At 65.2% G+C, this 57671-nt stretch carries 47 protein-coding genes and 2 riboswitches (1 of these 49 running past the window's edge); of the genes, 9 read left to right on the forward strand and 38 right to left on the reverse strand.

Annotated features, from left to right (window positions below):
• Positions 1–406 precede the first annotated feature (406 nt).
• From FHR22_RS20545 to FHR22_RS20695, 31 genes are all read right to left on the reverse strand, one after another.
• Entirely contained in the window at positions 407–1966 is a 1560-nt protein-coding gene (locus tag FHR22_RS20545; RefSeq protein ID WP_166945798.1) for a fatty acid--CoA ligase, read from the reverse strand.
• A 102-nt stretch (positions 1967–2068) separates the two neighbouring features.
• Positions 2069–2701 (reverse strand): DUF938 domain-containing protein, encoded by a 633-nt coding sequence (locus FHR22_RS20550; protein WP_166945800.1) that lies wholly within the window; start codon positions 2699–2701, stop codon positions 2069–2071.
• Entirely contained in the window at positions 2698–3144 is a 447-nt protein-coding gene (locus FHR22_RS20555) for an ABA4-like family protein (protein WP_166945802.1), read from the reverse strand. Before FHR22_RS20555 ends, FHR22_RS20550 begins: the two co-directional genes overlap by 4 nt.
• Before the next feature lie 19 nt (positions 3145–3163).
• On the reverse strand, positions 3164–3511 hold the full coding sequence (locus tag FHR22_RS20560; protein ID WP_166945804.1) for a hypothetical protein: 348 nt from the start codon (positions 3509–3511) through the stop codon (positions 3164–3166).
• Complete coding sequence (gcvPB, locus tag FHR22_RS20565) at positions 3511–5058, reverse strand: aminomethyl-transferring glycine dehydrogenase subunit GcvPB (RefSeq protein WP_166945806.1); 1548 nt, start codon at positions 5056–5058, stop codon at positions 3511–3513. Before gcvPB ends, FHR22_RS20560 begins: the two co-directional genes overlap by 1 nt.
• A complete protein-coding gene (gene gcvPA, locus FHR22_RS20570; protein ID WP_166945808.1) occupies positions 5055–6413 on the reverse strand; it encodes an aminomethyl-transferring glycine dehydrogenase subunit GcvPA in 1359 nt (452 codons plus the stop codon). Before gcvPA ends, gcvPB begins: the two co-directional genes overlap by 4 nt.
• A gap of 3 nt (positions 6414–6416) precedes the next feature.
• On the reverse strand, positions 6417–7235 hold the full coding sequence (locus tag FHR22_RS20575; RefSeq protein WP_341787084.1) for a glycosyltransferase family 2 protein: 819 nt from the start codon (positions 7233–7235) through the stop codon (positions 6417–6419).
• Between the two features lie 36 nt (positions 7236–7271).
• Positions 7272–7643 (reverse strand): glycine cleavage system protein GcvH, encoded by a 372-nt coding sequence (gene gcvH / locus FHR22_RS20580; RefSeq protein WP_166945810.1) that lies wholly within the window; start codon positions 7641–7643, stop codon positions 7272–7274.
• Between the two features lie 3 nt (positions 7644–7646).
• The gene (gcvT, locus tag FHR22_RS20585; protein ID WP_166945812.1) at positions 7647–8771 is read right to left on the reverse strand and encodes a glycine cleavage system aminomethyltransferase GcvT; all 1125 of its coding nucleotides are present in this window, start codon (positions 8769–8771) and stop codon (positions 7647–7649) included.
• Positions 8772–8826: 55 nt separating this feature from the next.
• Positions 8827–8932: riboswitch (glycine riboswitch) on the reverse strand.
• Positions 8933–9033: riboswitch (glycine riboswitch) on the reverse strand.
• A gap of 58 nt (positions 9034–9091) precedes the next feature.
• Complete coding sequence (locus FHR22_RS20590; protein ID WP_166945814.1) at positions 9092–9739, reverse strand: NAD(P)H-binding protein; 648 nt, start codon at positions 9737–9739, stop codon at positions 9092–9094.
• Complete coding sequence (locus FHR22_RS20595; protein ID WP_166945816.1) at positions 9732–10904, reverse strand: deoxyguanosinetriphosphate triphosphohydrolase; 1173 nt, start codon at positions 10902–10904, stop codon at positions 9732–9734. Before FHR22_RS20595 ends, FHR22_RS20590 begins: the two co-directional genes overlap by 8 nt.
• Entirely contained in the window at positions 10901–12775 is a 1875-nt protein-coding gene (locus tag FHR22_RS20600) for a tetratricopeptide repeat protein (RefSeq protein WP_166945818.1), read from the reverse strand. Before FHR22_RS20600 ends, FHR22_RS20595 begins: the two co-directional genes overlap by 4 nt.
• Before the next feature lie 62 nt (positions 12776–12837).
• Positions 12838–14298 (reverse strand): cell division protein FtsZ, encoded by a 1461-nt coding sequence (ftsZ, locus tag FHR22_RS20605; protein WP_166945820.1) that lies wholly within the window; start codon positions 14296–14298, stop codon positions 12838–12840.
• A 152-nt stretch (positions 14299–14450) separates the two neighbouring features.
• Positions 14451–15707 (reverse strand): cell division protein FtsA, encoded by a 1257-nt coding sequence (gene ftsA / locus FHR22_RS20610; protein ID WP_166945823.1) that lies wholly within the window; start codon positions 15705–15707, stop codon positions 14451–14453.
• 4 nt (positions 15708–15711) lie between these two features.
• Positions 15712–16653, reverse strand: a complete 942-nt coding sequence (locus FHR22_RS20615; protein ID WP_166945825.1) for a cell division protein FtsQ/DivIB — start codon at positions 16651–16653, stop codon at positions 15712–15714.
• Entirely contained in the window at positions 16650–17576 is a 927-nt protein-coding gene (locus FHR22_RS20620) for a D-alanine--D-alanine ligase (RefSeq protein ID WP_166945827.1), read from the reverse strand. Before FHR22_RS20620 ends, FHR22_RS20615 begins: the two co-directional genes overlap by 4 nt.
• Positions 17573–18508: a UDP-N-acetylmuramate dehydrogenase gene (gene murB, locus FHR22_RS20625; RefSeq protein ID WP_166945829.1), complete on the reverse strand. Its 936-nt coding sequence runs from the start codon at positions 18506–18508 to the stop codon at positions 17573–17575. The genes FHR22_RS20620 and murB overlap by 4 nt, the downstream gene beginning before the upstream one ends.
• Positions 18505–19935: a UDP-N-acetylmuramate--L-alanine ligase gene (gene murC, locus FHR22_RS20630; protein ID WP_166946004.1), complete on the reverse strand. Its 1431-nt coding sequence runs from the start codon at positions 19933–19935 to the stop codon at positions 18505–18507. Before murC ends, murB begins: the two co-directional genes overlap by 4 nt.
• A complete protein-coding gene (gene murG / locus FHR22_RS20635) occupies positions 19935–21119 on the reverse strand; it encodes an undecaprenyldiphospho-muramoylpentapeptide beta-N-acetylglucosaminyltransferase (RefSeq protein WP_166945831.1) in 1185 nt (394 codons plus the stop codon). The genes murC and murG overlap by 1 nt, the downstream gene beginning before the upstream one ends.
• Before the next feature lie 10 nt (positions 21120–21129).
• Positions 21130–22347 carry an FtsW/RodA/SpoVE family cell cycle protein gene (locus tag FHR22_RS20640; protein ID WP_243853925.1) on the reverse strand — a complete coding sequence of 406 codons (1218 nt, stop codon included), beginning with the start codon at positions 22345–22347 and terminating at the stop codon, positions 21130–21132.
• Between the two features lie 17 nt (positions 22348–22364).
• Entirely contained in the window at positions 22365–23669 is a 1305-nt protein-coding gene (gene murD, locus FHR22_RS20645; protein ID WP_166945833.1) for a UDP-N-acetylmuramoyl-L-alanine--D-glutamate ligase, read from the reverse strand.
• On the reverse strand, positions 23666–24736 hold the full coding sequence (mraY, locus tag FHR22_RS20650) for a phospho-N-acetylmuramoyl-pentapeptide-transferase (RefSeq protein WP_166945835.1): 1071 nt from the start codon (positions 24734–24736) through the stop codon (positions 23666–23668). Before mraY ends, murD begins: the two co-directional genes overlap by 4 nt.
• Positions 24736–26112, reverse strand: a complete 1377-nt coding sequence (locus FHR22_RS20655) for a UDP-N-acetylmuramoyl-tripeptide--D-alanyl-D-alanine ligase (protein WP_166945837.1) — start codon at positions 26110–26112, stop codon at positions 24736–24738. Before FHR22_RS20655 ends, mraY begins: the two co-directional genes overlap by 1 nt.
• A complete protein-coding gene (locus FHR22_RS20660; RefSeq protein ID WP_166945839.1) occupies positions 26109–27548 on the reverse strand; it encodes a UDP-N-acetylmuramoyl-L-alanyl-D-glutamate--2,6-diaminopimelate ligase in 1440 nt (479 codons plus the stop codon). Before FHR22_RS20660 ends, FHR22_RS20655 begins: the two co-directional genes overlap by 4 nt.
• Complete coding sequence (locus tag FHR22_RS20665) at positions 27548–29242, reverse strand: peptidoglycan D,D-transpeptidase FtsI family protein (RefSeq protein WP_166945841.1); 1695 nt, start codon at positions 29240–29242, stop codon at positions 27548–27550. Before FHR22_RS20665 ends, FHR22_RS20660 begins: the two co-directional genes overlap by 1 nt.
• Positions 29243–29248: 6 nt before the next feature.
• Positions 29249–29854, reverse strand: coding sequence for a hypothetical protein (locus FHR22_RS20670; protein ID WP_166945843.1), 606 nt, complete (start codon positions 29852–29854; stop codon positions 29249–29251).
• Entirely contained in the window at positions 29848–30852 is a 1005-nt protein-coding gene (rsmH, locus tag FHR22_RS20675; protein WP_166945845.1) for a 16S rRNA (cytosine(1402)-N(4))-methyltransferase RsmH, read from the reverse strand. Before rsmH ends, FHR22_RS20670 begins: the two co-directional genes overlap by 7 nt.
• Positions 30849–31349 (reverse strand): division/cell wall cluster transcriptional repressor MraZ, encoded by a 501-nt coding sequence (locus FHR22_RS20680; protein ID WP_166945847.1) that lies wholly within the window; start codon positions 31347–31349, stop codon positions 30849–30851. The genes rsmH and FHR22_RS20680 overlap by 4 nt, the downstream gene beginning before the upstream one ends.
• A gap of 272 nt (positions 31350–31621) precedes the next feature.
• A complete protein-coding gene (locus tag FHR22_RS20685) occupies positions 31622–32788 on the reverse strand; it encodes a Gldg family protein (protein WP_166945849.1) in 1167 nt (388 codons plus the stop codon).
• Entirely contained in the window at positions 32785–33165 is a 381-nt protein-coding gene (locus FHR22_RS20690; protein WP_166945851.1) for a hypothetical protein, read from the reverse strand. The genes FHR22_RS20685 and FHR22_RS20690 overlap by 4 nt, the downstream gene beginning before the upstream one ends.
• Positions 33162–34148 (reverse strand): cysteine synthase A, encoded by a 987-nt coding sequence (locus FHR22_RS20695; RefSeq protein WP_166945853.1) that lies wholly within the window; start codon positions 34146–34148, stop codon positions 33162–33164. The genes FHR22_RS20690 and FHR22_RS20695 overlap by 4 nt, the downstream gene beginning before the upstream one ends.
• Positions 34149–34344: 196 nt before the next feature.
• Between FHR22_RS20695 and FHR22_RS20700 the strand changes: the two genes are divergently transcribed.
• Positions 34345–36432 carry a TonB-dependent receptor gene (locus FHR22_RS20700; protein ID WP_166945855.1) on the forward strand — a complete coding sequence of 696 codons (2088 nt, stop codon included), beginning with the start codon at positions 34345–34347 and terminating at the stop codon, positions 36430–36432.
• A gap of 183 nt (positions 36433–36615) precedes the next feature.
• Here the strand turns inward: FHR22_RS20700 and fabG are convergent, their stop codons facing one another.
• The 3 genes from fabG to FHR22_RS20715 all read right to left on the reverse strand — a co-directional run bounded on the left by fabG (position 36616) and on the right by FHR22_RS20715 (position 39527).
• The gene (gene fabG / locus FHR22_RS20705) at positions 36616–37356 is read right to left on the reverse strand and encodes a 3-oxoacyl-[acyl-carrier-protein] reductase (RefSeq protein ID WP_166945857.1); all 741 of its coding nucleotides are present in this window, start codon (positions 37354–37356) and stop codon (positions 36616–36618) included.
• Positions 37357–37649: 293 nt separating this feature from the next.
• Positions 37650–38588 (reverse strand): ACP S-malonyltransferase, encoded by a 939-nt coding sequence (gene fabD / locus FHR22_RS20710; RefSeq protein WP_166945859.1) that lies wholly within the window; start codon positions 38586–38588, stop codon positions 37650–37652.
• 111 nt (positions 38589–38699) lie between these two features.
• Positions 38700–39527: an LD-carboxypeptidase gene (locus FHR22_RS20715; protein WP_166945861.1), complete on the reverse strand. Its 828-nt coding sequence runs from the start codon at positions 39525–39527 to the stop codon at positions 38700–38702.
• A gap of 211 nt (positions 39528–39738) precedes the next feature.
• Here FHR22_RS20715 and FHR22_RS20720 point away from each other — a divergent pair, with 211 nt between their 5' ends.
• The 4 genes from FHR22_RS20720 (at position 39739) to rplI (ending at position 42533) form a co-directional block, all read left to right on the forward strand.
• Positions 39739–41127: a Mur ligase family protein gene (locus FHR22_RS20720; RefSeq protein WP_166945863.1), complete on the forward strand. Its 1389-nt coding sequence runs from the start codon at positions 39739–39741 to the stop codon at positions 41125–41127.
• 158 nt (positions 41128–41285) lie between these two features.
• Positions 41286–41654, forward strand: a complete 369-nt coding sequence (rpsF, locus tag FHR22_RS20725; RefSeq protein ID WP_166945865.1) for a 30S ribosomal protein S6 — start codon at positions 41286–41288, stop codon at positions 41652–41654.
• 11 nt (positions 41655–41665) lie between these two features.
• On the forward strand, positions 41666–41890 hold the full coding sequence (gene rpsR, locus FHR22_RS20730) for a 30S ribosomal protein S18 (protein WP_054588470.1): 225 nt from the start codon (positions 41666–41668) through the stop codon (positions 41888–41890).
• 13 nt (positions 41891–41903) lie between these two features.
• The gene (gene rplI / locus FHR22_RS20735; RefSeq protein ID WP_166945867.1) at positions 41904–42533 is read left to right on the forward strand and encodes a 50S ribosomal protein L9; all 630 of its coding nucleotides are present in this window, start codon (positions 41904–41906) and stop codon (positions 42531–42533) included.
• A 249-nt stretch (positions 42534–42782) separates the two neighbouring features.
• On the opposite strand, the gene folE is transcribed toward rplI, so the two are convergent.
• A complete protein-coding gene (folE, locus tag FHR22_RS20740; protein WP_166945869.1) occupies positions 42783–43379 on the reverse strand; it encodes a GTP cyclohydrolase I FolE in 597 nt (198 codons plus the stop codon).
• A gap of 436 nt (positions 43380–43815) precedes the next feature.
• Between folE and FHR22_RS20745 the strand changes: the two genes are divergently transcribed.
• Entirely contained in the window at positions 43816–46839 is a 3024-nt protein-coding gene (locus FHR22_RS20745; RefSeq protein ID WP_166945871.1) for a TonB-dependent receptor, read from the forward strand.
• 145 nt (positions 46840–46984) lie between these two features.
• On the opposite strand, the gene FHR22_RS20750 is transcribed toward FHR22_RS20745, so the two are convergent.
• The 3 genes from FHR22_RS20750 to FHR22_RS20760 form a co-directional block, all read right to left on the reverse strand.
• Complete coding sequence (locus FHR22_RS20750) at positions 46985–49342, reverse strand: TonB-dependent receptor (protein ID WP_166945873.1); 2358 nt, start codon at positions 49340–49342, stop codon at positions 46985–46987.
• A gap of 234 nt (positions 49343–49576) precedes the next feature.
• Positions 49577–51526 (reverse strand): S9 family peptidase, encoded by a 1950-nt coding sequence (locus FHR22_RS20755; RefSeq protein WP_166945875.1) that lies wholly within the window; start codon positions 51524–51526, stop codon positions 49577–49579.
• A gap of 38 nt (positions 51527–51564) precedes the next feature.
• Entirely contained in the window at positions 51565–52869 is a 1305-nt protein-coding gene (locus FHR22_RS20760) for a spinster family MFS transporter (protein ID WP_208417848.1), read from the reverse strand.
• Between the two features lie 285 nt (positions 52870–53154).
• Here FHR22_RS20760 and FHR22_RS20765 point away from each other — a divergent pair, with 285 nt between their 5' ends.
• The 3 genes from FHR22_RS20765 to FHR22_RS20775 form a co-directional block, all read left to right on the forward strand.
• Positions 53155–54873: a DUF885 domain-containing protein gene (locus FHR22_RS20765; RefSeq protein ID WP_166945879.1), complete on the forward strand. Its 1719-nt coding sequence runs from the start codon at positions 53155–53157 to the stop codon at positions 54871–54873.
• A gap of 264 nt (positions 54874–55137) precedes the next feature.
• Positions 55138–57390, forward strand: coding sequence for a TonB-dependent receptor (locus FHR22_RS20770; RefSeq protein WP_166945881.1), 2253 nt, complete (start codon positions 55138–55140; stop codon positions 57388–57390).
• A 170-nt stretch (positions 57391–57560) separates the two neighbouring features.
• Positions 57561–57671 carry the 5' portion of a TetR/AcrR family transcriptional regulator gene (locus tag FHR22_RS20775; protein WP_166945883.1) on the forward strand. It continues 507 nt past the right edge of the window, so 111 of the gene's 618 nt are visible here — the first part of the coding sequence; its start codon is at positions 57561–57563; its stop codon lies off the right edge, out of view.

Consider the following 57671-nt stretch of genomic DNA (forward strand, 5'->3'; position numbering starts at 1 on the left):
CAAAGGACGCTCGCCAAGCCTCGAACGGCGGCTGATCCCTGCCGGCCCGCGCTGTTTTGAACGGGATGGCGGCTTTGGGGTGGGGAGCGGACGTTGCTTAACGCACCTTCGTCATCCCGGACTTGATCCGGGATCCCGCTTTTTTGGAGGTACCAGCGGTTTTCGGCATCAAGCGGGACCCCGGGTCACGCCCGGGGTGACGAAAAGGGGGAACGGCAACAACCGGCCGCTTCCGGCCGACCCCGACGCAGGACATCATCGCCCGGTGCAAAGACAATTCGTCCCTACCGGCGCACGATCCAGTCATGCGCGGGGTCGTTGGGGCCACCAGCCCCTGCTGCACGCCGCTCCTCGCCGGCGGGCTTCACAGGGCAATCACGACGCTTCAATCTCATCAGGACAGACTCTAATTCACCATCCGCTCATAGCCCTCCCAATAGGGCGCGCGCAGGTCCTTGCGCAAAATCTTGCCGCTCGCATTCCTCGGCAGCGCCTCGATCACGTCGACGCTGCGCGGGGCCTTGAACGCGGCGATGCGGTCGCGCGCCCATGCGATGATGTCGGCTTCCTCGACCGTCATGCCGGGCTTGGCGACGCAGACCGCCTTGACCGTTTCGCCCCATTTGGCGTCGGGGATGCCGATCACCGCGACCTCCTGCACCGCCGGGTGACCGAAGATCGCGCTTTCGACCTCGGCGGGATAGACATTCTCGCCGCCCGAAATGATCATGTCCTTCATCCGGTCGTGGATGAACAGATAACCGTCGGCGTCGAGATAGCCGGCGTCGCCGGTGTGGATCCAGCCGTCGCCGGTCATCGTCTTCGCGGTCGCGTCGGGCAGGTTCCAGTAACCGATCATATTGTTCGAAGACCGGGTGACGACCTCGCCCACCTCGCCTTGCGGCACATCGCCGCCGCCCGGACCCAGGATGCGCACCTCGACGCCGGGGAGCGGCTTGCCCGCCGACCGCATCCGCGCATTGCCTTCGGGGTCATGATCCTCGGGCGGCAGCATGCAGATCGTGCCCGTCGTCTCGGTCATCCCATAGGCCTGGATGAACTGCGCCCCGAACATCTTGATGCACTGGCGCAGCAGTTCGAGCGGGATCGGCGCGGCGCCGTAAAGGATATATTTGAGCCGGCTGTAATCGACGCTGGCGCAGCGCGGGTGGAGCAGCAGCATCTGCAGCGCCGCCGGGACGATGAAGAAACGCGTCACCCCATGCTGCTCGACCGCATCGAACACGCCGTCGGGGTTGAACTCCGCCAGGATCACGCCCGGCAGCCCCGACACCAGCGCCATGATGCCCAGCCCGGTCCCGCCGATATGCGCGCATGGCATCGCCACCAGCACCGCCTCGTCATCGTCCCATTTGGTGTAGGCAAGCTCGCTGTCGGCCGAATGCTTGCGCAACGCGAACAGATTATGGTTCGACAGCACCGCGCCCTTGGGATTGCCCGTCGTGCCCGAGGTATAGAGCTGGAGCACCGCCTCGTCGCGCGCCGATGGGGTGAACGGGACCCGCGCCGCGCCGTCGATCATCGCCCGCGCTTCACCGGCACCCACGATCCGCGCCTCATGCCGCAGCTTGCCCGCAAGATGCTCCGCCGCCGCCTCGAACCCCGGCCCGGCGAAGACGATCTTCGCCTGCGTGTCATTGACGATGAACGCCCATTCGGCGGGCGACAGCCGCCAGCCGATCGGCGCCATCACGATCCCGGCGCGCGCGGCGCCAAAGAAGAGGGTGAAATACAGGTCGCTGTTCTTGCCGATCCACGCGATCCGGTCGCCCTTCTCCAGCCCCGCGGCGATCAGCATGCTCGCGACGCGTGCGGTGCGGTCTTCCAGTTCCGCATAGCTATAGATGCGATCCTCCTCGCGCATCGCGACCCGCTCGGGCCGCTCCTCGGCCCAGTGGGTGATGAACTCGTCGAAGGTAAACAGGTCCGAAACGTCGCGGGCCATGGCATCGCTCTCCTCGAATCGCGTCGTTTTTGCGCGATCCGCGGCAAAGCTAGCGGTTGTACGCGGCAGGTAAAGCGCCGATGCGCCACCCTGTCAGGTCCGTCAGGTCCGGCGGAACAGCAGCATCAGATTGTTCGCGGGCATCGCGCGGCGTCCGGCGAAGCTCAGCCCGGCCGCGCCGGCGGCCGCTTCGACCGCCGCGGTATCGCGCAGGCCCCAGTCGGGATTGCGGGCGCGCAGGCTGACATCAAACGCCCGGTTGCTCTCGGCCGTCGGTACGTCCGCCTCGATATAGGGGCCATAGAGGACCAGCGGCGCGCCGCGCGGCAGCAACTGCGCCGCGGCCGCGAACAGGCCCAGCGTCGCCGCCCACGGACTGATGTGGACCATGTTGATGCAAAGGATCGCGTCCGCACCCGTGAGCGGCGAGCCCGGCGCCGCGGCGTCGAGCTTGAGTGGCGGCGCGACATTGGCCAGCCCCGCCTCCGCGCTCCACGCGGCGATCGAGGTCAGCGCCGCCGGGTCGGGGTCGCTCGGCTGCCATATCAGATGCCCGAAAGCGGCGGCGAAATGGACGATATGCTCGCCCGACCCGCTCGCGACCTCCAGGACCCTGCCCGATGGCGGCAGCCAGTCGGCGAGCACGGCGGCGATTGCGTCGCGGTTGCGCAGCGTCGCCGGGGCATGGCGTTTGCCGGCGCGGCCGCCCTCGCCCGGCGTCCAGGGTGTGGTCATGACGCTTTTGCCAGCGCCCGCGCCCGCCGCTCGCGCACGATCAGCCACGCGAACAGTCCGACCGGCCCCGCCATCAGGGTCAGGAAAAGGAAAGGTATCTGGACGATCCGCCCGAATCGCTTCTGGTCCGCATCGCGCGCGATCCAGATCCCGACGAACAGGTCGAACGCCAGATAATGGACCCACCCCAAAACCGCCCCGCCCGGCGCGTCGAACAGCTTCATCACCCCGGCAAGCGAGGTGAAGCTGCCGCCGGTGCCGCCGGGGTCGATCCCGCCGCTCAGGAAACCGGCGATCAGGACGGTATAGGCAAGGCAAAGCAACGCGACGCCGGCGTAAAGGATCAGCGCCGATATCTTCGGTCCGCGCGGCGCAAAGGCGAGCGCAGCCCAGTTGGCGAGCGCCCAATAATTGGCCAGCAGGTACAGATTATCCCAGCTCATCGGCCGCCCCCTTGCCGTTTCAGATCAGTCCGCCGAGCCCGAACAACAGGACCCCGCCCAGCAGCGCAATGGCGCCCGTGACGACGATCAGCAAGGTCAAGCGCGCCGCCGACGCCCGGCGTGATGCCCAAAAGGCGGCCGCGGTGGCAAGCCCGATCGCGAACAAAGGCGCGTACAGAAAGGCCCAATCATAGCTGAACTCGCGGCGAACCTCGATCATCTCCCATTGCTCGACGACCAGGCCATAGGCGGTGATCGCGATGAGCCAGCCGATGATCGCGACGATCGCAAACAGCGCGCCGGTCCCCAGACACCCGGCGGCGGACCGCTTTGCCGGGCGCTCGGGACCGGGCGCGACGTCGGTCATCAACCCTCCCAGGCCAGCACCGGCTTGCGCGCGGCGCCCGTCTCGTCGAGCCGGGCGCGCGGCGCGAAATGCGGCGCCGATTTCAGCGCCGGATCGCCGTTCTTCGCCCGCATCGCGATGCTGCGCAGCGCACCGATGAACTGGTCGAGCACCGCCTTCGATTCGGTCTCGGTCGGTTCGACCAGCATCGCGCCATGCACGACGAGCGGGAAATAGACCGTCATCGGGTGATAGCCTTCGTCGATCAGCCCCTTCGCGATATCGAGCGTAGAGAAGCCCTCGGCCAGCCCGCGATCGCTGAACAGCGCCTCATGCATGCACGGGCCCGAAGCGCCGAAGGGCGCATCGAGCACATCGTCGAGACTGCGGAGCAGATAATTGGCGTTGAGCACCGCATCCTCCGCGACCTGCTTCAATCCGTCGGCACCATGGCTCAGGATATAGGCCAGCGCGCGGGTGAACATCCCCATCTGGCCGTGGAAGGCGGTCATGCGGCCAAAGCTCTGCGGATGCTGCTCATCCGCGCTCTCTTCCTCGATCAGGCGGAAGCCGCCTTCCGCCTGCTTCGCCACGAAGGGCAGCGGCGCGAAGGGCGCCAGCGCTTCGGACAGCACGACGGGCCCCGAACCCGGACCGCCGCCGCCGTGCGGGGTCGAAAAGGTCTTGTGGAGGTTGATGTGCATCGCGTCGACGCCCAGATCGCCGGGCCGCACCCGGCCGACGATCGCGTTGAAGTTCGCGCCATCGCAATAGACATAGCCGCCCACCGCATGCACCGCGTCCGAAATCGCCTTCATGTCGCGCTCGAACAGGCCGCAGGTATTGGGATTGGTGATCATCACCCCGGCGATGTCGGGGCCGAGGCGCGCCTTCAGCGCCGCCAGATCGACGCGGCCTTCGCTGGTCGCCGGAATATCCTCGACGGAAAAGCCGGCAAAGGCTGCGGTCGCGGGATTCGTCCCGTGCGCGCTTTCGGGAACCAGCAGCACGCGCCGGTCCTCGCCGCGCGCCTCGAGCGCCGCCTTGATGCAGAGGATGCCGCAAAGCTCGCCATGCGCGCCCGCCTTGGGCGACATCGCGACGCTGTGCATGCCGGTCAGCGTGACCAGCCATTCGGCGAGTTCGTGGATCACCGCATAGGCGCCCTGCACCGTTTCCTGCGGCTGCAAAGGGTGCGCGTCGGCAAAGCCCGACATCCGCGCGACCTTTTCGTTGAGGCGCGGATTATGCTTCATCGTGCAGCTGCCGAGCGGGAAGAGGCCGAGGTCGATCGCGTAATTCTGCCGCGACAAGCGCGTGTAGTGGCGCACCGTTTCGGATTCGCTGAGCCCCGGCAAGCCGATCGGCGCCGACCGCGCGAGCCCGCCAAGGTCGCCCGCGGACGCCGCTTCGTCGAAATCGACCCCGGTCGTCTCGGTCGATCCGATCTCGAAAATCAACGGCTCTTCCAGCATCAGGGCGCGGTTGCCCGTGAAGGTGACATTGTCGTCAGCGCCGCCGGCGGCGTTCATTTCGGGGCGCCAGCCGGCGCGGTTGAGCGCGGTCATGCCAGCACCTCCTTCAGCGCCGCGGCAAAGGCGGCAATATCATCCTCGGTCACGGTTTCGGTCACCGCCACGACGAGACCATTCGCGAGGGCATCATTGCCGGGGAACAGGCGGCCGAGCGAGACGCCGCCCAGAATATCCTTTTCGGCGAGCGTGTGGACCACCGGACGCGCGGCCGCCGGGAGCAGCAGCGTGAATTCGTTGAAGAAGCTGTCGTTCATCACCGACACACCCGGCACCTTCGCCAGCTCCGCCGCCGCCATCTTCGCGCGGTCATGGTTGATCGCCGCGAGCCGGCGCAGCCCCGCTTCGCCGAGCAAGGTCATATGGATGCTGAAGGCCAGCGCGCACAGACCGGAATTGGTGCAGATATTGCTCGTCGCCTTTTCGCGGCGGATATGCTGCTCGCGCGTCGACAGGGTCAGCACGAAGCCGCGCTTGCCGTTCGCATCGACCGTCTCACCGCACAGGCGCCCCGGCATCTGGCGGACATATTTCGCCTTGCACGCGAACAGGCCGACATAAGGTCCGCCGAACTGAAGCCCGACGCCGAGCGACTGCCCCTCGCCCACCACGATATCGGCGCCCATTTCGCCGGGCGCCTTGATCAGGCCGAGCGCGACGGGTTCGGTGACGACCGCAATCAGCAGCGCGCCGGCCGCCTGACAAGCTTCGGCAAGTGCGGTCATGTCGTCGATGCGGCCAAGGATGTCGGGATACTGGACGACGACGCAGCTCGTATCCTTGTCGATGGCTGCGGCGAGCGCGGCCCAGTCGGTGCCGGCCTCCAGCGCCGGATCGCCATCGACCAGCACATCGCCGGTATATTTGGCCATCGTGCGGGCGACGCTGCGGTAATGCGGATGCACGCCGGTCGAAAGCAGCGCCTTGGCCCGCTTGGTGATACGCCGCGCCATGACGATCGCTTCCCAGCAGGCAGTCGAGCCGTCGTACATCGACGCGTTGGCGACGTCTGTGCCGAGCAAGCGCGCGACCTGGCTCTGGAACTCGAACAGCATCTGCAACGTGCCCTGCGCGATTTCGGGCTGGTACGGCGTGTAGGCGGTCAGGAACTCGCCGCGCTGGATCAGATGGTCGACGCTCGCCGGGACATGGTGGCGATAGGCGCCGGCACCAAGAAAGAAAGGCCCGTCGCCCGCCGCACGGTTGCGACGCGCGAGGGCGCCCATATGACGTTCGACCGCCAGTTCGCTGGCGTGCGGCGGCAGACCGGCGATCGGACCATCGAGCCGCGCTTCGGCGGGAACGTCGGCAAACAGATCGTCGATCGACGCCGCGCCGATGGTGGCGAGCATCGCGCTGCGATCATCGGGGGTGAGAGGGAGATAACGCATGACTTACTCCGGAGAAGAAGCGGGGGATGCAGCAAGAAGCTGCGCAACGTCGGAAAGCGAACCGTGGAAAATGGCGGGGCCGCTGTGGGTGACCTTGACCCACGGGGCGAGCCAGATGCGGAAACCCGCCTCGCGGACGCGGCGGCAAAAGGCATAATCGTCGGACAGGAGCGACCGGGTTTCGGGCTCGATCATCGGATAGAAGAAAGCGTGGGCCTGCTCGCCGATCCGGTGCGCCTGCCGCTCGGCCGGGTCGGTCCGGAAGGCGATGTCGGGATAGCGGTCGCGCATCCCTTCGAACACCGCGCGGCGGATCAGCATCATCGCGGTGCCGAGATGCGCCAGTTCGACAAGGTCGGTGAGCGCAAAGCTTTGCCCCGGATTCAGGAATTGCAGCGCGAATTCGCCCGCAAAGCGCGCGAGCTCGCCCGGATTATCCTTGGCCAGCCCCGTTTCGACCGCGCGCGCGACGTTGCGCCAGTTCGTCATCCGCCGCGGATAGGCGGCGCCGACCACCCCGCACTCGGGATGGCCGTCCATCGCGCGCACCAGCGAAAACGCATCCGCGGCCGCAAAGTCGATGTCGGCGTCGACGAACAGCAAATGCGTGCAGTCGCTGGCGAGGAACATCGCCGCCAGCATGTTGCGCGCGCGGGTGATCGACGGCTGGTAGAGGATGAACTCGAACCGCACCGAAAGGCCCTGCGCCTGCGCCTGCAGCGCCAGGTCCAGCGCGGCGCGGACATAGCTTCCCTGCGCCCCGTCATAGATGGGCGTCGCCACCATCAGGCGGCAGTTGGCAAGGGCGTCGGTGGTCGTCACGCGTCCTCCCCCCTCCCGCGCGGGAGGGGCCCTGAATTACAGATCGTCGCAGAAGGTCTTGTACGCCGCGGCGTTCATCAGCCCTTCAAGCTGGCTCTTGTCGCTCAGCGTCATGCGGAAGAACCAGCCCTCGCCTTCGGGATCCGAATTGACGAGCGCAGGGTCTTCTTCGAGCTGGCCATTGCCTTCGGTCACCACGCCATCGACCGGCGCATAGACGTCGCTCGCCGCCTTCACCGATTCGACCACCGCGGCGTCGCCGCCCGCGCTCAGTTCGGCGCCGGTGTCCGGAACCTCGACGAAGACGATGTCGCCGAGCTGGCCCTGCGCGAAGTCGGTGATGCCGACCGTCGCGATGTCGCCGTCGACGTCGACCCACTCATGTTCTTCGGTATAATAACGCGGCATCGGTCAGCCTCCCTGTTTGCGGACATAATTATGCGGAACGAATGGCATCGCGGCGACGGTGCAGGGCACGCGCTTGCCGCGCACCTCGGCGGCGATCGCGGTGCCGGGCGCGGCGTGGTCGCGCGGCACATAGCCCATGGCGATCGGGGCGCCGACGCTGGGCGCAAACCCGCCCGAGGTGACAATCCCGATTTCGGTGTTTCCATCGAACAATTTGGCGCCTTCGCGCACCGGCAGCTTGCCCTCGACGAGCAGGCCGACGCGCTTGCGCGGGCTTCCGTCGGCGAGATGGCCAAGGATCCGCGCCGCGCCGGGAAAGCCGCCTTCCTCGCGGCGGCGCTTGCTGATCGCGAACGCCAGGTCGCCCTCGACCGGGTCGATCTCTTCATCGAGGTCGTGGCCGTAGAGCGGCAGTCCCGCCTCCAGGCGCAGACTGTCGCGCGCGCCGAGGCCGATGGGCTCCACCTCTTCCATCGCGCACAGCGCGTCGGCAAAGGCGGTGAGCGCCTCGTTCGGCAGCGAAATCTCGAACCCGTCCTCACCCGTATAGCCCGAGCGGCTGAGGCCGATCGCATGGCCGTTCCACGTCGCGCGCGCGGCCTGCATGAAGACCAGCGCCGAAGCCTGTGGCACCAGCCGCGCGAGCGCCTCGGCCGCCTTGGGGCCCTGCAAGGCGAGCAGGCCATAATCCTCTTCATGGTTGAGCGTGATATCGTCGGGAAGATTCTCGCGCAGATAGCCGATGTCTTCCCATTTGACCGCGCCGTTGACGACGATGCCAAGCTGGTCGCCCTCGTTGGTGATCATCAGGTCGTCGAGGATGCCGCCATCTTCGCCGAGCAGCAGCGAATAGCGCATCCGCCCGGGCTTCAGCGCCGAGATATCGCCGGGAACGAGCGCTTCGAGCGCTTCGGCAGCCCCCTCGCCCGACAGGCTGATCTGCCCCATATGGCTGACGTCGAACAGGCCGGCATTCTCCCGGACCCACAGATGTTCGGCCATGATGCCATCGTACTGGATCGGCATCCAATAGCCGGCGAATTCGACCATCCGGCCGCCTTTCGCGCGGTGCCAGGCGTCGAGCGGCAGCGTCGCCGTTTCGACCGCAACTTCTTCATCTTCGCGCATATTGCGTACTCCCGTCGTTGACATGGCAAGTCACGGCCGGATGCCGCCCTGTCGCCATGCCCCCTCTGTCACGGGAACCTGAGAGTTTTCCTCCATGCACGCATGGAGTTACCCCTTCGGTGGTCGTGGTCAAAGCCACGACGCTTTCCAGAGTGTCCGTTCCAGTCCGCGCGGTCCGTTGACCTGAGAGTTTCCGGGGCGGTTGCTCCTTCGGTGGTGAGGCGCCGGTTACCCTGCCCTCACGCTCTCCCGCGCGACCGGTCGAATCCCTTTGGAAGATTCGACGGACGCCCGAGCCTTGGCGCCGCCCCGTTGCGGAGTCAATCGGCGAGCGCGCGGATCGCGTCGTTTTCGTGGATGTGGATGCCGGTGCCGCCCAGCCCGGCGAGCCGGACGATCGCAGCGGCGACTGCGGCGGCGGGGATCGAGCGATAGCGGCGCAGCGATCCGTGCATCAGCGCATTGGCGAGCGGCGCCGCGAGCATCGCGATCCCCTCCCCCAGCCGCGGCGGTCCCGCGCGCTCGCCGGTCAGCAAACCGGGGCGCAGGATATCGAGCCGGTCGAAGCCGAGCGCGCGCAGCGCGTCCTCGATCTCGCCCTTGGTACGCAGATAGAAATTGCGGCTCTCCGCCGCTGCCCCGACCGAACTGACGGCGATCATATGCGACGCCCCCGCCTGCTTCGCCGCGCCCGCCACGGCAAGCACCAGATCATGGTCAACCGCGCGAAACGCGGCTTGCGATCCCGCCTGACGGATCGTCGTCCCGAGGCATGAAATGATCGCAGCAGGTTTTTCGGCGGCGATGATGTCGCCCCACCGCTCGGGCGGCGCGACGCATATATGGTGATCCGCCGCTATCCCCTCGATGGCGCGCCGAGCCAGAACCGTCGCCTTCCGCACCCCGAGCCGCTCGATCACCGCGCGTCCGACCAGCCCGGTCGCACCGACGATCAGCAGGTCAGACATGCGCCAGCGCCTCCGGCACCGCGTCGCGGCCGAAGATATCGGCATAACGGTCGATGGCGAAACGGTCGGTCATGCCGGCAATATAATCGCCGATGTGGCGCGCTGTCGCACATATTTCGCCAGGCAGTCGCCCCGACCAGTCCTCGCCCATCAGGCGCGGATCCGCGGCATAGGCGGCGAAGAGGCGTCCGATCACCTCGTTCGCCGCTTCGGCGGCGGCGAGCTGTTCGGGATGGTGATAGAGATTGGCGTACATGAACCGCTTGAGGTCGCGCTCCTCGGCCGCAAGCCCCGCCGAAAAGCCGCCGAGCGGACGGCCCGCGGCGCGAACCTCTTCGACGCTCGCCGTTCCCGCTTCGGCGACATTCGCCCGCGTGGCGGCGATCACGTCATTGACCATCACGCCGATCTGGTCGCGCACCAGCTCACGGAGCAGGCGGTCGCGCGGCGCGGCGGTAAAGCGCCCCTCGACCGCCCGGAAATTCGCGGCAACAAACGGCTGTGCCATCAACTGGTCGAGACTGAGCAATCCTGCCCTGAGCCCGTCGTCTATGTCGTGATTGTCATAAGCAATATCGTCGGCCACTGCCGCGATCTGCGCCTCGAGGCTGGCATGACTGCCGAGGTCCAGTGAAAAATCCGCGTCGATTTCCGCCAGCGCCCAACCCGGGCGGCGCACCGGACCATTGTGCTTGGCGAGCCCCTCCAGCGTCTCCCACGTCAGGTTGAGCCCGTCGAATAACGGATAGGGGCATTCGAGCCGCGCCAGCGTGCGCAGCGTATGGCCGTTATGATCAAAGCCGCCATGCGCCTTCATCGCGGCCTTCAGAGCATCCTCCCCCGCATGACCGAAAGGCGGGTGGCCGATATCATGCGCGAGGCACAGCGCCTCGGTCAGATCCTCATTGAGCCCGAGGGCCCGCGCGATGCCGCGGCCGATCTGCGCAACCTCGATGCTGTGGGTCAGGCGCACGCGATAATGGTCGCCGTCGGGCGCGACGAAAACCTGCGTCTTGTGCCGCAGCCGGCGGAAGGCGATCGAATGGATGATGCGGTCGCGGTCGCGCTGAAATGCGTCGCGCGGCCCGCGCACGACGCGGCCGACCTCTTCATAGCGACGCCCGCGGCTCTGAGCGGGGTCGCTGGAACAGCTCGCTACGCTCACCTGACCGGATCGACTTCCTGGCCGACTTCGCTGTTGAACAGGAAGCCGTCACCGCCCGCCTTCTTGTAGCTCGCAAGCCAGTCCTGCGCCGCCTTGCGATCCTTGAACGGCCCGACGAGCAAGCGGCGGGTGCGCCCCCATTCGGCGGTTGCCGCCGACTTGCCCTTGAAAATATCCGGGCTCTTCTTCGCAAACTTGCCATAGTCGGTAGCCAGCGCCTTGGCGTTGGCGCCCGTCGCCACCTGGACCCAGAGACGCGCGGGATTGGCCTTTTTCTCGGCCGCCTCCTCTTTCGCCTTGGCCTCGGCTTCCGCCTTGGCTTTCGCAGCGGCGGCGTCCTTTTCGCGCTTGGCGGCCTCGGCCGCCTCGGCGCGCCGTTTCTCTTCCTGCAGCTTGGCGAGCGTGTCGGCGCCGATCGCATTGGCCGTTCCCGCCAGTTCCTCGGGCGGAATTTCGATCGACCCGACGATGTCGGCGAGTGAAGCGAGCGGCGCGGCCGACGCGGCTCCAACCGGCGGAGCGGCCGCGGCCGAAGCGGGAGCAGGCGTCGGCGGCGTCGAAGCGGCGGGCTGCGGCGAAACGGCCTGCGGCGGCGGAACAGCTGCTGCGGCGGACGCTGGCGACGGCGCGGTAGTTTGTCCGAAATCGGCGATCGAGAAGCCTGGACCGACCGGCCCCGATTCGCGCCGCACCGCGACACCGATCGGCGGTGTGTCAGGCGCTGCGGCGGGGGCCGGCGCAGGCACCGGTCTGGAGGCGGGAGCGGTTACCGGAACCGGCGCAGCTGCCGGCGCCGGCGCCGGTAGAACCGCCGCGACGCTTGGCGAAGGTGCTGGCGTGGGGGCAGGTGTCGGCGAAGCCGCCAATGAAGTCGCGGGCGCTGTCGTGACGGTGGCCGGACGCGCCGACGAAGCAACCGCCGCCGTTTGTGGGGCGCGCCTGACCGGCGCGGGCAAGACCGTACCGCGTACACGCTCGCCGTTCGCACGCCGTTTGGCTGCCGTCGGCGCCGCGGTCGCCGGGGTCGCGGCGGCCACCTGTACCGGCTTGCGCCGCGGACCAAGTTCGCCCGAGGGGAAACGCCCGAAATGCGCCGCTGCGGCCTGCTGCGCGGGATTGAGCCGGTCCATCCGGGTCAGATAGGGCAGGATATTCTGGGCGAGCTGCGGCGGCATCGTCGCGTTGACGAGTTGCGTCGCCTCATCATCGCGCCCGGCGATCGCCAGCATCATCGCGCGCAACCGCCACGCGCCGCGATCCTGCGCGCGCAGCTGGGGGGTCAGCATCTGGATACCGCGATCGGCGTCGCCGCTGATGGCGAGCGATAGCGCGTAGCGGCGCGTCACTTCATCATTCGGTGCGATTGACAGCGCGAGCTGATAGTCGCGCTGCGCCGCCTCCTGCTGCCCAAGCAGGTCGCGTGCGAGACCGCGATCGGCAAGGAACAGCCGTTCCGAAGCCCCAAGAAGCTGCGCCTCGCCGAAATAGTCGAGCGCGCGGGTCGGATTTTCCATATGGACCGCCGCCGATCCGAGCGCCGCCTTCACGGCGCCGTCGCGCGGGCTGCCCTGTTCGGCGCGCGCGAGGAAACCGAGCGCGGCGCGATAATCCTCCAGATCGATCGAGGCGCGTCCGGCGTCGAGCAGCGCCGCCGTATCGCTGTTGTTCGCCGCAATACGGGCAAGCGCCGTCGACAGCAGCGTCCGCGCCGCGGTGCGCTTGTCCATCGCTGCCTTGGTCGCGGCATCGGGCGGCGTGACCTGCAGCGCCTGCACCGGCGGCACGATCGCGGTTCCAAGGCACAGGGCCGCAAACGCGCCCGCATAGCGCGCCGCGCGTCCCGGCCTGCCCGTCAATTTCGGTCGCCGCATGGGCAAATCATCCCGATTTCCGGCCCGCCTTGCCCATCGATCGCCGCGGCCGCTTGACCCTGTTACTGGTTGTTCTGTCGCCCCAGGAAACGCGGGATATCAACCCCGTCTTCCTTGTCCGCATCGCCAGCCTCGGCCGGAACCGATCCGCGCGACAGCCGCGACATACGTTCGAACAGCGTCCCGCCGCCGACCGCACGCGCCGGCGATTCCTCGGCCGGGGCCGCGGGCGAACCGACAGGCCGATATTCGGCGGCGGGTGCCGCGGGTGCGCCGAGTACCAGTTCGTCGGCAGTATCGTCATAGGTCGCCGCAACATGCGACAATTCCATCGGCTCTTCCTCGGCCTCAGCCGCCTGCGCCTCGGGTTCGACGGCGTCGTTCAGCGAAAAGCCGGGGGCCGGATCCGGGTCGAGCGCCGGCTGCGCTGCGGCGACCGGCTCTTCCTCGGCCACCGGCTCCAGAACTTCCTCGACTGCCGGGGCGGGCGTTGCCGCGCGCGCCGGAGCGAAAGAGAAGCTGCGCGTCGCGGGTGCGGCCTGCGCCGCGATCTCGCCGTTGCTGTCGATGCCGGTAGCAACGACCGATACGCGAATCTTGCCGTCGAGGCTGTCGTTGAACGCGCTGCCCCAGATGATGTTGGCGTCGGGATCGACCAGCTCGCGAATATGGTTCGCAGCCTCGTCGACTTCCATCAGGCGCATGTCTTCACCGCCGGTGATCGAGATGATGACGCCCTTGGCGCCTGCCATCGACACGCCATCGAGCAGCGGGTTGGCGATCGCCTTTTGCGCCGCTTCGAGCGCGCGGCCATCGCCTTCGGCTTCGCCGGTGCCCATCATCGCCTTGCCCATTTCGCGCATCACGCTGCGCACGTCGGCAAAGTCGAGGTTGATCAGGCCAGGCATGACCATCAGGTCGGTGATCCCGCGCACGCCCTGCTGGAGCACTTCGTCCGCCATCGTGAACGCTTCCTTGAAGGTCGTGTTCGGATTGGCGACGAGGAAGAGATTCTGGTTCGGAATAACGATCAGCGTATCGACATGTTCTTGCAGTTCGGCGATCCCCGAATCCGCCGAACGCATGCGGCGCTGCCCCTCGAAAGTGAAGGGCTTGGTCACGACACCGACGGTCAGGATACCGCGGTCGCGCGCCGCCTTGGCGATGACCGGAGCCGCACCGGTGCCGGTGCCGCCGCCCATGCCGGCGGCGACGAAGCACATATGCGCGCCGTTCAGCGCCTCTTCGACCTGCGCGATGCTTTCCTCGGCGGCCGCGCGGCCGACTTCGGGACGCGAACCCGCGCCCAGTCCCTGGGTTATCTGCGTCCCCAGCTGGATGCGCCGTTCGGCCGGCGAGGCGTTGAGCGCCTGCGCATCGGTGTTCGCGACGATGAAATCGACGCCCTCGACGCGGGCGGCGATCATGTTGGCGATGGCATTGCCGCCCGCGCCGCCGACGCCGATCACCGCGATCCGCGGCTTCAGCTCATCGACCTGCGGCGGGCCAATATTGATGCTCATCAATCAATCTCCCTGCAGCGGCGAACCAGCGCCGCTTCCCTCACCATGCGACCCTGCCGGTCGGTGGTCAGACCGCCCGGCTTTCTTACCGTGCATTGCACTATTGTTACGCGGGAATCACCCAAAAAATTAACCTTTTCGTCGCTCTGCAGTCAGAAACTGCTTTTCAGTGCCGCCATCAGCCGGTGAATGATCCCGACGCCCTTCGGCCGGTACACATCCTGTCCCATCATCGGCAGATCGCGAAGATCCACCGGGTCCGATGCGGCATAGAGAACCAGACCCGCGAGCGTTGCGAAAGCCGGTCCCGAATGCGCATCGGGCAGGCCGTGCAAGCCGCGCGGCCGCCCGACGCGCGCGGCGCGGCCGAGCGCGCTCTGGGTATAGTCGGCGATGCCTTTCAGGTCCGCTCCGCCGCCCACCAGAACCACTTGCCGCCCGATCGGGCCGACGAAATGCAGGTCTTTCAGCGTCCTGCCAATCTCTCCCATCATCGCATCGAGCCGCTGGCGGATCACCGACACAAGCTGTGCGCGCGTGATGCGCGGGGAATCACTGCCCGCCGGGGCGCCGGGTTCGAGTTCGATGATCTCATTATTATCGCGCGGGCTGGCCGACGCCGAGCCATAGAAGCTCTGGAGCCGCTGCGCCTGGCTGCGCCGGATGCCAAAGGCCGATGCGATATCGTCGGTGATGTCACTGGCACCGAACGGCAGCGACGCCATTTCGACGAGCATGCCGCCGGCATAAAGCGAAACCGTGGTTACCGCGGCGCCGAGTTCGACGAGCGCGACGCCGAGGTCGCGTTCCTCGTCCGACAGGCAGGCCAGCCCTGCCGCGATCGGCGAAGCGACGACGGCGCGCACGTCGAGATGCGCCTGCCGCACCGCCGCTTCGAGGTTCCGCACCGGCGCGCCCTCAGCCATGATGATGTGAATGTCGACGCCGAGCCGGTCAGCGTGGAGGCCGATCGGGTTCTTCACCCCGGTCAGCCCGTCGAGCGTATAGAGCGCGGGCTGTGCGTGGAGGATCATCCGCCCTTCGGGATCGATGCCGGCGCGGCCCGCGGCGAGCAGGTCGTCGACATCCTCCTGCTCGATGCGGTGGCCGCCAAGCTCGCTTTCGATCGGCGCGACGTCGCTCATCAGGCTGCCCGCCGAAAAGGCGACCCAGACGTCATCGATGTTCAGCCCGGCGATGCGTTCGGCCTGTTCGATCGCCTCGCGGACGATATGTTCTGTCTGCTCCATGTCGGCGACATAGCCGCGCTGGACGCCGCGGCTTTCGCGCTGGCCGGTGCCGAGGACATGAAGCTGGCCATCGGCGGTCTGCCCGGCGATCAGCGCGCAGACCTTCCACGACCCGACATCGAGCGCGGTGATGATCTTCTCGATCCGCGGCGGCGCCATGACCTTATCCCTTCTCCGCCGAGCTGGCGGCCGCAACCGCGTCGACGGCGGCGCGCGCATCGTCGAGCTTGGCGGGTGCCACCTGCCCTTCGTGGGGCAGACGTAGCACGAAACGTTCGGGATCGCGCATATCGAAACGCAGGATGCCGCGGCCGAGCAGGCGATTGGCGCCGTCCATATGCGCGAATTTGGCGAGCGCGAGCTTCGCTTCCGCCTCGCCTTCGGGCAGCGACAGCGTCTCGCCGCTGCGGAAGCGCAGGTCCCAGCGGCGGTTGCCGACCCAGGTCGCACCCGCCAGCAGATCCTTCAGCGAGCTCGCCTCGGCCAGCAGCCGGTCGAGATCCTGCGAGCGCTGGTTCGCCTTTGGCCCGATGACCAGCGGCAGGTCGGGCATCGTCGCGACCGACACCGGTTCGAGCACGACGCCCTTTTCGTCGATCAGCGACAGGCGGTTATTATGCTGCCAGATCGCCGCGGGTGTCCGTTCGACGATATCGACGACGAGCGTGTCGGGCAGCCGCCGCGATACGCGCGCATCCTTGATCCAGCCATATCGCATCAGGTCGTGGCGAACCTCGGCGATATCGACCGCCGCCATCGAGCGATCCTTCTGCGCCAGCGCGATGTCATAGACCTTCAGCCGGTCGATGCGGTCGGCACCGACGACTTCGACTTTCTTGACCTGAAAGCCCGCGCGGCCGACGACCTGCGCCCATTCTTCCTGGACCTTTGCCGTCACCCCGGTCGCGTGGGCGGCAAGGCCCGCCACCGCGAACAGGCTGAGGCCGATCGTCCAGTTGGCGACCTTCTGCAGCCGCTGGGGGCTGATCGGCAGCGCATTGATGAGCGCATTGACCCGCGAGGTCTTGATCGTCCGGCGTTTTTTCGGCGCCCGCGACGGCCGCCGCGGCGGCGCCTTGGCGCGTTTGATCTTCGTACTGCTCATAATAACGCTTCCCCCACGATGCGTTCGACAAGCTCGGCATAATCCATGCCGACGGCGCGGCCCTGTTCGGGCACGAGACTGAGCGGCGTCATCCCCGGCTGGGTGTTGACCTCGAGCAGGAAGATGCCGGCAAGGCCATGTTCGTCGTCCCAGCGGAAGTCCGAACGCGACGCGCCCTTGCAGCCGAGCAGGCGGTGCGACTGCAGCGCCAGATCCTTCATCCGCTGCGCGACCTCTTCGGGAACGTCGGCGGGACAGACATGTTCGGTCAGGCCGTCTGTATATTTCGCGTCATAATCGTAGAAGCCCGACTTGACGCGCAGCTCGGTCACGGCGAGCGCGATGTCGGCGAGCACCGCGACGGTCAGCTCGCGACCCTTGATGAAGGGTTCGGCGAGCAGGCGGTCGAATTCCTGCCACGGGCCGACCGCGTCGCGCGCGATCGGATTGCCGTAATTGCTGTCATCCTTGACGATCGCGACGCCGACCGACGAGCCTTCGTTGACGGGTTTCAGGACATAGGGCCGCGGCAAGGGGTCGGCTGAAAACAGGCTTTCGCTGTCGACCATCGTCCCCGTCGGCATCGGGATTCCATGCGGCACCAGCGCCTGTTTCGTCAATTCCTTGTCGATCGCGATCACCGAGGTGACGAGCCCGCTGTGGGTATATTTGAGCCCCATCAGGTCGAGCATGCCTTGCACCGTGCCGTCCTCGCCCGGGACGCCGTGGAGCGCGTTGAACACGACATCGGGCTTCGCCTCGGCGAGCCGCTGTGCGACGTCGCGATCCATATCGATGCGAGTGACCTTGTGCCCGCGGCTTTCAAGCGCGTCGGCGACGCCATTCCCGCTCATCAGCGACACTTCGCGCTCTGCCGACCAACCGCCCATCAGGACGGCAACATGCCAAGGACCCCGGCTCACTTTGCCACTCCCACGTTCATCTCCTTTGGCGCTTCGGCAAAAATGCCCACGCGCTGAATCTCCCATTGCAATTCGATGCCGCTCTTGGCCTTCACCCGGCGGCGGACTTCCTCACCGAGCGCTTCGATATCGGCGCTCGTCGCTTCGCCGGTGTTGATCAGGAAATTGGTGTGCTTCTCGCTGACCTGCGCGCCGCCAACGGCGAAGCCGCGGCAGCCGGCTTCGTCGACGAGCTGCCAAGCCTTGTGCCCGTCGGGGTTCTTGAAAGTCGAACCGCCGGTCTTCGAACGCAGCGGCTGCGACGCTTCGCGGCTCGCCGAAATGCGGTCCATTTCGGCCTGGATGGCTGCGGGTTCTCCCGCCCGGCCGCGGAACGTCGCTCCGATAACAACCGCGCCATCGGGCAAGTCGCTGTGGCGATAGGTATAGCCAAGATCGGCGAGCGGCAGCGTCTTCCGCTCGCCCGAGCGGAGCACGACATCGCAGTTGATGAGGATATCCTTGACCTCGCCACCATAGGCGCCGCCGTTCATGCGCACGAAGCCGCCGACGGTGCCGGGAATCGAGCGCAGGAATTCGAGCCCCGCGATGCCCGCATCGCGCGCGGTCGAGGAGACGAGAATGCCCGACGCGCCGCCGCCGCAGCGCAACGCCGTCGCATCGATCGCTTCGACTTTGGCGAAGGCCTTGCCAAGCCGGACGACGACACCCGCGAAGCCACCGTCGCGGACGATGAGGTTCGAGCCGAGCCCGAGCGCCATCACCGGCACAGCGGGATCGAGATCGCGCAGGAAATCGGCGAGATCGTCGGCGTCCTTCGGTTCGAACAGCCAGTCGGCCGGGCCGCCCGACTTGAACCAGACGAGCGGCGCCAGCGGCGCCTTCGCCGTCAGCTTGCCGCGAACGGATGGAAGGGTTGCGACGGCGCTCATGCCGCCTCGACAGCGACAGCGAGACCCGCCGCCATCTTCGTAATATCCCCCGCGCCAAGGCAGATGACCATATCGCCCGCGCTCAAATCGCCCGCCTTGATGCTCGCAGCAATGCTAGCGGACAGCGCATCCGCGTCGGCGACGACATTCGCCTGACGGTGCCCGCGATCGCGCAGGCCCTGAACCAGCGCATCCGACGACACGCCGTCGATCGGGCTTTCACCCGCGGCATAGACGGGCAGCGCCAGTACCATGTCGGCGTCGTTAAATGCCTGCTGGAAATCGTCCATATGATCGCGCAGGCGCGTGAAGCGGTGCGGCTGAACGACGCCAACGACGCGCCCCGCCCCCGCCCCTTCGCGCGCGGCCGACAGCACCGCGCGGATTTCGACAGGGTGATGGGCGTAATCGTCGATCACGGTCACGACGCCTTCACCCACCGCGATCTCGCCAACTTTGGTGAAGCGGCGCTTGACTCCGGCAAAGCCGTTGAACCCCGAAACGATCTTGTCGTCCGGTACCCCCATGTGCAGCGCCACCGCGATCGCGGCGAGCGCGTTCTGGACATTGTGGCGCCCCGACATCGGCAGGTGAATGCCCTCGATCGTGCGGCTGTTGCCGTCGCGGTCGCGCACGACGACATCGAAGCGGTTGCCGTCGGGGCCCGGCGTCACATTGGTGCCGCGCACGTCGGCCTGCGCCGAGAAGCCGTAGGTGACAATGCGCCGGTCGCGGATGCGCGGGATGATCGCCTGCACCTCGGGATGGTCGAGACAGAGCATCGCAGCGCCGTAAAAGGGCACATTCTCGATAAACTCGACGAAGGCGTCCTTGATCGCGTCGAAGCTGCCATAATGGTCGAGATGTTCGGGATCGATGTTGGTGACGACCGCGATCGTGCCGTCGAGACGCAGGAAGCTGCCGTCGCTCTCGTCGGCCTCGACCACCATCCAGTCGCTGGCGCCGAGGCGCGCGTTCGAGCCATAATTGTTGATGATGCCGCCGTTGATCACCGTCGGGTCGATCCCGCCCGCGTCGAGCAACGCCGCGACAAGACTGGTCGTCGTCGTCTTGCCATGGGTGCCCGCAATCGCGACGGTCGATTTCAGCCGCATCAGTTCGGCGAGCATTTCGGCGCGGCGGACGATCGGGATGCGGTGCGCGAGCGCCGCCTCGACCTCGGGATTGCCGCGCTTGACCGCGGTCGAGGTGACGACGACCGCCACGCCGTCGACATTCGACGCTTCATGTCCGATCGCGACCTTGATCCCGCGCTTGCGAAGGCCCTCAACGACATAAGAATCAGCGATGTCGCTGCCCTGCACCCGGTAGCCCAGATTGTGCATGACCTCGGCGATGCCCGACATGCCGATACCGCCGATACCGATGAAGTGGATGGTGCCGATATCGGTCGCAACGCCGCGCATCATTCGCCTCCCTGACGCGCCGCAGCGATCCCGCTCGCGGACGTACGCTGAACCGACGGCGCGCCGACGCGGATCACATCCATCATCGGCGGCGCGGCGAGCGACTCGACAAGGTCGGCAAGGTTGCGCGTCGCATCGGGAAGCCCGCAGCTTGCCGCACGCTCGGCGGCGTCTTCGAGCGCGCCGGGTTCGAGCGCCATGCGCTGGATATGCTTGGCGACCTCGGCCGGGGTAAAGTCGGGCTGCCGAAAGGCGATCGCCCCGCCCGCGTCGACGAGGTCGACGACATTATAAGTCTGGTGATCATCCATCGCCCCCGGATAGGGCACGAAGATCGCGGGACGTCCCGCGCAGGCGAGTTCGGCAACGGTCGAGGCTCCCGCGCGCGCGATGACCATATGCGCCCAGCGCAGCCGGTCGGGGAAATCCGTGATGTAGGAGGCACATTCGGCGGCGACGCCGAGTTCGGCATATTTGGCGCGCACCGCCTCGATATCATCCTCGCGGCATTGCTGGACGACCTGCAGCCGGTCGAGCAGCGCACGCGGCAGCATCGCGATCGCGGCGGGCACGACTTCGCTGAGCACCGTGGCCCCCAAACTTCCTCCGACCACAAGCAGGCGGAAGATGCCGTCCTCGGGCAACGGAGGGAAACCGTCTTCGCGGATCGCGATGATCTCCTCGCGAACCGGGTTGCCGGTGATGTGGAGCTTGGCTTCGTTCCCGGCCGGAAGCCGCTGGATGTTGCGATAGGCGACCGCGACGGCGTTGACGCGCGGCGCCATCAGCCGGTTGACGCGGCCCAATACGGCATTTTGTTCGTGCAGCACCCGCGGGCGCTTCGTCGCCCCCGCGGCGAGCAAGCTGGGAAGCGAGGGATAGCCGCCGAAGCCGACGACGACGGCAGGGTCGAAGGTACGGATCAGGTCGATGGCCATGCGGCGGCCCTTGCGGATCGCCATCGCGGCCTTGAGCCAGCCGAGGGGGCCTCCCGATACGCGGCCGGCGGGAAGGATGTGAGTGTCCATCTCGGCCGGTGCGCCGGGAATCCTGAGTCCGCGATCGTCGCTGACCAATGCCACGCGGTGGCCGCGCGAAATCAGTTCGCCCGCAAGCGCATAGGCCGGCAGCATATGGCCGCCCGTCCCGCCGGCGGCGAGAAGGAAATGGCGCGTTGCTGTCATTGGGAGACCGTCATCTTTTGTTCCAGTTGCGGGTCATCGATATCCGCGCGGCATAGGGGTTTCGCCGGGTCAGCGACAAGAGCAAACCCATGCCCATCGACAGCGCGATGAAGGACGAGCCGCCATAGCTGATGAAGGGCAAGGTCATGCCCTTCGACGGGAAAAGCTGGGTGTTCACCGCCATGTTGATGATCGCTTGGCCGCCGAACTGCGCGATCAGCCCCGCGACCGCGAGGATCAGGAAGCTGTCCTCTTCATCGAGCAGGCGGACGAGCACGCGGACAATGATCGCGAGATAGAGGATCGCGATCGCGATGCACGCGATCATCCCGAACTCCTCGCCAATGACCGAGAAGATATAATCGGTGTGCGCTTCGGGCAGCTGGAACTTGGCCAGCCCCGCGCCGGGTCCGGTGCCGATCAGTCCGCCGGCCGTGAGGGTGGCATGCGCCTTGTCGACCTGGAAGCTGTCGCCCTCGGCAAACAGCCAGATATTGATGCGCTGCTGCGCGACCGGATAGAAGAAATAGGCGAGTACGATCCCCGCGAGCCCCGCCCCGGCGAGCATTCCCATGATCCGCATCGACAGGCCGGCGACCAGCACCAGCACGAACCAGGTCGCCGCAAAGATGATCGTCTGCCCCAGGTCAGGCTGTCCCATCAGCAACAGCGCGATGACCCCGGTGAGCACGAAGGAGAGCGGCACCACCGGCAGGCTCTGGTCATGGAGCCGCAGCGACAATATCCACGCGAGCGAGACGGCGAAGAAGGGTTTCAGGAATTCGGACGGCTGGAGCCGGAAAGCCCCGCTGCCGAGCCAGCGCTGTGCACCGTTCACCGACGCCCCGACGAGCGGGACGAGGAAGAGCAGCGCCAGAAAGAGGATCGTGCCGTAGATGGCAAAGCGCCGCGCCTGCGGCTTGGGCAACATCGACACCGCCGCCATCACCGGCACCCCGACAATCACCCACATCAGCTGGCGATAGAAATAATAGAGCGGATCGAGGCTGGCGGTCGTCGTCGACAGCTTTTGCGCCGCGACCGGCGACGCCGCGGCGACGGCGACGAGCCCGACCGCGATCAGCATCGATACGAGCAGCAACAGCACCCGGTCGATTTCCCAGAACCACAGGCCCAGCGGGGTGCGATCGGCGCGGCTGAGACGCGGCCCGCGGCGCTTGACCGTGCGCGTGGTGGCGATGACCGGCCGTTCCGACGTTGCGTCCATATTGTCCATCCCCCCGCTCATGCCCCAAGTGCCCGCACCAGCCCACGAAAAACATCGCCGCGCTGCTCATAATCCTTGAACTGGTCGAACGACGCGCAGGCCGGCGATAGCAGGATGATGTCGCCGGGCGCCGCCGCCGCCGCCGCACGCGCAACCGCGGTCGCAAGGTCGCCCGACCGGTCGGCCGGGATCGTGTCGCCGATTTCCGCCGCGAACGGCTCCATCGCTTCACCGATCAGATAGGCGCGCTTGACGTTGGCGAACCAGGGTCGGCAGGCCTCCAGCCCGTCGCCCTTCGCCTGCCCTCCGGCGATCCAGTGCAAACGCTGGTCCGGCGCCGGCGGAAAGGCCGCCAGCGCCGGTGCAGCGGAAGCCGCGTTGGTCGCCTTGCTGTCATTGTACCAGCGGGCGCCAGCGACTTCGCCAACCAATTCCATGCGATGCGGCAGTGCGTTGTATGTCGCGAGGCCGCTTTCGATCTGTTCGTCGTTCAGCCCAAGCACGCGGCAGACCGCGATCGCGCATACGGCGTTCTGGGCATTGTGCGGGCCCTGCAATGCGGGCCAGCGCATCTGATCGGCGGGGTCGATATCCTTCGCCGAGACGCGATGAAGACGATGGTTGATCCGGCTGGCGATCGCCTTCGACGGACCGTCATCGACCGCGACGATCGCAACCTGATCACGGTGCTGGAGCGAAAATAGCCGCGCCTTCGACGCCGCATAGCCCTCGAACCCGTCGTAGCGATCGAGATGGTCGGGGGTGATATTGGTCAGCACCGCGACGTCGCACGCCAGGCTGTGCGACAGATCGATCTGATAGCTCGACAGTTCGAGCACATAGACGCCGCCCTCCGGGAGCGGATCGCGCGACAGGATCGGCAGCCCGATATTGCCGCCCATCAGCGCCGGCACGCCCGCGCTTTCCAGCATATGGTGGATCAGCGCGGTGACGGTCGACTTGCCGTTGGTGCCGGTGATACCGACGACCTTGTGCGGCGGCAGGTCGGCGCGCGCCTCGGCGAACAGCTCGATATCGCCGATGACGGGCACATGCGCCTCACGCGCATGCGCGGCGATCGGATGGCGGTTCAGCGGCACGCCGGGCGACACGACAACGCCCGCAAAGCCGACCAGGTCGATTTCAAGCGGATCGCCGATATCGGCGTTCAGCGCCATCGCCTCGTCGCGCGCATTCTCGCGATTGTCCCACGCGGTGACGCCTGCGCCGCTGGCGACAAGCGCCTCGACGGTCGCCAGACCCGAGCGCGCCAGTCCCAGCACCGCATAGCGGCGGCCGGCAAAGGCGCGCGCGGTGATCACCGCAGCTTCAAGGTCGCGAGTCCCGCGAGCGCAAGGATGATCGAGACGATCCAGAAGCGGATGACGACGGTGGATTCGGGCCAGCCCAATTGCTCGAAATGATGGTGGATCGGCGCCATGCGGAAGACGCGCTTGCCGGTACGTTTATACCAGAAGACCTGGATGATCACCGACAGCGCCTCGACGACAAACAATCCGCCAACGATCACGAGTACCAGTTCATGCTGCGCGGTGACCGCGATCGTCGCCAGCGCGCCGCCAAGCGCAAGGCTGCCCGTGTCGCCCATGAAGACCGCGGCGGGGGGCGCGTTGAACCACAGGAAGGCAAGGCACGCCCCGATGATCGCGGCAGCGAAGATCGCCAGCTCGCCCGCCCCCGGAACATGCGGAATCCCCAGATAGTCGGCGAACTTCACATTACCCGACAGATAGACGATGACGAGGAAGGTCAGGCTGGCGATGATCACGGGGAAGGTCGCGAGACCATCGAGCCCGTCGGTCAGGTTCACCGCATTGCCGAAACCGACGATCAGTACCATCGCGAAGACATAATAGAGCGGCCCGAGTTCGAGCACGACCCCGCTGAAGAAGGGCAGATAAAGGTCGGTCCCGGTCCGCGACACGATCAGGAACACCGCGACACCGGCAATCAGAAATTCGATGAGCAGGCGCACGCGCCCTGGAATTCCGCGGTGGCTGGCTTTCGTCACCTTGTCGAGGTCGTCGAGAAAACCGACCGCCGCGAACCCGCCGGTGACAAATATGCACGCCCAGACGAAGCGGTTCGACAGGTCCATCCACAGCAAGGCGGAAATCATCAGCGAGATGAGGATCATCAGCCCGCCCATCGTCGGCGTGCCTTTTTTGGCGAGATGGCTTTGCGGGCCATCGTCGCGGATCGGTTGCCCCTTGCCCTGCCGCATGCGCAGCATCTGGATGAAGCGCGGGCCGATCCACAGCCCGATGATCAGCGCGGTCGCAACGGCGGCGCCCGACCGGAAGCTCAAGTATCGAATGAGGTTGAGCACCCCCGGAAAGCCAAGCCATTCCGCCAGCCAATATAACATCAATAATCCCCGTTGGTCAGCGCCGTCACGATGTGCGACAGGCCGACGCTGTTCGACCCCTTGATCAGCACGGCATCGCCGGCGCGGATCAATTCGCCCAGCCGCGCCCTGGCGGTCGGGTGGTCGGGCACATGCGCGAAATCGATGCGACCCTCAAGCGCTTTGGCGAGCGGTGTCATCTCGTCGCCGACGAGCAGGGCGAACTGCACCCCCGCCGCGACGAGCGGAGCTGCCAGCGCCGCATGATAATCGTCGCTGCCCGCGCCAAGTTCGCGCATCGCCCCCAATATCGCGATCCGGCGCTCGGCGGATTCGCTGCCGAACTGGCCGATGGTCGCCGCCATCGAGGCGGGATTGGCATTATAGCTTTCGTCGATGACCAGAACGTCGCCGCCGGTCACGGCCATGCGATGACGCGCGCCGCGTCCCGCGATCCCAGGCATTTCGGCGAAGGCGAGCCCCGCCGCGGGCAGATCGCCGCCCACCGCCTTGACCGCGGCGAGCACCGCGAGCGAATTCGACACCCAATGCGCGCCGGCCTGCGCAATCGTGAAACACAGCAACGCATCCTGCACCTGCGCGGTGACCAGCGAGCCGCCCTGCCCGTCGGACAGCCAATCGATCGCGCGCACGTCGGCGCCTTCGCCCAACCCGAAGCTGACGACATGCGCCGCATGGTTTTCGGCTTTTCCGCGGAGCTGCGCATAATAGGGGCTGTCGAAGGGAATGATGGCGGTGCCGCCGGGTTCGAGCCCTTCGAAAATCTCGCCCTTCGCGTCGGCAATCGCTTCCTCGCTGCCGAAATGCTCCAGATGCGCGGGCGCGATGGTGGTGACGATGGCGACATGCGGGCGTACCAAGCGCGTCAATTCGGCGAGTTCGCCCGCATGGTTCATCCCCATTTCGAACACGCCGTAATCGGCGGTCGACGGCATGCGCGCGAGGCTCAATGGCACGCCGACATGATTGTTGTAGCTTTTGACCGAGCGATGCGCCTTGCCGGGGCGGAAGCGGTCGAGCGCCGCGAACAGCGCCTCCTTCGTCCCCGTCTTGCCCGCCGATCCGGTAACCCCGATGATCCGCCCATGGCTGCGCGCGCGCGACGCGGTGCCGAGCACGTTCAGGGCGGCGGCGCTGTCGGGGACGCGAACATGGGGATGGTCGATCGCGGCTTCGCAGATGACACCCGCGGCGCCCGCCGCAATCGCTTTATCGATAAAGGCGTGGCCGTCGGCAAATTCGCCCTTCATCGCGACGAACAAGTCACCTTTTTTCACCTCGCGCGAGTCGAACGCAACGCCCTGCACGGTGAAGTCGGCGCTGGCGGTGCCGCCGGTCGCCTGGGCGATGGCGCGTGCGGTCCACAGCGGGGTCATGCCGCCGCCTCGCGCGCGACCGCGACATCGTCGAACGGAATGACGCGCATATCGTCGCCGCGCCCGACAATCTGGCCTTGTTCATGCCCCTTGCCCGCGATGCAGATGATATCGTCGGCGCGCGCTTCGGCAATCGCGGCGGCGATCGCGGCGCGGCGATCGCCGATGATCTGCGCAGCGGGCGCACCATCGGCGATAGCAGCACGGATGAGCGCGGGATCTTCGCCGCGCGGATTATCGTCGGTGATGATCAGCACCTCGGCCTTGGCGGCGGCGGCCTTCCCCATTTCCGGGCGCTTCGCCTGATCGCGGTCACCGCCGGCGCCGAAGACAAGGATCAGCCGGCCCGTCGCATGCGGCCGCAATGCGTCGAGCGCCGCCTCGATCGCATCCGGCGTATGCGCATAATCGACATAGACGGGCGCGCCCGCCTTGGTGATCGCGGCGCGCTCAAGGCGGCCGCGTACCGGCTGGAGTCGCGCGAGATTGGCGAGCGTCTGCGCGGTATCGCCGCCGGTTGCAATCGCCAATCCTGCCGACACGAGCGCGTTGGCGACCTGGTAGGCACCGATCAGCGGCAGGGTCACCTTATAGGTCGCGTCGCCCGATGCGATTACAAGCAACTGCCCGAGCTGGGTCGGTTCGCGCGACACGAGACGCAAATCGGTGCCGTTCGCCCCAACGGTCATCAGCCCGATGCCGCGAGCGTTCGCTGCAGCAACCACAGCGGCCGAATATTCGTCATCGTTCCAGACAACGACAGTCCCGTCGACCTCAACGACCTCAGCGAACAGCCGCAACTTGGCGGCAAGATAGGCCTCCATCGTGCCATGATAGTCGAGATGATCGTGGCTGAGGTTGGTGAAAGCCGCCGCCTTCACCGGCAGCCCCTCGGTACGATATTGGTCGAGGCCGTGACTCGATGCTTCGAACGCGGCATGCGTCACGCCCTCGGCGGCCAGGCCCGACATGTTGCTGAGGAAAGTGACGATGTCGGGCGTCGTCAGCCCCGTCGAGGCGCTTTCGTTCGACGTCGTGATGCCGAGCGTGCCGATAGACGCGGCGTTGAACCCCGCCATGCGCCATAGCTGGCGCGTCATTTCGACGGTCGAAGTCTTGCCGTTGGTGCCCGTCACCGCGACGCAGGTCGCGGGAAAACGATGAAAGAAGCGCGCCGCGATATGCGCAAAGGTGCGGCGAGGGTTGGTATCGGCGACATGGATCGCACCTTCGACCCGCGCCTCAGGCCGCGCGACGACGGCAATCGCGCCCGCTGCGACCGCAGCGGCAATGAAATCCTCGCCGTTGAACGTCTCGCCGACGAACGCGCCAAAGATCGTTCCCGGCGCGACCTTGCGATGATCGATGGCGAGCCCGGTCACAACCGGGTCGATGCCTGCCAGCCGTTGATCGTCGAGCAGCGCCGCGAGACGCATTATTCGCCTTCCCCGTTTCTCCACAGCAGGGGGGTCAGCTCGGAGACGTCGACATCGCGCGTTTCGTCGGGGAACACGCCGAGCATCGGACCGGCGCGCATCACCACTTTCCGTACCACCGGCGCCGCGGTGTAACCCGCCGTGCGCTGGCCGGAGCTGAAGGCGTTGCCCTTTGGCTCGTCGATCATCGCGATGATGACGTAGCGCGGATTATCCATCGGGAAAGCGGCTGCAAAGGTCGACACGAGCGAATGGCGGCGATAGCCGCCCGCGCCCGGCTTTTCGGCGCTGCCCGTCTTGCCGCCGACGCGGAAACCCGGTGCATCGGCCTGACGCCCGGTACCGTCGGACACGATCAGGCGGAGCAGCTGGCGCATCCGTGCGCTGGTTGAAGCCTTGAACACGCGGCGGCCCTGAGGCGGCGCCTTGTCGCCGAGTTTCATCAAGGTCGCGGGGCGCCAGATGCCACCGTTGACCAGCGCAGCATAGGCGCTCGCGAGGTGCAGCGGGGTCACCGCGATGCCGTGGCCATAGCTCGCCGTCATCGTGGTGACGCGACCCCAATCCTTGGGCCAGAGCGGGAAGGCGCGTTCCTTCAGTTCGATATGCGGGCGGCCGTCGAACTCGAGGCCGCGGAACAATTGCTCCATCTTTTCGCGGCCCAACTGGTCGCCGATCTGCGCGGTGACGATGTTCGAGCTATGGATCAGCGTCTCGGGCACGTTGAGCCAGCGGCCCATATTGTGCGAATCACGAATCCGGAACCCGGCGATTGCGAGCGGCTTGGTCGCGTCATATCGCTTTGCCATGCTGGTCACGACGCCATTGTCGATCGCTGCGCCGATGGTCAGCGGCTTGAAGGTCGAACCAAGTTCGTAGAGATTATAGGTCACCGCATTGCGCCGCGTCATCGGATCGCTGCCGGTCAGCTTGTTGGGATTGAATGTCGGCAGCGATGCCATCGCAAGCACTTCACCCGAATGCACGTCGAGGATGATGCCGGCACCCCCGATCGCCTCGAGGTTGGTCACCGCATTACCAAGCTCGCTTTCGAGCACGCCCTGCACGCGCGCGTCGATCGATAGTGCCATCGGTTCGGCGCGCGTCGCCTTGTCTACCAGCCGGTCGTCGAACGCGCCCTCGACCCCTGTGACGCCGTGCCCTTCGGCATTGGTGAAGCCAAGGACATGCGCCGCAAGCGTCAGCTGCGGATAAAGCCGCTCTTTCTCGCGCGGGAAATCGAAACCGACATCGCCGATCGCATTCACCGCCGCAACCTGGTCGGGCAGCGCACGGCGGCGGATATAGGTCGGCCGCGCACCGCTAACCTTCGCGAGCAGTTCCTCGCGCGGCATGTCGGGAAAAATCTTGTGCAGTTCGTCTGCCAGATATTGGCGGTTGTTGAGCAGTTTCGATGGCACGACGCGGATCGAATAGCCGTCGATCGTGCGCGCCAGCGGCACGCCGTTGCGATCGACGATATCGGCGCGCGCGGGCACGAATGCCGCCGAGCCCGAGCCTCGGCCGGTCGAGGAGTCGAAGACCGCGAAATAAAGCAGGCGCATCGACACGAGAAAAAAGGCGGCCGTGAACAGCAGCATCAGGATCATCAGCCGCTGTTGCGCGGTCAGCAATATTTGCTGCCGCACCCCCGCGGTGCGCACCCGGGCCGGACGGACGACCAACGTGTTCATCGTGGCTTACTGCCCTCCCGCGGCTTCGCGCGCAGCGGCGCGCTTGAGATCGGCGAGCGTCGATTCGGCAAGGAGCTGGTCCTCGATCATCTTCAACTGCTCGCGGCGCCGGGTCGGGGCGAGGCGCGGTGCAGCATCGCTGCGGACGTCGCCGCCGCGAATTTCGGCCTGAGCCAGCTGGACCGGCTTCGCGGCCGGCGCCTTGACGTTTTCGGGTTTTACTTCGGGCTTGGCCTCGGCTTTTTCGGGGGTGCCGACGGGGCTGACCATTGCCATCAGCACGGGCGCCACCTCATTGGCACCGCGCGCGCGCGGCAGGCGGTCGAGCGACGCGAGTTGGCGCTCGTTCGACAGATACTGGTCCGCGGCCGGCGCCGAATAACCGAAGGTGTCCGCGTTCCACTGTTCGAGCTGGCGCATCGAGGCGCGCACCGCGAGTTCGGATTCGAGATAGCGGATATTGTCGCGCGTGCGGTCGATCTGGCGGTTTATCTTCGCCAGTTCGCTGCGCGTCGCCGCGACCTTGAGCGATACGGGATACAACATCATCGCAATGATGAGCACGAGGAGCACCAGGCCGATCCCCTGAAGCTTGCGAGCCGCCATCAGCATGAGATTGCCTCCCTATCCGTAGAGTCGTCGGCCGAGCGAACGGACCATGCCGGAGCGCCGCTCCGCACCGCACTCCTGAGCGTCGCCGATCGCGCGCGCGGATTGCGCGCCTCTTCGGCCTTGCCCGGCCGCACCTTGCGGGCCGGGGTTTCGAAAGTTGCGGCCCGCGCCGGAGGGGTAGGCGCGGGCCGGTGGCGCGAACCGGCGGCATCGCCTCCGCTCCGTTCGCGCAAGAAATTCTTCACGATGCGATCCTCGGTGCTGTGAAAGCTGACGACGGCGAGCCGGCCGCCGGGGCGCAGCACGCGCTCGGCCGCGGCCAGACCCGCGACCAGTTCGTCGAGTTCGCCGTTGATGTGGATGCGGATCGCCTGAAAGCTTTTCGTCGAGGGATCCTTGGGCGCGCCGGGCGGATGGCGCAGCGCCTTGCGGATGACTGTCGCCAGTTCGGCGGTGCGGGCGAGCGGGCGAGCGGCGACGATCGCGCGGGCGACGCGGCGCGACTGGCGCTCGTCACCATAATGATAAAGCACGTCGGCAATTTCGGTCTCGTCGGCGCGGTTGAGCCAGTCGGCCGCGCTTTCTCCTTCCTGCGCCATGCGCATGTCGAGCGGACCGTCCTTCTGGAACGAGAAGCCGCGCTCATCGCGATCGAGCTGCATCGACGAGACGCCGATGTCGAAGGTGATGCCGTCGACGGCGTCGATCCCGCGCTCGGCGAGCAGCCGGTCGATCTCGCCGAAGCGACCGTGCACCAGCGTCAACCGGCCATCGGCTTCGGCGACCAGCGCCTGCCCCTCAGCGATCGCGTCGGGATCGCGGTCGCAGGCGATGACGTCGGCGCCCGCCGCGAGCATCGCGCGCGTATAGCCGCCGGCGCCGAAGGTCGCATCGACGTGGCGCTCGCCCGGGGCGATGGCGAGCGCGGCGAGGACTTCGTCGCGAAGGACCGGGTCGTGGCGCGGGTCGCGGGAGAGCTGAGGGGAAAGGTCGATCATTTGCGCGCCTTCCCTTTTGCAGCACCCCACGACGCCGCAAGGCGCTGGAGCACCGGGTCTGCGTCGGCGCATTCGGCCAGTGTCGGCAGCCACCAGATTTCGAGCCGGCGGCCCGAGCCCACAAATGCCGTCGCGCCGGCATCGCCGACGCGGTCGCGGTGGATGAAGCTGGGGAGGAAGCGCCCGCTGTCGTCGAGCGTGTAGGGCTCGGTGTAACTGAAGCGCTTCTTGAACTCGCTATCCTCGTCGAAATCGATGTTACGCAGCCGCGCGGTTTCGCGGTCGCGTTCGATCTCGCCGTTCAGGCGGTCATACTGATCCTGGCCATAGGCGACCAGGCAGGGCAGCTTTTCGTGGAACCCGACCCAAAGCACGCGCTGGCCGTCCGCTGTAAGGGGCACATTGTTGCGGAACTGAGAGGGGACGGCGATGCGCCCCTTGCCATCGATCGCGGCGAAGTTGGTGCCTGCATATTGACCGGGCGTCACAACCGCCATCGCTATGCCCCCTGCCGTGCGCCACCGGGCAAAACTTCCCTGATCCCGGAATCACGAATTCCGGGCCGAATGACTCAGGCGGAGATTGCCCCTCTCCGATTCCTGACTATCAACTATAAATCGGGGTGGAAAGGGGTATTTTAGGGTAAAATAGGGAATCTACTCCCTATTCGTCGCAAAAATGGGGGCAAATCGTTGAAATGCGCCTCCGAACGGCACGGCAGCGATACTCGCGCTGGGGCAAGCCGGGGAAAAACGGCGATAGGACGGGGTCAGAAGCGCGGCGGGCGCATCCACAGCGGACGGAGCACCGCGCGGTTCGCGGCATCGTCCCACAGCCGCGCGGCAAGCCAGTCCATCGTGTCGGCGCGGCGCAGATGGGACGCGCCCCTCACCAGCGGCTGCCACAGGGGTGCGAAGAGCAGGTCGGCATCGCCGACGATCCACACCTTACCCGCGCCGACCGGACAGGCGGCAACGCGGCGATCGGCGTAGGACAGGCACGGCGGCGGCAGGCGAACGAACCGTCCGGCACTGAACAATCGCAGGCGCGCACCATCGACATCGACCACTCGCGCCCCGGTTTCGCGGGCGGGCGCCGCGCCGAGCACAATCCCCCAATGGTCGAGCAAAGGGGTGAGCAGGCTGGTGACGGGCGGATTGCGCGGATCGCCCAGCGGATAGCGCGCGGGCCAGCCCGACAGCGCATCGGCAAGGATGACCGCACGCCCTCCCCTGCGCACGAAAGTATCGATCGCGACCAGCTCGCGCGGCGCCAGCGCGCGCGGATGGGCGAGGAGAAGCGCACCGCCGCGCGGCGGCACATGATCGACGATGCTGTCGACTAGCGCGACGGGGCCCGCCGCCTCCAGTCGTGCCAGCGCCGGATCGTCCGCCGCGCCTTCGGCGATCATCGCGGCGATATCGCCCCCCGCGGTCCAGCGCAGCGGCAGCCCGGTGAGCATCGTCACCGAGGGAGCGTCCGCCGCCGCAACCGCAGGGCGATAGAGCCAGGACAGCAGCCCGTGCCCCGCCGCAAACCAGCCGAGCGCGAACCCCAGCACGGCGAACAACCGGATCGCCCTGCCCTTCGCACGCCATTGCACCAACGCATCGGCAGCGAATGCAGCAGCGGCGACGGCGATCAGGATCAGCAGCAATTGCGCCCAGCCCGGCGAACCGGCGAGCCCGAATGCGAGGAGCGCCTGAGCGGACAACAGGATCGCCGCGGCGATCAGAATGCACCGCCGGCGGTCGCGCACCGCTGCGCCGCGCTGCCACCAGCCCAGCAACAGCATCGGCGGTGCCAGCAAAGGCAGGGCCAGCGCCGGATCGATGCGATCGAGCCAATATTGTCCGCCCGCGAACCAGCCGAGCGCGATCGTCAATGCGGAAACCGCCAGCGCGCGCCGCCCCGGCCCGAATGCGCGGGTCGTCACTGTTTCGATTGGCGGGCCCGGGCGAGTGCTGGATCGGGTTCAAGGTCGGGAACGGTCGTCGCCGCCGGCGCCGCCGGCACGGCCTGCGGCACCTTCACCGGCGTCAGCGCATTTTCATCCTTGGAAACCGGCTGCACGCCCAGTTCCTCAAGCGGGGCGCTGGCGCTCTTCTGCTCCTCGCCGGGCATATTGACCGCGGGATCGAGCGCCGCGCTCTGCCCGGCATTTTCGCGTGCGCGATCACCGATCAGCCCGGCCATGCCGACGAGCAACAGCACCGTCAGCACACCCGCTATCCCGATCTGCAAGCGCCGCATCGTATCGTGGGCGGGCGTGACGGGAGCCGGCACTGCCGTTTCGACCTTTCCCTGGTTCATGCCGCGGCCTCCGTATCCGCCAGCCCTTTGCTCGCCAGCCACTGAGGGTTGAAGAGCGTCGACAGATAGCGAAACCCGCTGTCGCACAGGATAGTTGCAATGCGCTTGCCGGGACCAAGCTGGCGCGCCAGCGCCATCGCGCCCGCGACGTTGATCCCCGACGACAGGCCGAGGCATAACCCCTCCTCGTCGAGCAGTTGGCGCACGACCGCGAGCCCTTCAGCGTCCGAGATACGGAACTGGGTGTCGATCGGCGCGCCTTCCAGATTGGCGGTGATGCGGTTCTGGCCGATCCCTTCAGCGACGCTCGACCCTTCGGGCTTCAGCTCGCCGCACTGATAATAATTATAGAGCCCGGCGCCGTGCGGATCGGTCAGTGCGATGACAATGTCGGCGCTCTTCGCCTTCAGTCCCAGCCCGGTCCCCGCGATCGTCCCGCCGGTCCCCGCCGCACAGGTAAAGCCGTCGATCCGGCCGTCCATCTGCGCCCAGATTTCCTCGGCGGTGCCGAGCACGTGCGACTTGCGGTTGGCGATATTGTCGAACTGGTTGGCCCAGATCGCATTGTCGGTTTCCTCGGCAATGCGGCGCGAGGTGTGGACGAAATGGCCGGGATTCGCGAAGGGTGCGGGCGGGACCAGCACCAGCTCGGCGCCCAGCGCGCGGATCGTCGCCATCTTCTCGGCGCTCTGGTTGTCGGGCATGACGATGATCGTCTTATACCCCAACGCATTGCCAACGAGCGCAAGCCCGATGCCGGTGTTGCCCGCGGTCCCCTCGACAATCGTGCCGCCGGGACGCAGGCTGCCGTTCGCTTCGGCATCGCGCACGATATAAAGCGCTGCGCGGTCCTTCACCGAACCGCCGGGGTTGGCATATTCGCACTTACCCCAGATTTCGCACCCAGTGGCTTCGCTTGGCCCCTTGAGCAGCACAAGCGGGGTGTTGCCGATCAGGGCCAGACTGTTTTGAGCAATGGTCATAAGGTCCGATTTAGGACGGCGCCAAGGCGGCTGCAAGACAGCTTCGTTTTTCCCGCTCCATCTTCGGCTTTGTCGACCAACGGGGCACAGCCGCCGACGAACGACCGGCCATAAGCAAGCGAAGGGCTTGTTATGGTAACAGTATATCATTACTGGACCGGCGACAGCCTCCCCAAGCTACAGGATATTTCCACCGATGCGTTTGCTCTCTTCCGCGGGTTCCGCGCTTGCCATCGCTCTCGTAACCGTCGCCACCCCCGCCTTTGCGCAGGACCGCCCCGCGGCGACGGGGGAGGATGATTATCACACCGGCGACCCGATCATCGTCACCGCGCCCTATGTCCGCAGCCTCGACATCCTCGGCAATGTGTCGGTGATGGAAGGCGAGAAGCTGGCGCAGGATATTCGCGGCCAGATCGGCGACAGCCTGACCCGCCTGCCCGGCGTGTCGACGAGCAGCTTCTCGCCCGGCGCGTCGCGCCCGATCCTGCGCGGCTTTTCGGGGGAGCGGGTGAGCGTGCTCGTCGACGGGCTCGGCGCGATCGACGCGTCGTCGACTTCCGCCGATCACGGCGTCAGCATCGATCCGCTGACCGCCGAACGCATCGAGGTCCTGCGCGGCCCGTCGGTCCTGCTCTTTTCGAGCCAGGCGATTGGCGGCGCCGTCAATGTCTTCGACCGCCGCATCCCGCGCAGCATCCCCGAAGAGCCGTTCCACGTCGACGCCCTCGCCAGCTATGGCAGCGCCTCGGACGATAAGAGCATCGGCGCCTCGGTCGACGTGCCGCTGACCCAGCAATTCGTCGTCCATGTCGACGGCAATTACCGCGATTCGAACGATGTCCGCGCGGGCGGCCTCATCTATGCGGAACCGCTGCGCCAGCGCCTGCTCGGCCTCGCCGCCGATGCGGCGGCCGATGGCGATGCCGACGAAGCCGCGCGGCTGACCGGCGCCGCGAACAGCCGCGGCCGCATTCCCAACAGTGCAAGCACCAGCACCAGCGCCGGCATCGGCGCCGCCTATATTAACGATGGCGGCATGCTCGGCCTGTCGTTCGGCTATCTTGAAACCGACTATGGCATCCCGCCGCGCGCCGACCTTGGCGAAGAGCCGACGATTTCGTCGCGCCAATATCGCGTCGATCTGCGCGGCGAGGTCAACCTCGGCGACGGCCTGTTCGAAAAGCTGCGCGTCCGCGGCGCCTATGGCGACTATGCGCATACCGAGTTCGACGATGGCGTCCCTGGCACGACCTTCCTCAACAAGGGGATCGAGTTCCGCACCGAACTGGCGCAGAACGACCGCGGCGGCTGGCGCGGCGCAAGCGGCCTCCAGTACAGCTTCCGCGATTTCGCCGCGATCGGCGACGAGGCCTTCCTGCCGCCCAACGAAACCACCCGCCTCGCTGCCTTCACGCTGCAGGAACTGGAGATGGGACCGCTGACGCTCGAAGGCGCGCTGCGCTTCGAAAAATCCAACGTCAAGGCGAGCAGCATCGGCTTCGACCGGTCGTTCAACGCCTTTTCGGGCGCAGGCGGCTTCAGCTATGCGATCGCCGACGGCCTGAAGGCGAGCGTCTCGGTCTCGCACAGCGAACGTGCCCCCTCGGCCGAGGAGTTGCTGTCCGACGGCCCGCACGCCGCAACGCAAACCTTCGAACGCGGCAACCCCGATTTCGACAAGGAAACCAGCTGGGGCGGCGAAGCATCGCTGAAGTTCAATCGCGACGGCTATGCGATCGCGCTCACCGGCTATGCGAGCTGGTTCGACGGCTTCATCTATGAAAGCGACACCGGGCTGATCGAGGACGACCTGCCGCTGTTCCAGTTCCTGCAGGACAAGGCGCGCACCTGGGGCTTCGAATTCGAAGCGAGCGCCCCGCTCGCCCAGATCGGCGGCTTCAATATCGTCGCCGACGCGACCGCCGACATGACGCGCGCCAAGATCAAGGGCGCCGGCGTCGACGGCAATGTCCCGCGCATCCCGCCGCTGCGCATCCTCGGCGGGCTCGAAGCGCAAGGCGAGCGCATCGACGCGCGTGCCGAAGTCGAATGGACCGACGACCAGACCCGCATCGCGACCTTCGAGACGCCGACCAAGGGCTTCACTCTCGTCAACGCCTCGCTGACCTGGCGTCCGCTGCCCGACACGAAGAATTTGTCGCTGACGCTGGCGGCGAACAATATCTTCGACGTCGACGCCCGCCGCCACGCCAGCTTCACCAAGGATTATGTGCCGCTGGCGGGGCGTGACATCCGGATTACCGCGCGGGCGAGTTTCTGACCCGGCCGCTGCCATAGCTACCATCCACTTTCGTCATCCCGGGCTGGACCCGGGATCCCGCTTTTTTAAAGTCATCTGTTGTTTTCGAGAGCAAGCGGGACCCCGGGTCCAGTCCGGGGTGACAAAGAAGGAAATGGCAGCTTCCAGCCGAAACCCACCATTCCCGCCCCGACCCCGTCGCCTCTACGACAGCATCGCCATCCCGCCGTTCACATGCAGCGTCTGGCCGGTAACATAGCCGGCTTCCTTCGAAGCCAGATAGACCACCGCCGCCGCGATATCGCTGCCTTCGCCCATGCGGCCCGCCGGAATGCGCTGGTTCAGCGCTTCCTTCTGCGCGTCGGGCAGGTCATCGGTCATCGCGGTGGCGATGAAGCCGGGCGCGACGCAATTCGCCGTCACGCCGCGGCTCGCCAGTTCCTGCGCCAGCGCCTTGGTCATGCCCGTGACGCCCGCCTTCGATGCCGCATAATTGGCCTGCCCCGGATTGCCCGTCGCGCCGACGACGCTGGTGATCGAAATGATGCGCCCGAAGCGCGCCTTCATCATCGGCTTGGCGGCGGCGCGCGCGAGGCGGAAATTGGCCTCCAGATTGATGCGGATGACGTCCAGCCACTCCTCATCCTTCATCCGCATGATCAGATTGTCGCGCGTCACCCCCGCATTGTTGACGAGAATATCGAGTTGCCCGAGCACATCGACCGCCGACGGCACGAGCGCGTCGACCGCGGCAGCATCGCCAAGGTTGCACGGCAGCGCGACATGATCGCCGCCGAGACTGTCGCGAAACGCGGCCAGCTTTTCGGCATTGGATCCCGAAACCGCAAGCCGCGCGCCCTGCGCCGCCAGCGCCTGCGCAACAGCCGAACCGATACCGCCCGAGGCGCCGGTAACAAGGGCGGTCATGCCGGTGAGATCGAACATCTGAATTTCTCCTGAAATCTTAAACTAGAATCGATGGGGGCTGCGCGTTCGAACGTGTAATTTTATTCCAAAGGTCACAAAGGTCACGCTACACACCCCACACATTGCGAGAACCATCGCAAAGCAGATGGTCGACTGGGGGCGGTTCGCGAAGAGGCCTGAACAAGCATATCGAGGCGAAAGTAAGCCCGCGCGATAATGTAGGACAGCGGTTTTTCCTGCCTGGTTCCGACTGGACCTGGTCGCCGGGGACCGGGTTTAGAAACGCATCGTAGAAGCCGTGTTCTCACAGGCTACAGCGTCTTGAGCAGCGCTTCGATATCGTCCATCGAAATCACGCTCACCGTCTCGACCTCACCCGCCGCGCTGCGCTTGACCATCGGCGAGAGGACCTTGCCGCCGAATTCGACGAATTGCTGGACGCCGATATCCTCCATCGCGCCGACGCTCTCGCGCCAGCGGACGCGGCCGGTGACTTGCTGGACGAGCAGGTCGCGGATCGTGCCGGCGTCGCTGACCGGGCTCGCGGTGACGTTGGCAACCACCGGCACCAGCGGGGCGGCGGGCGGATTGGCGCCGAGTGCTTCGGCCATCGCATCGGCCGCCGCCTGCATCAGCGGGCAGTGGAAGGGTGCCGACACCGGCAGCAGCACGCCGCGCTTGATCCCGAAGTCCTTGACCAGCGCGACCGCGCGCTCGACCGCGCCCTTGTGGCCCGAAATTACGACCTGCGACGGGTCATTGTCGTTGGCGACGGTGCACACCTCGCCCTCGGCCGCCGCATCGGCAAGCTTCTGCGCGGTCTCGATATCGGCCCCGAGCAACGCCGCCATCGCGCCGACGCCAACCGGCACCGCCGCCTGCATCGCCTGTCCGCGCGTCTTCAAAAGACGCGCGGTGGTCGCGAGGTCAAAGGCACCCGCGGCGCAGAGCGCGCTATATTCGCCAAGGCTGTGCCCCGCGACATAATCGGCCGTGGCAGCGAGGGTCACGCCGCCTTCCTTTTCGAGCACGCGCAATGTTGCGATCGCATTCGCCATGATCGCCGGCTGGGCATTTTCGGTAAGGGTCAGCTGATCCTCGGGACCTTCGCTCATCAGCTGAAACAGCTTCTGGCCAAGCGCGTCGTCGACTTCCTGAAACACTTCGCGTGCGTGCCGAGAGGCGCCGGACAGCGCCTTGCCCATGCCGACCGCCTGGCTGCCCTGACCCGGAAAGATGAATGCGCGCATGACCCTAAACCCTTTATCGTCGCCCCCGCGAAGGCGGGGGCCGTTGTCGTTCTAACTCTAGCGGCCCCCGCCTTCGCGGGGGCGACGCAATAGGATCAGGCGCCTATTGCGTCACCCGGCGCGATGCAAGCCGAAGGGCACGACCTTGTTGCCCGCATCATGGCCGATGTCGGCGCGGCCGAGCCAGGCGATGCCGGTGCGTGCGCACCAGCCCTGCGCAATTTCCTCGGCCGCCATGCCGAACGGACGGTCGTTTTCGGGAACATCGCTCACCCGCCCGAGCCGGATGCCCGCCAGCCCACGCGGGGCGAGGTAGCTGGCGACATGAAAAAAGGCGCGGTCGAAAGCATAGAGATATTCGCTCACCTCCTCGACGAGCAGGACATGGCCCGCCAGATCGGGTTCGAGCGGGGTGCCGAGCAGCATCGACAGCGTCATCAGGTTGAACGCGGCATGGCGCGCACCGTGCGCAAGTCCGCCCTCGCACGCCGCCGGATCGCGCGCGACGAGCCAGTCGAGCGCGCGCACCACCGCCGCATCGCCGCCCTCGCGGCGGACGTCGGCGACCATCGGCCCGTGCGCGACATGATCGAAGCCGTCGCGATAAAGGCACCCAAGCAGATTGCCCTGATCCGAATAGCCGAGGAACGCCTTGCCGCGTGCCGCCGGGGTCATCGCCGCAACCGCATCCTCGGCGATCCGGCACGCGCCATAGCCGCCGCGCGCGAACCACACCGCGTCGATATCGGGCCGGTTCGCCATATCAACCAGCGCCGCGAAGCGATGCCCGTCTTCACCCGCAAAATGGCCGTGGACCGCAAAACATTGCGGGTCGAACTCCATCTCGACATCGGGATAGCCAAGGCTGGCAATCGCGCGCACAGCCTCGGCATCGTCGGGCAGGATGGGAGTCGACGGGGCGACGATTCCGATACGCATTACAGCCTTCTCCCCTTGGGAGAAGGATATGAAGCCTTGCCGGCTTGCCGGCTAGGCGGAGTTGGATGAGGGTATCTGCCGTATGATATTCGCGCCATCCCTGATCCCCTCACCCAGCTACGACTAGGTGCTTCGCACCAAGTCTGCGCAACCCTCTCCCTATGGGAGAGGGAGTGTTGCCATTGTTCGCGAGAGGCCATATCGCGCCGCCATGGCGGAAAACAAATCCTATTTCTTCTGCGGCATCGGCGGGTCGGGCATGTTGCCGCTGGCGATGATCGTCGCGGCGCGCGGCAGTGCGGTTTCAGGGTCGGACCGCAGCCGCGACCAGGGCCGGACACCCGAAAAATTCGCCTGGCTCGAACGCCAGGGCATTGCCTTTTATCCGCAGGACGGCAGCGGACCGCAAGCGGGCCAGACCCTCGTCGCCTCGGCGGCGATCGAGGACAGCGTGCCCGATGTTGCCGCCGCCGCCGCACTCGGCCTGCCGCGCATGACGCGCGCCGACCTCAACGCCGCGCTTTTCAACGCAGCCGACAAGGCGATCGGTGTCGGCGGGACGAGCGGCAAGTCGACCGTCACCGGCATGATCGGCTGGATCCTGGAGAGCGCCGGCGCCAAGCCGACGGTGATGAACGGCGCGGTGATGCGCAATTTCGCGGGCGCGGACATGCCCTTCGCGAGCGCACTCGTCGGCGAGGCGGCGACCTATGTCAGCGAGGTTGACGAAAGCGACGGCTCGATCGCGCTCTACCAGCCCGACGTCGCGGTGGTCACCAACATCAGCCTCGACCACAAGAGCCTTGCCGAACTGCACCAATTGTTCGGCGATTTCGCTGCCAAGGCGCGGATCGCGGTGATCAACGCCGACGACCCCGAATCCACCCCGCTACTCGCGGGCGACAATGTCATGCGCTTCGGCTTTTCGGATGCGGCAGCAATCAAGGGCAGCGATTTCGAGGCGCTGCCTGACGGGTGCAGCTTCGCCGTCAGCTTCGCGGGCGACCGTCACGACGTCCGGCTGCGGATGCCAGGGCGGCATAATGCCGCAAACGCCCTCGCCGCGATCGCGGCGGCGCGCGCGGTGAACATACCGGTCGCGAGTTCGGTCGCCGCGCTCGCCGAATTCGCCGGCCTCGCGCGCCGCTACGAGGTGCTCGGGCAGGCAAATGACGTCACGGTAATCGACGACTTCGCGCACAATCCCGACAAGGTTGCCGCCACCCTCGCCGCCGTCGCCGAACTTCCGGGCCGCGCTTTGCTCTTCTTCCAGCCGCACGGCTATGGTCCGCTGCGCCAGATGGGCCAGGAACTCGCCGCCAGTTTCGCGAGCGGCATGCGGCCCGACGACAGGTTGTTCGTCTGCGACCCCGTCTATTTCGGCGGCACCGTCGACCGCAGCGTCGGCAGCGAGGCGCTGGTCGCCGATATCGTGGCGGGGGGCGGCGACGCTGTGCATATGACCACCCGCGCGGCTTGCGGCACCGCGATGCTCGACGAAGCGGCGGCCGGCGACCGTATCCTGATCCTTGGCGCGCGCGATGATACGCTGACCGAATTTGGGCGCGACTTGCTGGAAAAGCTCGCCGCGCACGCTTGATTTCCGTGCGCGAATCTGTATAGGCGCGTCCATTCGGGGCGAGGCCTTATGCCTGTCGCCCCGTTTGTTTTGCACCAATAGGCAAGACTGGACGACAGCCGGAGGGGTTTCGCGATTGGCGCGGAACCAGCGATCGGCCAAATCGAAGGACGCTACCCATGCCGTTTTACGAGCATGTCTTTATCGCGCGTCAGGACCTGAGCCAGGCTCAGGTCGATGCGCTGGCGGAAACCGTCACCAACGTCATCGGCGAGTATAAGGGCCAGGTTCACAAGACCGAAACCTGGGGCCTGAAGCAACTCGCCTACAAGATCGCGAAGAACCGCAAGGGCCATTATGTGATGCTCTCGGCCGAAGTGTCGGGCGAAGCCATCGCGGAAATCGAGCGCCAGGCCGCGATCAACGAAGATATCCTCCGCTGGCTCACCATCAAGGTCGACGAACTCGAAAAGGGTCCGTCGGTGATGATGCGCAAGCAGGAACGTCGCGGCGGCCGTGGCGGCCGTGACCGCGACGGCGAAGAATAAGGAACAGCATCATGGCACGACCCTTTTTCCGCCGCCGCAAGACCTGCCCCTTCAGCCAGAAGGACGCACCGGTCATCGATTACAAGGACGTCCGTCTGCTCCAGGGTTACCTGTCGGAGCGCGGCAAGATCGTCCCGTCGCGGATCACCGCGGTGTCCACCAAGAAGCAGCGTGAGCTGGCGAAAGCGATCAAGCGCGCGCGCCACATCGGCCTGCTTCCCTACATTGTGAAGTAAGGAGAGCAGCGTCATGGAAATCATCCTGCTCGAACGTATCGAGAAACTGGGCGGTATCGGCGATGTCGTCACCGTCAAGAACGGCTTTGCCCGCAACTTCCTGTTGCCCAACAACAAGGCGCTGCGCGCGAACGACGCGAACCGCAAGCTGTTCGAAGCCAACCGCGGCAAGATCGAGGCCGATAATGCCGAGCGTCGCACCGACGCCGAAGGCCGCGCCAAGGACATCGACGGCAAGCAGATCATCCTGATCCGCCAGGCGTCGAACACCGGCCAGCTTTATGGCTCGGTTTCGGTGCGCGACATCGTCGATGCGCTCACCGAAGACGGCGTCGAAGGCATCGGCAAGTCGATGGTCGAACTGGAACGCCCGATCAAGTCGCTCGGCCTCGTCGACGTCAAGGTCAAGCTGCACCCCGAAGTCATCGTGTCGGTCGGCGTCAACGTCGCACGTTCGCCCGATGAGGCCGAAATGCAGAAGCAGGGCATCGACGTCATCGCCGCGATGTTCGAGGAAGAGCAGGCCGAGGCCGTCGCCACGGCTCTGGAACCCGACAGCGAAGACGAGTTCGAAGAGGGCACGCCCCCGTCGGAAGTCGCCGCCGTGGAAGCTCCCGCTGCTGACGAGGATGAAGAGGCTTAAGCCCTTCTTCTCTCACATGAGACAAAAAGGCTCCGGAACCCAGCGTTCCGGAGCCTTTTTCTTTGACGGCAAGGTCGGCTTTGGGGTGGGAAGCGGACATAGGTACCACCCTACTTTCGTCATCCCGGGCTTGACTCGGGATCCCGCTTTTTTTTCCGCATAATCCGTCTTTGACTTCAAGCGGGACCCCGGATCAAGTCCGGGGTGACGATAAGGGTAATGGCGGCAATCAGCCGCAACCTGCCCCGATCAATAACCCATCAGGCTCAGCACTTCCTTGCGGCTGCTTTGATCTTCAAGGAAACTGCCGAGCAGGCGGCTGGTCACCATGCCGACGCCGGGGGTGCGGACGCCGCGGCCGGTCATGCAGCCATGCTGGGCATCGATGACCACCGCGACGCCATGCGGCTGGAGATTGTCCCAGATGCATTTGGCGACCTCGGCCGTCAGCCGTTCCTGCACCTGCAGGCGGCGCGCATAGCCGTTGAGCACGCGCGCGAGCTTGGAAATGCCGACGACGCGGTCCTTGGGCAGATAGGCGATCGACGCCTTCCCCGTGATCGGCGCCATATGATGTTCGCAGTGCGACTGGAACGGAATATCGCGCAGGAGGACGATCTCGTCATAACCGCCCACCTCTTCGAAGGTGCGCGACAGGTGGAGCGACGGATCGTCGGCATAACCCGAACAATATTCCTTCCACGCGCGCGCGACGCGCTTCGGCGTATCCAGCAATCCTTCGCGCGCCGGATCCTCGCCCGTCCATTCGATGAGCGTGCGGACCGCGTCGAGCACGTGGGCGGGCACCACCGGCTTGCCATCGGGTCCTAGTTCCACCTTCGTCATCGCGTTGCCTTCACTGTTGCTATCATGTCGCACATCTCAACGCGAAATCGCCCGTGCGCAACCCCGCGCCGCGAAGATTTTCATCGCGGCAATCAAGTTTACGTTGCGGAATCGGACCTTTTTCAAACAGCTCTCACAACGGGATTTTTCGTGGATTCGCCCGCAAACAAGTGGCTTGACGCTTTCGTCAACTGGGCGCACCTTCCTTGCCATACAGAACTCGCTCAAGCGGGTCGTATTCCGGAGAGGCCGGCGTATTCCCCGACGCCGGTGGGGAGAGGACGATGACCAGCAGAGCTGGCAGGTGGGAAATATGCAGGCACTTGGCCGACCAGGCCGGGTGCCTTTTGCCATCTCTGGTCACACCCCTTCCCCTTACCACAAATTGAGTTTGGGCGGCCCCGCACCTCGCGGGTTCGAAAAAGGGAGGATATAGATGAAGTTCAAGGCACTGATCGGAACCTCGGTCCTTGCGATGGCGCTGGCGACACCGGCCTTCGCACAAGGGGCACCGGACGAAACGGAACGCGATGCCTTCGGCGGCGAAATCGTCGTCACCGCGCAACGCCAGTCGGAACGCCTGCAGGACGTCCCGATCGCGGTCAGCGCCTTTTCGGCCGAAGCGCTCGAAGCGCAGCAGATCGAAAACAGCTCCGATCTGCAGCTGACCTTGCCCAACATCACTTTCACGAAGACGAACTTCACCTCGTCGAGTTTCACCATCCGCGGCATCGGCGATCTGTGCGTCGGCGTCACCTGCGACCAGGCGACGGCGATCCATCTCAACGGGTCACCGCTGTTCCAGACCCGCCTTTTCGAAACCGAATTCTTCGACCTGGAACGGGTAGAAGTCTTGCGCGGCCCGCAAGGGACCTTGTTCGGACGCAGCGCCACGTCGGGCGTGGTAAACGTCATCACGGCAAAGCCGAAGACGGGTGTGTTCGAAGCGGCGGCAGACGCCGAATATGGCAATTATGACGCGATCAAGGTCAAAGGGATGGTCAACATTCCGATCGGCGATACGCTCGCCGCCCGCGTTGCCGGCGTTTATGTCAAGCGCGACGGCTATACCAAGAATCTGTTCGACAACAGCCGCATCGACGGACGCGATCTCTATTCGGTGCGCGGATCGCTGCGCTGGGAACCGACCGACGACACCGTCGTCGACCTGATGGGTTCCTACTTCCGCGAAAAAGACGACCGCATGCGCATCCAGAAGCAGCGCTGCCAACGCGATCCGACCGGCGTGCTCGGCTGCCTCAACAACCGCCGCGACGCCTCTGCCGCGAATGGCAACGCGACGCTCGCATCGATCTTTTCGTCGCGCGAACTGTTCGCGATCCAGGGACTGCCCACGGCGCTCGCGCTCGGCAGCCTTTACGGGACCGACTTTTTCCACGACGCCGTGGTGCCAGAGGATTCGCGCACCGTCAGCACCGCCTTCACCCCCGAATATTTCACCAGCGAGCTGACCTTCGAAGGCCGCATCCAGCATAATTTCGGGCCGATTTCGGCCCAGCTGTCCGGATCGTACCAAAAGGTGAAGGTCGATTCGCGGAACGACTATTTCCTCGCGACCGGCGACCGCACCCTTTACGCTGGCGCGCTCAACACGCTGGCCTTCTTCGCCGCCAATGGTGTTCCAACGGGCCTTCCCGCTCCGGCACCGGCCTTTGTGCCCGGCTCGGCCGCCTATTTCGCGCCAATCGCCGCCGCGTTGATCCCCAATGGACCGAACGGACCGCTCTGCACTTCGGACACCGATCCGACGGGGCTTGGCGCATTCGGCGGCAACAGCATTTGTTCGGCCCAATCGCTGCAATATGACCGTTCGAACCAGATCAACGATGCCTGGTCCGCCGAACTGATCTTCAACAGCGACTTCGACGGCATGTTCAATTTCCTGGTCGGCGGCATCTATGCGCGGTCGAACACGACGGAAAACAGCTATTACGTCAACGCCTTCGGCCTCGATTATGCGTCGGGCATCCTGGGGTCGTTCTCGACCTTCGCCGCCGGCCTGCCGCCCTCGTCGCTCGGGCAGCCCTTCTTCCGCAACAACACCTCGGATTTCTCGCTGAAATCCTATGGCTTGTTCGGCGAAACATATTTCGAATTCAACGACCGGCTGAAACTCACTCTTGGCCTTCGCTACAACAACGACAAGAAATATGTTCAGGCCCGTTCGATCCTGCTCAGCTCCAACGGAAATTTGCTGGTGCCCTATGGCCAGACCGGGAGCATCTATAATAGCCCGCTCGGAGCTCTCTTCGACGCCGATCCCTTCACGACCTGTACCGCGGCATCGCCCGTGGGCGCCGTCGGCTCGGCGGCGGGCTGCGAAGCCTTTCAGGAACGAACGGTCGGCTTCAACAAGCTGACCGGCCGCGCCGTGATCGACTTCAAGGTGACAGAGGACAATCTCCTCTACGCGTCCTATTCGCGCGGCTATAAATCGGGCGGCATCAATCCGCCGCTACAGGCCAGCACCGGCGTTCAGGAAAGCTTCCGCCCCGAACAGGTCGACGCGTTCGAAATCGGGTCGAAGAACACCTTCGGCAACGGCGCGCTCCAACTCAACCTGACGGCTTTCTATTATAAATACAAAGACCTCCAGCTTAGCCGCATCGTGTCGCGAACCGCCGTCAACGATAATATCAATGCCAATATCTGGGGCGCGGAAGTCGAGGCGATCATCCGGCCCGATCCGAACATGCTGATCAACATCGGCTTCAGCTATCTGAAGAGCAAGGTGAGCGGCGATTCCTTCTTCTCCGACACCCGCGACTTCGGTGGCGGCCGTTCCGATGCGGTCATCATCAAGGACATCAGCAACGCGGCAAACTGCGCGGTGGCATCCGGAACGGCCGGCAACGCCGCCGGGGTCAATGCCTTTGTCGCAGCGGTGAACGGCTCGCTCGGGCTTCGGGCCCCGACGGCCTTCCCCGCCGACGGCGGCATCGCCTCGACCGGTGCCTACAGCATCTGCAGCATCCTGGCCTCCGCGGCGGTCGATGCCAATGGCAATCCCACGCCGACGGCGCTGGCGTTCGATCCGAACGGGATTCAGATCTTCGCCGCGGGCATCCCCGTCAACATCAAGGGTAACGAACTGCCGCAGGCGCCGAACCTGAAATTCTCGGTCGGCGCGCAATATAAGATCAACTTCCAGAATGACATGAGCCTCGTCCCGCGTGTCGATATGGCCTATACGGGCGAAAGCTTCGGCACGATCTTCAACGGCAACGTCAACAAGATCAAAGGCTATGCGCAGGTCAATGCGCAAATCCAGCTCAATGGAGCCGATGACCGCTGGTATGTGCGGGGCTTTGTCCAGAACCTGTTCGACAGCAACTCGACGACCGGCCTCTATGTGACCGACCAGTCATCGGGGCTGTTCACCAACATCTTCACGCTCGAACCCCGCCGCTACGGGATCGGGATCGGCGCGAAATTCTAAACGAAGAGCCGCCGCATCAAAAACCCCGGCCTCTCGATCGAGAGGCCGGGGTTTCTTTTTGATCACCGCAGGCAAACAAAAGGGCCGGACCATGCCTCCGCATGGTCCGGCCCTTTCTTCATTCCGCCTGCTTGGCGCCCGGCTATCAGAATTTGGCGCGCAGCTTCACGCCATAGAGCCGCGGCGGCGCCGGATAGACCGCGAAGCTCGCGCTCTGTTCGGGGATCGGGAACGAGGTGATATTGTAATATTTGTTGAACAGATTTTCGACGTAGAATTCGACCGCATAATTCTGGTCGGGCCCGAAGTTGAGGCCGGCCCGGGCATTGACGATCGCATGGCCGTCGTTGGTCGTGAACCGCACCCCGACCGGATCGTTGATCGTGTTCGCGTCGCTGTTGCTGCGCCAGTCGACATGCAGCAGGCCGCCGACATTGTTGCTGATCTGCGGGGTCCAGGTCACCGCGCCGGTGACCACATGCTTCGGCGAATTGGTGAGCGGCAGGCCATTGTCCGAACCGGCCGCCGGATCCTTCACTTCGGTATCGACATAGGAATAGCCGAGCGTGATCGAGAGGTCCGAAGCCTGCGCGCCGTTGCCGCCGAGGAAGCGGGTATCGAACGAGCCGCGATCAAGGTTGTAACCGCCCGATTTATAACCGCGGTCATAACCGCCATAGATCATGACCCGTTCGTCGAGCTTGATCGAAAGCTTGGCCGTGCCGGTCAGCTTGCTCTCGCTGCGCTTGTCGCGATAGATCCCGTTGAATTCGGGATTGACCACGGGGTTGCAGACGAGGTTGAAGATGGCGTTGCCAAGACCCGAAGGCAGACCCTGCAGGGCTTGACGATAGAGGCCATAGCGGTCGCTCTGCAGCGTCGAGCACGACGCCAGGCTCGATTGCAGATCGGCGTTCAGCTTCTTCGATTCATGGTTGTAACGCAGACCCAGGGTCAGCGAGATATTATCGTTGAAGTCGATGATATTGTGGGTGAACAGTGCAAAGGCTTCGGTGTTGACGCGATAGGCGTCGCCGAGCTGCCCTTGGCCCGCCTGCGGCGAGGGCAGCGGGGTGAGGAAAGTGTCGAGCACGCCCGCCTGCGCGGCAGCCGCTGCCAGTTGTGCGTTCGACGCCAGCAGCACCTGACCGACCAGCGGCGAATTCGGGATCGAATTGAAAATCTGGAAACCCGTGGGACCAGGTACCGCGGCATCGGTCAGCGCGTTGACGAACGCGTCGACATATTGCGCACCCTGGGTGCCGAAGCGCGTCCGTTCGGTATATTTCAGCTTTTCATTGAGATAGAAGCCGCCGACGAGCCAGTCGACATGATCATCGAAGGCCGTGCCCTTGAGGCGGATTTCCTGCGTGAAATCGCGCATGCCGATCGGCATATTTTCACGATAGGCGCGGTCGATTCCCGAGAAATCGACGTCCATGCCGCGGGTCGCCTTCCAGTCGCGCCATGCGGTGATCGACGTCAGCTCGACAGCGCCCAGATCCCAATCGAGCTGGCCCGACACACCCCATTCGCGCATCTTTTCGGTGAGGTCGCGATCGGGCGAGTAGGCCACTTCACGCTTCTTGGGATCGAACGGCGTTACGATGCCGGTCAGGCCGTTGGCGGCCGCCAGCCCCTGAATGACCGCGCTCGCGGCGAACGCCGGCGTCCCCGGCTGCGCGAAGCCCGAGTTGGTGTTGAGCGCGCCGCAGCATTGCTCGTTGGTCCGGGCATAGTCCGCGATCAGGCGGAACGAGACATCGTCCTTTTCAAACAAAGCCTGCCCGCGCACCGACCAGCGGTCGAGATCGTTGAAGCGGCGATCGCTGTTCACATCTTTGATATAACCGTCGCGCTTGTGGTAGCCGCCGTCGATGCGCACCGCGAGCACATCCGAAACCGGCCCCGTGACACCGGCCTTCAGCTCGATCTCGTCCAGATTGCCATAGCTTGCTTCGGCATAGCCGCCGAGCTTGAACGCCGGTTTCTGGGTGATGATGTTGAGCGCACCCGCCGACGTGTTGCGGCCGAACAATGTTCCCTGCGGCCCGCGCAGGACTTCGACGCGCTCGATCGGCGGCAAGTCGGCAAGCGCAAGACCGGCACGGGCACGGAAGACGCCGTCGACGAACACCCCGACCGACGGTTCGAAGCCGGGATTGTCCCCCGCCGTGCCGATACCGCGGATGCGAAGCACCACGCCGGAAGCCGACGACTGACCCGTTGTAGCCTGGAAGCTCGGCGCAATCTGCCGAAGGCCGCGAATGTCGCTGATTCCCGAATTTTCGAGCTGTTCCCCGCTGACCACATTGACCGCGATCGGAATATCCTGCGACCGTTGCGCGCGGCCGGTCGCCGTGACGATGATGTCGCCGCTATAATCGGTGTCGTCGGCCGCGGTTCCGGCGTCTGCCGGAGCAGCATCCTGGGCAAAGGCATAAACGGGGGTAGTGGCGGCGCACAGCACGGTGGCGCCCAACAGAATGTTGCGCAAAGTCATGATGATCTCTCTCTCCAAAACCCACCGAGGCGCAGCCAAAGGCTTATCGGGAGATGCCCGGCAGTTGGAGATCGGTCTAACGCGCCATCGTCCCGCGTCAACGCACCGGCGCATGCGAGCGCGTTTTTCGGGAGGATTAGTGGCTAAAAAGCAACAGTTTACCCCAGGGCGCGCGCGGCGTGCCCAAAATGGCGGAAATATAAGGTGTACGGATATCGCGTCGGGCGCGCTTCCTCAGCCCGCCACGATATGACGTTCGCACCAGTCGACGATCCGCGCGGCGGAATCGAGATAGGCCGGATAACCACGCAAGCTGTGCCCATCCTCCGGGTAAATCGCCAGCGCGGCTTCGGCGCCCGCTTCCGTCAGCGCGCCGAAAAATTCGATCGCCTGTCCGGTCGGCGTATTCTTGTCGCGCCCGCCCGCCAGCACCAATGTCGGCGTCGTCACGCCCCCGGCGAAGAACACCGGACTCCGATCGAAATATTGCCCGCCCGGCCGCCGCGGCGAACCGTCGAGCAGCGCCTGATCGAACCAGGGGATCTGCGATGCATAATGCTGGCTGTACCAGTTGGCGACCGGCGAGATGGGAATGGCGGCGGCGAAGCGATCGGTCTGCGTCACCAGCCACGCGCTCATGAAGCCGCCATAGCTCGTCCCCGATACCCCGACACGCCCTGGATCGGCGATGCCGGCGGCGACGAGGCTGTCGATCCCCGCGAGATAGTCATGCATATCCTCCCCGCCCATATCGCGGTGGACCTTGCGCGCGAAATCCTGTCCGCGCCCGCCCGAACCGCGTGGATTGGGCAGCAGCAGCGCATAGCCTTTCGCCACCAGGACCGGCCCGGCCCGCAAGACCGCCGCATAGCGATTGCGGTGCGCCCAGACCGGGCCGCCGTGAATGTCGACGAACAGCGGCAGGTTCGACGCATCGCCATCGGGCAGGACCAGCCAGCCGCCAATTTCCAGCCCGTCGCGGCCGCGCCATCGATGATATCGCATGGTCCCCGGGATCGCGGGCGCCGGCGATGGCGCGAACCCGGCGAGCACGGCGGTTTCGCCATTCGACAGGCTGGCGATGGCGGGCGGTTCGGCATAGCCTTCGATCACTGCCAGCGCCCCGCCGCCGGGAGCGGGAACGGCTTTTGGATACCAGCCGCTGATCGTCAATCGGTCCGACGACCAATGTTCGCGTCGTTCGCCCGTCGCCAGATCGATCTCCCCGACCACCGTCTCGGCATCGCGCACGCCGGCGAACAGCAGGCGGCTTTCATCGCGCCAGCGGATATCGGAAACCTCGACACCGCCGGTATCGAGGACACGCTGCGCACCCTCCTCCCCCAGCGTGATCGGGCCGCAAACGAGTCCGCGATCGCTGCAAAAGGCTTCGATTACCGCCCAGTATCGCCCGTCGGGTGAACCTGCCGGCACACCCGCCTGTTCGGCGGGCACATAACGTCCCCGCTCTTCGCCCGTTTCGGCATCGATGACGCGCAGCGACGCCTCGTACCAGCTGCCTTCGCCATGATGGTCGCTTGCGACAACGGCGAAACGGTCGTCGCCAAGCCATGCGGCTTCCCACACGTTGACCGGCGGCCGGGTCACCGCTTGCGGGGCGGCCATATCGTCCGACCAGCGATAGAGTCGCCGCCAGAGGTCTTGCGCGCCGGATGCCGCAACATCGGGCAGCCAGCTTGGCCCCGACGCTCCGCCCCGCAAGGCATAGCCACCCTCGGCGCCCGACACATCGGCACCAGCGTCGGCGCCCAAGATCAGAAGCGCGCTACCACCCGGTGCCCATGCGAGGGCTTCGACCCGGACGTCGACTGCGGCGGAAAAAAGCTGCTCGCGGGCTTCGGACAGGATAACGAGCCGTTCCCGCCCGTCTTCGCCAGCCTCGATGTAAGCGGCGCGGCCATCCGGCGAATTACGATACAGGCGGCCGCGTGCGACCCGATGTACCGCGCCGCCGGCCAGATCGATCCGGCAGACGATCGTTGCCGGCCCCTCCGCCAATGCGCCTTCGAAACATTGGCCCGTGAAATGAACGCTGCGCCCGTCTGCCGTCGGGTCGAGGTCCGCCGCCGTCCACAATATATCCTCGCCGGGGCGAAACAGCGTGCGGTAGAAATCGTTCACGTCGCGCGCCGCGCCCGCTTCGCGCATGTCTCGTTCAATCATTGCGGATTCCCTATTGTTTTTCGGATTGTTTTTCGGTGTCATTCTTCGGCGTCGGCTTTCAGATATTTCGCCGCGCGAAGCATGAAGACACCGGCCGGCAAGAAGGTCAGCGACATGATCATCAGCGCATAGCGCAGCCCCTCGGCCGGGCCGTAGATTTGCGACATATGATCACTGATCGCGCCCGCCAGCACGGGGCCGAGTCCCAGACCGATCAGGTTGGCGAAGAAGAAGGCCAGCGCGACGGCCATTGCCCGCCGCTTACTCCCGCAGACCGCGTGGAGCGCCGCGAAGATCGTCGGGACGGCGCCGGTCAGCAAAATCCCTCCGACCAGCGAGATCGGGATCATGACATAGAGCGATCCGACCGCGAACGACCCGACGTAGAGCGGCAGGGCGACGATCAGCGCAATCCCGGGAAATCTGGCGGCCCAGGAGATGTCGCGCTTGGCCAAACGGTCACCCAACTTGCCCCCGCCCAGGTTGCCGACGACCGCGCCGACGGCCGACATGATGCCGAACAGCCCGCCCGCCTCGGCAACGGTCAACCCGTGGACGCGGATCATGAAGGATGCGGTGAAGACCAGTGCGCCATAGGCCATCAGGAAATAGACGACGAGCGCATAGACGATGTTGCGGTATGCCGGCTTCGCGAGCAGCAGCCGGATGCTCACCCACGCATCTTCCGCTGCCTCGGGCGCGACGGCGAAGCGTGCGTGGAGCCGCGGTTCGCGCAAGACGAAACGCGCCGCGATCGCCAGCAGGAATCCCGGCAGGCCGATGACGATAAACGCCTCGCGCCAGCCATAATGCTGCGCCACCCAGCCGCCCGCCGCCATGCCGATGATATAGCCGGCCATCGACGACATCATATAAAAGCCCAGCGCCCCCGCGCGCTGGTCGGGCGGATAATAGTCGGCGATGAGGCTCTGCGCAGGCGGAATCGCCCCCGCCTCGCCCGCCCCGACCCCGACACGCGCCAGCGCCAATTGCCAGAAATTCTGCGCCATGCCGCACAGCACCGTCATGATGCTCCAGACCATCAGCGACCAGACGATGATCTTCTGCCGGTTGCCGCGATCGGCCAGCCAGGCGATCGGGAGCCCGACCGTCACATAGAAAATCGCAAACGCCAGCCCCGTCATCAACCCGAGCATCGTGTCCGATACGCCGAATTCCGCCTTGATCGGTTCGAGCAGCACGCCGATCACATTGCGGTCGGCATAGTTGGATGTGCCAGTGAGGAAGAGGATGAAGAGAAGCGTTCGTCGCTGACCCGGCCCGTAGAGGTCCCAGGGGTTCGCGGCGCCCGCCGCATCGATCGCTTCCGATTTGCTGCTCATCATCACCTTTCCCGTGACGCGGCCGAACGCCTGCCCGCCGGAACGGGCGTCGAATGGCCATCGCAAATGGGTATCGTGAACCAGTGCACCATTCAATGCATAAATGCATTATTTTATCCTCGGTCATATTTTCAATTAATTTCAATATCTTAACTAGATATATACCGCGGATGGGCGGACAAATGCGACAGAGTGCTCCGAATTTCCGGGCAGATTCGTTGACAATCAAACATGCAGAAACGTATTTAAATTGGCGAAGTCGATGACTCACCGGGAGAGATTGCCATGATGCTCAGCCCCCTTGAAAATTTCGGTGCCGCCTTGCGCGTGGTGGACGACGTCTGGTCGGCGGCGAGCGCCGGCGGCTTTCTTGGTGACAAGTCCGCGCCCTTGCGATTGCCCGACATCGGCTTTGCAGCAGCGGCCGAACGGTCGGCGCTCGGCCGTACGCTGCTCGACCGCATCGCGGCCGTCGACGCTGACGCCCTGCCCCACGACCTCCCTTATACGCTGGAGATCGCCCGGCAGATCGCCGAGCGGTGGTCGCGCGAAGAGGCGTGGTACTGGCTCGTCTTCGACCCGCTGGGCGGCGGCTTTTATGCGATGTTCGCGCCGACCGCCTATTGCGGCGGTTTCCTGCTGAACACCTACCGGCCGCGGTTCGCGGGATACAGTTTTCGATCGGCGGGCGACGGCGACCGCTATGTCGGGCTCGTCCGCGACTATGGCCGGCTCATCCGGCAGATGCACGAACGGACCGCGGGCCAGGCCGAGCGCGGTATCTACATGCCGCGCCCGCAGTTCGAACAGGCCGTCCCGCTGATCGAAGGCCTGCGCGCCAGCACCGAAGCGCTGCTGACACCCGATGCCTCGCGGCTGACCGGAGTCGATGGCCCATCGTTGCTCAGGCAAATATCTGCAGCCATCGCGAGCGACGTCATGCCCGCATTCGACGCCTTCACCAACTTCCTCAAAAACCCTGCCTATGCCAAAAACGCGCCCGAAAGCGTCGGGATTTCGCAATATCCGGGCGGCGGCGATGTCTATGCCGAACTGGTTCGCCTGCACACCACGCTCGACCTGAACCCCGAACAGGTTCACGCAACCGGCCTCGCGCGCATGGCCGACATCCGCTCGCAAATGCGGACGCTGCTCGACGAGGCGGGTTTCACGGGCAACCCCGCCGACTATCTCGAGCAGATCAAAAACAATCCCAAATGGCGCGCCTCGGGCGCCGAGGACGTCGGCGCAGTGTTCCGGCGCTATATCGATCGCATCGCGCCGCACATCGACGCAACATTCAATTTCAAGCCGAAGGCGCCCCACGGCGTCGCACCGCTGCCCGATGCGTTCACCGACACGATGACCTTTGGCTATTATACGCCGCCGACCCCCACGGACGACCATGGCCGCTATGTCTTCAACGCGCCGAACCTGTCGCAGGGGCCGCTCAATCACATCGGCGCGCTCAACTATCACGAACTCGTGCCCGGGCATCATTTCCATCTCGCGACCCAGGACGAGAATGAAACACTGCACCCGCTGCGCCGCAAGGCGTTCATCAACGCGTTCAACGAGGGCTGGGCCGAATATGCGGCAACATTGGCCGGCGAGATGGGCATGTATCCCGAACCCGAGGAACGGTTCGGCCGGCTGATGATGGACGCGTTCCTGACCTGCCGGCTCGTCGTCGATACCGGCATGAACGCCTTTGGCTGGCCGCTCGAACAGGCGCGCGATTATATGCGCGAGAATGCATTCATGCCCGAAAAGGAGATCCGGTCGGAATCGGTTCGCTATTCGTCCGACATTCCGGGACAGGCACTCGCCTACAAGCTCGGCGACACGGTCCTTTACGAAGCGCGGGAGAAAATGCGCGCCGCGCTCGGCAATCGCTTCGACCTTCGCGATTTTCATGACGCGGTACTCAAACCCGGCGCCCTCCCGCTGCCGCTCGTGCAGCGCCATGTCGAAGACCAGACCCGTCGCATCGCCGCGAACTGAGCGAACCAACCAGCGGCCGCCGCGCGCCATATCTCGTTTAAAGTACATTAATGAATTTTATTATACGGCCACCTGCGTCAAGCTGGAGCGGGAATAATATGCTATAATATAAGCATATTTTTGCCATATTCTTGGAAGCGTATCGTCGGGCTCCTCGAAATCCGCCAAACTCGGGGTTGATTTTCCAGAATCTATATATGACAGTTCTGCATAAAATAGCGACTCAAGTCGCAGAGGAACATGTCACCATAAGGGAGGTTCTCGATGCAACGAAAATGGGTCATTCACACATCCTGCGCGGTATTTGCCATGGCGATGCCCCAGCTGGCCGCGGCGCAGGATAGGCCGGCGGGCTCGGACTATAACGACGGCAACGACATCGTCGTCACCGCAAGCAAGCGCGCCGAAAAGCTGCAGGACGTTCCCGCCGCCATCACGGCTGTCTCCTCGGAGAAGATCGAGGCGCTCGGCATTCGCGACTTCCGCGATTACGCGACCCTCGTGCCGGGGCTCAGCCAGCGCGACAGCGGCGCCCCGGGGCTTGGATCGATCATCCTCCGCGGGCTCAATTCGGGCCCGCAGCAGGTGTCGAACACCACCGCCGTCTACATCGACGAAACCCCCTTCACCGCCAGCGGCTTCCTGTCGGCCGGCGCCCTGCTGACGCCGTCGCCCGAACTGGCGGAGGTCGAACGCATCGAAGTGCTGAAGGGCCCGCAGGGCACGCTCTATGGCGCGAGCAACCTCGGCGGCCTGGTTCGCATCATCACCAAAAAGCCCGATCTGTCGACATTCTCCGGCATGGCGGGCGGCGAGGTTTCGACCGTCGCGCATGGCGAAATGGGCTTCATGGTCCGCGGTTCGGTCAATGTCCCCATCGTCAAGGATCAGCTGGCGCTGACCGCAACGGGTTATTACCGGCGCGCGGGCGGCTTTACCGACAATGTCCAGACGGGATCGGAGGATGTGAATCGGTCGAACCTTTATGGCGGGCGCGTCGCGTTGCGCTATGCGCCGACCAGTGATTTCACGATCGATCTCAGCGGCATCTACCAGAATATCGAAAACCTCGGCTATTCACTCCAGACGCTCGTGCCGGGAAGCTTCGATCCCGCTTTTGAAAAATATGCCTATTCCAGCTTCGCCGACCTGGGATCGGAGATCAAATATCGCATCGTCAACGCCAATGTCGAATATCGTGTCGGCATCGGCACCTTCACTGCCTCGGGCAGCTATGCGCGATACAAATCGCGGACCGAAACCGATGCGACGGCGACCTATATTCCGGTGGCGCGCGCCGTCCTGGGGCCGATCGCCGAAACGACCTTCGGCGTTCCGATCGATACTTTGCTTCCCGCCAATTCGAAGGCGCGGTTCCTCGCGTCCCCGAACATGGAAAAATGGACCGGCGAAGTCCGGTTCGCCTCCGACCGGCTGGGGCCCGTCGAGTTCATGGTCGGCGGCTTCTACACCAACGAAGACAATATCTATTATACCACCGTTTTCGCGCATGACGCCCAGGGCAAGCTCCGCACCGCGCCGTTCGACCAGCTTGTGAAGGCGACGACGACATCGCGTTATGAGGAGATCGCGGGCTTCGGCAACCTGACCTTCTATCTCAGCGATACGCTCGATATCACCGGCGGCCTCCGTTACGCACACAACAAGCAGGTCGCGGGCACCGGTGGCCCCGGCGGCATCACCTATTATCTTCCCCGCACCCCGCGGATATTCGACTTCAGCGACAATTCGCTGAGCTATCTAGCGACCTTGCGCTGGCGCCCCGCACGCAACATCAGCGCCTATCTGCGCGCGGCGAGCGGCTACCGCCCCGGCGGCCCGCAGACCAATCCGACCCCGCCGCCGGGTGCCCAGACATTTGTCCGGCCTGACACGGTGTGGAATTACGAAGCGGGCATCAAAGGCTCGGTCCTCGACGGCGCCCTCGCCTTCGACATTTCGGCTTTTCACATCGACTGGAAGGATATTCAGCTCAATTCGCTGGTCAACGGCATCATTCTTCAGGGTAATGCGGCGAGCGCCACGGTCGACGGCTTCGAATTGCAGCTTACCGCGCGGCCTTCCGACCTGCTGACCGTCAGCATCAGCGCCGGGCACACCGACGGCAAGATCAAGGCGATCGATCCGCTGGCGTCCTCGGCCACCGGCGCCCGGGCCGGCGACAAACTGCCCCTCACCCCAAGCTGGACGACGTCACTGATCATCGATCATCAGCTGCCTTTGGGCAGTTCGATGACCGGCAACGTCGGGGCAACGCTCCGCTTTCAGTCGGACATGCCCGCCACCTACCCGGCGCTCGACCCGTCGCGGCAACAGAAGCTGCCCGACGTCACGACTGTCGACCTGCGCGCCAGCATGACCTTCGACGAACGTTTCACCGCGCAACTGCGCGTCGACAATCTCTTCGACAAGCTCGGCTTTACCAACGTCACCATCGACGGTGCCAATCTGATCCGGCCGCGGACAATATCGCTCGGTCTCTCGACGAAATTCTGACAATATCTTGCGATCGCCCGGCTGCGGGCGGTCGCAGTTTTCTGATCCGGAACGGCTTACTCGCCGTTCGCTAGCATGCAGAAATGCATGACGACTTTGTTGTTCCCGGAAAATATGACATGAGCGTATCGGGCGGCGCGCCGGACTGCGCCGCGATACAGGGAAAACACATGGTTGGACGGACGCCGAAAAATACGGTACGGGACTGGATCGAGGCCGCACAGCGGACCTTGGTCGACGAAGGTATATCGGGCCTGAAAGTGGACCGGCTGGCCAATCGC

This window comes from Sphingopyxis panaciterrae, from assembly GCF_011762125.1.
Lineage (GTDB): Bacteria > Pseudomonadota > Alphaproteobacteria > Sphingomonadales > Sphingomonadaceae > Sphingopyxis > Sphingopyxis panaciterrae.

Coding starts and splice junctions, on each gene's coding strand:
- FHR22_RS20695 (WP_166945853.1), bottom strand. CDS start 34,148: ATGACCATTGCTCAAAACAGTCTGGCCCTGATCGGCAACACCCCGCTT.
- FHR22_RS20720 (WP_166945863.1), top strand. CDS start 39,739: ATGGCGGAAAACAAATCCTATTTCTTCTGCGGCATCGGCGGGTCGGGC.
- fabG (WP_166945857.1), bottom strand. CDS start 37,356: ATGTTCGATCTCACCGGCATGACCGCCCTTGTTACCGGCGCCTCGGGC.
- FHR22_RS20715 (WP_166945861.1), bottom strand. CDS start 39,527: ATGCGTATCGGAATCGTCGCCCCGTCGACTCCCATCCTGCCCGACGAT.
- rpsF (WP_166945865.1), top strand. CDS start 41,286: ATGCCGTTTTACGAGCATGTCTTTATCGCGCGTCAGGACCTGAGCCAG.
- gcvPA (WP_166945808.1), bottom strand. CDS start 6,413: ATGCGTTATCTCCCTCTCACCCCCGATGATCGCAGCGCGATGCTCGCC.
- FHR22_RS20680 (WP_166945847.1), bottom strand. CDS start 31,349: ATGGCGGTTGTGACGCCCGGTCAATATGCAGGCACCAACTTCGCCGCG.
- ftsZ (WP_166945820.1), bottom strand. CDS start 14,298: ATGAGCATCAATATTGGCCCGCCGCAGGTCGATGAGCTGAAGCCGCGG.
- rpsR (WP_054588470.1), top strand. CDS start 41,666: ATGGCACGACCCTTTTTCCGCCGCCGCAAGACCTGCCCCTTCAGCCAG.
- FHR22_RS20545 (WP_166945798.1), bottom strand. CDS start 1,966: ATGGCCCGCGACGTTTCGGACCTGTTTACCTTCGACGAGTTCATCACC.
- rsmH (WP_166945845.1), bottom strand. CDS start 30,852: ATGATCGACCTTTCCCCTCAGCTCTCCCGCGACCCGCGCCACGACCCG.
- FHR22_RS20660 (WP_166945839.1), bottom strand. CDS start 27,548: ATGCGTCTCGCGGCGCTGCTCGACGATCAACGGCTGGCAGGCATCGAC.
- FHR22_RS20755 (WP_166945875.1), bottom strand. CDS start 51,526: ATGATTGAACGAGACATGCGCGAAGCGGGCGCGGCGCGCGACGTGAAC.
- FHR22_RS20560 (WP_166945804.1), bottom strand. CDS start 3,511: ATGACCGACGTCGCGCCCGGTCCCGAGCGCCCGGCAAAGCGGTCCGCC.
- FHR22_RS20555 (WP_166945802.1), bottom strand. CDS start 3,144: ATGAGCTGGGATAATCTGTACCTGCTGGCCAATTATTGGGCGCTCGCC.
- FHR22_RS20615 (WP_166945825.1), bottom strand. CDS start 16,653: ATGAGCAGTACGAAGATCAAACGCGCCAAGGCGCCGCCGCGGCGGCCG.
- FHR22_RS20655 (WP_166945837.1), bottom strand. CDS start 26,112: ATGACCCCGCTGTGGACCGCACGCGCCATCGCCCAGGCGACCGGCGGC.
- murC (WP_166946004.1), bottom strand. CDS start 19,935: ATGCGCGGCGTTGCGACCGATATCGGCACCATCCACTTCATCGGTATC.
- FHR22_RS20590 (WP_166945814.1), bottom strand. CDS start 9,739: ATGTCTGACCTGCTGATCGTCGGTGCGACCGGGCTGGTCGGACGCGCG.
- gcvPB (WP_166945806.1), bottom strand. CDS start 5,058: ATGACCGCGCTCAACCGCGCCGGCTGGCGCCCCGAAATGAACGCCGCC.
- FHR22_RS20765 (WP_166945879.1), top strand. CDS start 53,155: ATGATGCTCAGCCCCCTTGAAAATTTCGGTGCCGCCTTGCGCGTGGTG.
- murG (WP_166945831.1), bottom strand. CDS start 21,119: ATGACAGCAACGCGCCATTTCCTTCTCGCCGCCGGCGGGACGGGCGGC.
- FHR22_RS20550 (WP_166945800.1), bottom strand. CDS start 2,701: ATGACCACACCCTGGACGCCGGGCGAGGGCGGCCGCGCCGGCAAACGC.
- gcvT (WP_166945812.1), bottom strand. CDS start 8,771: ATGCGCGAAGATGAAGAAGTTGCGGTCGAAACGGCGACGCTGCCGCTC.
- FHR22_RS20670 (WP_166945843.1), bottom strand. CDS start 29,854: ATGCTGATGGCGGCTCGCAAGCTTCAGGGGATCGGCCTGGTGCTCCTC.
- FHR22_RS20745 (WP_166945871.1), top strand. CDS start 43,816: ATGAAGTTCAAGGCACTGATCGGAACCTCGGTCCTTGCGATGGCGCTG.
- folE (WP_166945869.1), bottom strand. CDS start 43,379: ATGACGAAGGTGGAACTAGGACCCGATGGCAAGCCGGTGGTGCCCGCC.
- ftsA (WP_166945823.1), bottom strand. CDS start 15,707: ATGGCGCCGCCGCGGATCGAGAAGATCATCACCGCGCTCGATGTCGGG.
- FHR22_RS20770 (WP_166945881.1), top strand. CDS start 55,138: ATGCAACGAAAATGGGTCATTCACACATCCTGCGCGGTATTTGCCATG.
- FHR22_RS20600 (WP_166945818.1), bottom strand. CDS start 12,775: ATGCGGCGACCGAAATTGACGGGCAGGCCGGGACGCGCGGCGCGCTAT.
- murB (WP_166945829.1), bottom strand. CDS start 18,508: ATGAGCGCCGTCGCAACCCTTCCATCCGTTCGCGGCAAGCTGACGGCG.
- FHR22_RS20700 (WP_166945855.1), top strand. CDS start 34,345: ATGCGTTTGCTCTCTTCCGCGGGTTCCGCGCTTGCCATCGCTCTCGTA.
- FHR22_RS20640 (WP_243853925.1), bottom strand. CDS start 22,347: ATGGACGCAACGTCGGAACGGCCGGTCATCGCCACCACGCGCACGGTC.
- FHR22_RS20750 (WP_166945873.1), bottom strand. CDS start 49,342: ATGACTTTGCGCAACATTCTGTTGGGCGCCACCGTGCTGTGCGCCGCC.
- mraY (WP_166945835.1), bottom strand. CDS start 24,736: ATGTTATATTGGCTGGCGGAATGGCTTGGCTTTCCGGGGGTGCTCAAC.
- rplI (WP_166945867.1), top strand. CDS start 41,904: ATGGAAATCATCCTGCTCGAACGTATCGAGAAACTGGGCGGTATCGGC.
- FHR22_RS20665 (WP_166945841.1), bottom strand. CDS start 29,242: ATGAACACGTTGGTCGTCCGTCCGGCCCGGGTGCGCACCGCGGGGGTG.
- FHR22_RS20690 (WP_166945851.1), bottom strand. CDS start 33,165: ATGAACCAGGGAAAGGTCGAAACGGCAGTGCCGGCTCCCGTCACGCCC.
- fabD (WP_166945859.1), bottom strand. CDS start 38,588: ATGCGCGCATTCATCTTTCCGGGTCAGGGCAGCCAGGCGGTCGGCATG.
- gcvH (WP_166945810.1), bottom strand. CDS start 7,643: ATGCCGCGTTATTATACCGAAGAACATGAGTGGGTCGACGTCGACGGC.
- FHR22_RS20760 (WP_208417848.1), bottom strand. CDS start 52,869: ATGAGCAGCAAATCGGAAGCGATCGATGCGGCGGGCGCCGCGAACCCC.